51 protein-coding genes and 1 pseudogene (1 of these 52 cut by a window edge) are annotated in these 56,989 nt (G+C 68.9%); 19 read left to right on the top strand and 33 right to left on the bottom strand.

Going from position 1 to position 56,989, the window contains the following annotated elements; all coding sequences use genetic code 11:
• Positions 1-656 carry the 5' portion of a lipase family protein gene (locus FEK34_RS26980; protein WP_138452347.1) on the bottom strand. Its footprint begins 583 nt before the window's first position, so 656 of the gene's 1,239 nt are visible here — the first part of the coding sequence; the start codon lies at positions 654-656; the stop codon falls past the left edge of the window.
• Positions 657-990: 334 nt separating this feature from the next.
• On the opposite strand from FEK34_RS26980, the gene FEK34_RS26975 reads away from it, so the two are divergent.
• The 3 genes from FEK34_RS26975 (at position 991) to FEK34_RS26965 (ending at position 3,377) form a co-directional block, all read left to right on the top strand.
• Positions 991-1,806: an SDR family oxidoreductase gene (locus tag FEK34_RS26975; protein ID WP_138452345.1), complete on the top strand. Its 816-nt coding sequence runs from the start codon at positions 991-993 to the stop codon at positions 1,804-1,806.
• A gap of 38 nt (positions 1,807-1,844) precedes the next feature.
• Complete coding sequence (locus FEK34_RS26970; RefSeq protein WP_138452343.1) at positions 1,845-2,567, top strand: HAD family hydrolase; 723 nt, start codon at positions 1,845-1,847, stop codon at positions 2,565-2,567.
• Between the two features lie 135 nt (positions 2,568-2,702).
• A complete protein-coding gene (locus FEK34_RS26965; protein ID WP_212748835.1) occupies positions 2,703-3,377 on the top strand; it encodes a dienelactone hydrolase family protein in 675 nt (224 codons plus the stop codon).
• A 50-nt stretch (positions 3,378-3,427) separates the two neighbouring features.
• On the opposite strand, the gene FEK34_RS26960 is transcribed toward FEK34_RS26965, so the two are convergent.
• Positions 3,428-4,096 carry a CatB-related O-acetyltransferase gene (locus tag FEK34_RS26960; protein WP_138452341.1) on the bottom strand — a complete coding sequence of 223 codons (669 nt, stop codon included), beginning with the start codon at positions 4,094-4,096 and terminating at the stop codon, positions 3,428-3,430.
• Between the two features lie 143 nt (positions 4,097-4,239).
• On the opposite strand from FEK34_RS26960, the gene FEK34_RS26955 reads away from it, so the two are divergent.
• The 3 genes from FEK34_RS26955 (at position 4,240) to FEK34_RS26945 (ending at position 6,360) form a co-directional block, all read left to right on the top strand.
• Positions 4,240-4,869 (top strand): YczE/YyaS/YitT family protein, encoded by a 630-nt coding sequence (locus FEK34_RS26955; RefSeq protein ID WP_138452339.1) that lies wholly within the window; start codon positions 4,240-4,242, stop codon positions 4,867-4,869.
• A gap of 75 nt (positions 4,870-4,944) precedes the next feature.
• Positions 4,945-5,775, top strand: coding sequence for an SAM-dependent methyltransferase (locus FEK34_RS26950; protein ID WP_138452337.1), 831 nt, complete (start codon positions 4,945-4,947; stop codon positions 5,773-5,775).
• A 78-nt stretch (positions 5,776-5,853) separates the two neighbouring features.
• Entirely contained in the window at positions 5,854-6,360 is a 507-nt protein-coding gene (locus tag FEK34_RS26945; protein ID WP_249359654.1) for a GNAT family N-acetyltransferase, read from the top strand.
• A gap of 7 nt (positions 6,361-6,367) precedes the next feature.
• Here FEK34_RS26945 and FEK34_RS26940 read toward each other — a convergent pair whose 3' ends face one another.
• On the bottom strand, positions 6,368-6,973 hold the full coding sequence (locus FEK34_RS26940; RefSeq protein ID WP_138452335.1) for a TetR/AcrR family transcriptional regulator: 606 nt from the start codon (positions 6,971-6,973) through the stop codon (positions 6,368-6,370).
• 162 nt (positions 6,974-7,135) lie between these two features.
• On the opposite strand from FEK34_RS26940, the gene FEK34_RS26935 reads away from it, so the two are divergent.
• The gene (locus FEK34_RS26935) at positions 7,136-8,155 is read left to right on the top strand and encodes a crotonase/enoyl-CoA hydratase family protein (protein ID WP_138452333.1); all 1,020 of its coding nucleotides are present in this window, start codon (positions 7,136-7,138) and stop codon (positions 8,153-8,155) included.
• Positions 8,156-8,228: 73 nt separating this feature from the next.
• Positions 8,229-9,095: an alpha/beta fold hydrolase gene (locus FEK34_RS26930; protein WP_138452331.1), complete on the top strand. Its 867-nt coding sequence runs from the start codon at positions 8,229-8,231 to the stop codon at positions 9,093-9,095.
• A 36-nt stretch (positions 9,096-9,131) separates the two neighbouring features.
• On the opposite strand, the gene FEK34_RS26925 is transcribed toward FEK34_RS26930, so the two are convergent.
• The 5 genes and pseudogenes from FEK34_RS26925 to FEK34_RS26905 all read right to left on the bottom strand — a co-directional run bounded on the left by FEK34_RS26925 (position 9,132) and on the right by FEK34_RS26905 (position 15,819).
• A complete protein-coding gene (locus FEK34_RS26925; RefSeq protein WP_138452329.1) occupies positions 9,132-9,338 on the bottom strand; it encodes a hypothetical protein in 207 nt (68 codons plus the stop codon).
• Positions 9,339-9,633: 295 nt separating this feature from the next.
• Positions 9,634-11,610 (bottom strand): hypothetical protein, encoded by a 1,977-nt coding sequence (locus tag FEK34_RS26920; RefSeq protein ID WP_138452327.1) that lies wholly within the window; start codon positions 11,608-11,610, stop codon positions 9,634-9,636.
• 35 nt (positions 11,611-11,645) lie between these two features.
• Positions 11,646-12,686 (bottom strand): ATP-grasp domain-containing protein, encoded by a 1,041-nt coding sequence (locus FEK34_RS26915; RefSeq protein WP_249359674.1) that lies wholly within the window; start codon positions 12,684-12,686, stop codon positions 11,646-11,648.
• Between the two features lie 601 nt (positions 12,687-13,287).
• Positions 13,288-14,918: pseudogene (locus tag FEK34_RS26910) on the bottom strand (ABC-F family ATP-binding cassette domain-containing protein).
• 190 nt (positions 14,919-15,108) lie between these two features.
• Complete coding sequence (locus FEK34_RS26905) at positions 15,109-15,819, bottom strand: MerR family transcriptional regulator (protein WP_138452325.1); 711 nt, start codon at positions 15,817-15,819, stop codon at positions 15,109-15,111.
• Positions 15,820-15,893: 74 nt separating this feature from the next.
• Between FEK34_RS26905 and FEK34_RS26900 the strand changes: the two genes are divergently transcribed.
• Positions 15,894-16,364: a DUF6194 family protein gene (locus FEK34_RS26900; protein ID WP_138452323.1), complete on the top strand. Its 471-nt coding sequence runs from the start codon at positions 15,894-15,896 to the stop codon at positions 16,362-16,364.
• A gap of 4 nt (positions 16,365-16,368) precedes the next feature.
• Here the strand turns inward: FEK34_RS26900 and FEK34_RS26895 are convergent, their stop codons facing one another.
• The 4 genes from FEK34_RS26895 to FEK34_RS26880 are packed head-to-tail and all read right to left on the bottom strand — an operon-like array spanning position 16,369 to position 19,629.
• On the bottom strand, positions 16,369-16,899 hold the full coding sequence (locus FEK34_RS26895; protein WP_138452321.1) for a GNAT family N-acetyltransferase: 531 nt from the start codon (positions 16,897-16,899) through the stop codon (positions 16,369-16,371).
• A 29-nt stretch (positions 16,900-16,928) separates the two neighbouring features.
• The gene (locus FEK34_RS26890; protein ID WP_138452319.1) at positions 16,929-17,837 is read right to left on the bottom strand and encodes a Ku protein; all 909 of its coding nucleotides are present in this window, start codon (positions 17,835-17,837) and stop codon (positions 16,929-16,931) included.
• Entirely contained in the window at positions 17,837-18,949 is a 1,113-nt protein-coding gene (locus FEK34_RS26885; RefSeq protein WP_138452317.1) for a lycopene cyclase family protein, read from the bottom strand. The genes FEK34_RS26890 and FEK34_RS26885 overlap by 1 nt, the downstream gene beginning before the upstream one ends.
• The gene (locus tag FEK34_RS26880) at positions 18,946-19,629 is read right to left on the bottom strand and encodes a TetR/AcrR family transcriptional regulator (RefSeq protein ID WP_138452315.1); all 684 of its coding nucleotides are present in this window, start codon (positions 19,627-19,629) and stop codon (positions 18,946-18,948) included. The genes FEK34_RS26885 and FEK34_RS26880 overlap by 4 nt, the downstream gene beginning before the upstream one ends.
• A 92-nt stretch (positions 19,630-19,721) precedes the next feature.
• On the opposite strand from FEK34_RS26880, the gene FEK34_RS26875 reads away from it, so the two are divergent.
• Positions 19,722-21,197 carry an MFS transporter gene (locus FEK34_RS26875; RefSeq protein WP_138452313.1) on the top strand — a complete coding sequence of 492 codons (1,476 nt, stop codon included), beginning with the start codon at positions 19,722-19,724 and terminating at the stop codon, positions 21,195-21,197.
• Between the two features lie 137 nt (positions 21,198-21,334).
• Here the strand turns inward: FEK34_RS26875 and FEK34_RS26870 are convergent, their stop codons facing one another.
• A complete protein-coding gene (locus tag FEK34_RS26870) occupies positions 21,335-22,204 on the bottom strand; it encodes a hypothetical protein (RefSeq protein ID WP_249359652.1) in 870 nt (289 codons plus the stop codon).
• A 110-nt stretch (positions 22,205-22,314) separates the two neighbouring features.
• Positions 22,315-23,811, bottom strand: a complete 1,497-nt coding sequence (locus tag FEK34_RS26865) for an NAD(P)/FAD-dependent oxidoreductase (protein WP_138452312.1) — start codon at positions 23,809-23,811, stop codon at positions 22,315-22,317.
• 229 nt (positions 23,812-24,040) lie between these two features.
• Here FEK34_RS26865 and FEK34_RS26860 point away from each other — a divergent pair, with 229 nt between their 5' ends.
• Complete coding sequence (locus FEK34_RS26860; protein ID WP_138452310.1) at positions 24,041-25,525, top strand: cytochrome P450; 1,485 nt, start codon at positions 24,041-24,043, stop codon at positions 25,523-25,525.
• Positions 25,526-25,569: 44 nt separating this feature from the next.
• On the opposite strand, the gene FEK34_RS26855 is transcribed toward FEK34_RS26860, so the two are convergent.
• Positions 25,570-26,442 carry a tat pathway signal sequence gene (locus tag FEK34_RS26855; RefSeq protein WP_249359650.1) on the bottom strand — a complete coding sequence of 291 codons (873 nt, stop codon included), beginning with the start codon at positions 26,440-26,442 and terminating at the stop codon, positions 25,570-25,572.
• A 118-nt stretch (positions 26,443-26,560) separates the two neighbouring features.
• On the bottom strand, positions 26,561-26,767 hold the full coding sequence (locus FEK34_RS26850) for a hypothetical protein (RefSeq protein ID WP_138452307.1): 207 nt from the start codon (positions 26,765-26,767) through the stop codon (positions 26,561-26,563).
• 263 nt (positions 26,768-27,030) lie between these two features.
• Between FEK34_RS26850 and recC the strand changes: the two genes are divergently transcribed.
• The 3 genes from recC (at position 27,031) to recD (ending at position 35,748) form a co-directional block, all read left to right on the top strand.
• On the top strand, positions 27,031-30,471 hold the full coding sequence (recC, locus tag FEK34_RS26845; RefSeq protein WP_138452305.1) for an exodeoxyribonuclease V subunit gamma: 3,441 nt from the start codon (positions 27,031-27,033) through the stop codon (positions 30,469-30,471).
• Entirely contained in the window at positions 30,468-33,794 is a 3,327-nt protein-coding gene (locus tag FEK34_RS26840) for a UvrD-helicase domain-containing protein (RefSeq protein WP_138452303.1), read from the top strand. Before recC ends, FEK34_RS26840 begins: the two co-directional genes overlap by 4 nt.
• Positions 33,795-33,855: 61 nt before the next feature.
• Complete coding sequence (gene recD / locus FEK34_RS26835) at positions 33,856-35,748, top strand: exodeoxyribonuclease V subunit alpha (RefSeq protein WP_138452302.1); 1,893 nt, start codon at positions 33,856-33,858, stop codon at positions 35,746-35,748.
• Positions 35,749-35,756: 8 nt separating this feature from the next.
• On the opposite strand, the gene FEK34_RS26830 is transcribed toward recD, so the two are convergent.
• From FEK34_RS26830 to FEK34_RS26780, 11 genes are all read right to left on the bottom strand, one after another.
• Positions 35,757-36,191: an Rv3235 family protein gene (locus tag FEK34_RS26830; protein WP_138452300.1), complete on the bottom strand. Its 435-nt coding sequence runs from the start codon at positions 36,189-36,191 to the stop codon at positions 35,757-35,759.
• Between the two features lie 226 nt (positions 36,192-36,417).
• Positions 36,418-37,332, bottom strand: a complete 915-nt coding sequence (locus FEK34_RS26825) for an RNA polymerase sigma-70 factor (protein ID WP_138452298.1) — start codon at positions 37,330-37,332, stop codon at positions 36,418-36,420.
• Positions 37,329-38,534, bottom strand: coding sequence for an NAD(P)/FAD-dependent oxidoreductase (locus FEK34_RS26820; protein WP_138452296.1), 1,206 nt, complete (start codon positions 38,532-38,534; stop codon positions 37,329-37,331). Before FEK34_RS26820 ends, FEK34_RS26825 begins: the two co-directional genes overlap by 4 nt.
• Before the next feature lie 84 nt (positions 38,535-38,618).
• Positions 38,619-40,736, bottom strand: a complete 2,118-nt coding sequence (locus FEK34_RS26815) for an MMPL family transporter (protein WP_138452294.1) — start codon at positions 40,734-40,736, stop codon at positions 38,619-38,621.
• A complete protein-coding gene (locus FEK34_RS26810; protein WP_138452292.1) occupies positions 40,733-41,929 on the bottom strand; it encodes a peptide synthetase in 1,197 nt (398 codons plus the stop codon). The genes FEK34_RS26815 and FEK34_RS26810 overlap by 4 nt, the downstream gene beginning before the upstream one ends.
• Positions 41,930-41,963: 34 nt before the next feature.
• Positions 41,964-43,010 (bottom strand): NAD-dependent epimerase/dehydratase family protein, encoded by a 1,047-nt coding sequence (locus FEK34_RS26805; protein ID WP_138452290.1) that lies wholly within the window; start codon positions 43,008-43,010, stop codon positions 41,964-41,966.
• Positions 43,007-43,294 carry a hypothetical protein gene (locus tag FEK34_RS26800; protein ID WP_171048421.1) on the bottom strand — a complete coding sequence of 96 codons (288 nt, stop codon included), beginning with the start codon at positions 43,292-43,294 and terminating at the stop codon, positions 43,007-43,009. The genes FEK34_RS26805 and FEK34_RS26800 overlap by 4 nt, the downstream gene beginning before the upstream one ends.
• A complete protein-coding gene (locus tag FEK34_RS26795; RefSeq protein WP_138452288.1) occupies positions 43,291-44,970 on the bottom strand; it encodes a fatty acid CoA ligase family protein in 1,680 nt (559 codons plus the stop codon). The genes FEK34_RS26800 and FEK34_RS26795 overlap by 4 nt, the downstream gene beginning before the upstream one ends.
• Positions 44,967-45,890, bottom strand: coding sequence for a hypothetical protein (locus FEK34_RS26790; protein ID WP_138452286.1), 924 nt, complete (start codon positions 45,888-45,890; stop codon positions 44,967-44,969). Before FEK34_RS26790 ends, FEK34_RS26795 begins: the two co-directional genes overlap by 4 nt.
• Positions 45,891-45,892: 2 nt before the next feature.
• Positions 45,893-46,942 carry a 3-oxoacyl-ACP synthase III family protein gene (locus FEK34_RS26785; protein WP_138452284.1) on the bottom strand — a complete coding sequence of 350 codons (1,050 nt, stop codon included), beginning with the start codon at positions 46,940-46,942 and terminating at the stop codon, positions 45,893-45,895.
• A gap of 365 nt (positions 46,943-47,307) precedes the next feature.
• On the bottom strand, positions 47,308-47,988 hold the full coding sequence (locus FEK34_RS26780; RefSeq protein ID WP_138452282.1) for a TetR/AcrR family transcriptional regulator: 681 nt from the start codon (positions 47,986-47,988) through the stop codon (positions 47,308-47,310).
• Between the two features lie 131 nt (positions 47,989-48,119).
• Between FEK34_RS26780 and FEK34_RS26775 the strand changes: the two genes are divergently transcribed.
• Positions 48,120-49,688, top strand: a complete 1,569-nt coding sequence (locus FEK34_RS26775; RefSeq protein ID WP_138452279.1) for a succinic semialdehyde dehydrogenase — start codon at positions 48,120-48,122, stop codon at positions 49,686-49,688.
• Between the two features lie 34 nt (positions 49,689-49,722).
• Positions 49,723-50,550 (top strand): SDR family oxidoreductase, encoded by an 828-nt coding sequence (locus tag FEK34_RS26770; RefSeq protein WP_138452277.1) that lies wholly within the window; start codon positions 49,723-49,725, stop codon positions 50,548-50,550.
• A gap of 187 nt (positions 50,551-50,737) precedes the next feature.
• Here FEK34_RS26770 and FEK34_RS26765 read toward each other — a convergent pair whose 3' ends face one another.
• Together FEK34_RS26765 and FEK34_RS26760 are read right to left on the bottom strand one after the other, a co-directional pair.
• Positions 50,738-51,535 (bottom strand): putative protein N(5)-glutamine methyltransferase, encoded by a 798-nt coding sequence (locus FEK34_RS26765; RefSeq protein ID WP_138452276.1) that lies wholly within the window; start codon positions 51,533-51,535, stop codon positions 50,738-50,740.
• 58 nt (positions 51,536-51,593) lie between these two features.
• Positions 51,594-52,448 carry a YdcF family protein gene (locus tag FEK34_RS26760; protein WP_138452623.1) on the bottom strand — a complete coding sequence of 285 codons (855 nt, stop codon included), beginning with the start codon at positions 52,446-52,448 and terminating at the stop codon, positions 51,594-51,596.
• A gap of 224 nt (positions 52,449-52,672) precedes the next feature.
• Here FEK34_RS26760 and FEK34_RS26755 point away from each other — a divergent pair, with 224 nt between their 5' ends.
• Entirely contained in the window at positions 52,673-53,524 is an 852-nt protein-coding gene (locus tag FEK34_RS26755) for a bifunctional 5,10-methylenetetrahydrofolate dehydrogenase/5,10-methenyltetrahydrofolate cyclohydrolase (RefSeq protein WP_138452274.1), read from the top strand.
• 88 nt (positions 53,525-53,612) lie between these two features.
• Here the strand turns inward: FEK34_RS26755 and FEK34_RS31430 are convergent, their stop codons facing one another.
• The 3 genes from FEK34_RS31430 to FEK34_RS26735 are packed head-to-tail and all read right to left on the bottom strand — an operon-like array spanning position 53,613 to position 55,103.
• On the bottom strand, positions 53,613-54,041 hold the full coding sequence (locus tag FEK34_RS31430) for a DUF397 domain-containing protein (protein WP_432760993.1): 429 nt from the start codon (positions 54,039-54,041) through the stop codon (positions 53,613-53,615).
• Positions 54,038-54,235: a DUF397 domain-containing protein gene (locus FEK34_RS26740; RefSeq protein ID WP_138452270.1), complete on the bottom strand. Its 198-nt coding sequence runs from the start codon at positions 54,233-54,235 to the stop codon at positions 54,038-54,040. The genes FEK34_RS31430 and FEK34_RS26740 overlap by 4 nt, the downstream gene beginning before the upstream one ends.
• Entirely contained in the window at positions 54,225-55,103 is an 879-nt protein-coding gene (locus FEK34_RS26735; RefSeq protein WP_138452267.1) for a helix-turn-helix domain-containing protein, read from the bottom strand. The genes FEK34_RS26740 and FEK34_RS26735 overlap by 11 nt, the downstream gene beginning before the upstream one ends.
• A 305-nt stretch (positions 55,104-55,408) precedes the next feature.
• On the opposite strand from FEK34_RS26735, the gene FEK34_RS26730 reads away from it, so the two are divergent.
• Both FEK34_RS26730 and FEK34_RS26725 read left to right on the top strand, forming a co-directional pair.
• The gene (locus FEK34_RS26730) at positions 55,409-55,729 is read left to right on the top strand and encodes a hypothetical protein (protein ID WP_138452265.1); all 321 of its coding nucleotides are present in this window, start codon (positions 55,409-55,411) and stop codon (positions 55,727-55,729) included.
• Positions 55,726-55,953 carry a hypothetical protein gene (locus tag FEK34_RS26725; protein WP_138452264.1) on the top strand — a complete coding sequence of 76 codons (228 nt, stop codon included), beginning with the start codon at positions 55,726-55,728 and terminating at the stop codon, positions 55,951-55,953. The genes FEK34_RS26730 and FEK34_RS26725 overlap by 4 nt, the downstream gene beginning before the upstream one ends.
• A gap of 486 nt (positions 55,954-56,439) precedes the next feature.
• Here FEK34_RS26725 and FEK34_RS26720 read toward each other — a convergent pair.
• The coding region (locus FEK34_RS26720; RefSeq protein ID WP_138452262.1) for an HNH endonuclease signature motif containing protein at positions 56,440-56,989 on the bottom strand (550 nt) is incomplete at its 5' end.

Below are 56,989 nucleotides of genomic sequence, written 5' to 3'. Positions count from 1 at the left end.
CACGCACTGGCCTGACCGCCCTGGGAGTAGCCGGCGATGCCGACCGGCGAGGCTGTGCTCACACCCGCCTGCTGCATCTCGGGCAGGCGCTGGGCAGCGCGCGCCGCGTCGAGCACGGCGGGGCCTTCGGAACGGCCGACCAGGTAGGGGTGATCCCCAGGAGTTCCCAGTCCGGGATAGTCGGTGACGGCCACCGCCCAGCCGCGCAGCAGCATCTTGCCGACCGACATCCCCTCCACGTTCTTGCCCTGGATGAACGTCGCCGACGGCGCGCACTGATCACCCATCCCGACGGTCCCGACGGCATAGGTCACCAGCGGCCGCGTTCCGGTCTTGCCGTCCTCGGGCACGATGACCGTGCCGGAGACGACATTCGGCTGGCCGAGAGCATCGGTGGAGCGGTAGAAGATCTTCCACGCCTTGGTAGGCGTCGGCAGACCGGGCACGACCTTGAAGGAGTAGGGCTCGGCGCTGATCACGTCGCCGGGTGCGCCGCCGGACGCGGAGACCGCCGGGGGAGCGGTGGCGGTGGGCGGCTCCTCGGCGTTCGCCACGACGGGGCCCGCGAGCATGCCGGCTCCCAGTGCGACGGCGATGGTGAGCTGTGCCAGCCGGCCGGCACGTGAGGGCCGCGCTCGGCGGCAGGTGTGTTTCATGGGTTCTCCTCGAATCATCGTGGCTGAGAACGGATTCCGCGCGAGGGCGGATCCGGTCGGTGCGCTCGGTCGACGGGATGGTGCCGGCGCGTAAGTCATGAAACATCCATCGCAGATGATTCACAATACTTGACTTTGTGGCATTGCACGGCTAAGTGCCGCGATAGGTGAAATGCGGGGGCTTGACCGAGGCGGGGCCGGGATATAGCTTTGTTGAAGCTGACGTCAAATTCATGCAGCGTTTACATTCATCTGCCCGGGCGGCACAGGGCCGTGGCTCGATGTGAGCATCGGCCGGGACGCCGGCACCGTCTTCGAACAAAAGGGAACCGCAGTGAAGGTCAACGGAAAAACCGCCATCGTGACCGGCGCGGGCCGCGGCATCGGTGCCGCGATCTGCGCCCGCCTGGTGGACGCGGACGCCCGCGTGGTCGTCGCCGATCTCGACGGCGACGCCGCCGAACGGGTGGCCACCGAGCTGTGCGCCGTGCGACCGCATGCCGCGGTCGCGGTGGCGGGCGACGTCACCGACGAGGCCTACCTGCGTGAACTCATCGCCACCGCCGAGGACCGTTTCGGCCCGGTGCAGCTGTACTTCGCCAATGCCGGCATTCCCGGCGGCCCGGGTCTCGGCGACGACGCCGGCTGGCACCGGGCCTTCGAGGTGCACATCAACGCGCACGTTCGCGCCGCACGGTTGCTGGTCGACGGATGGGCCGAACGCGGCGAGGGCTATTTCATCTCGACCGCCTCGGCCGCGGGCTTGCTGACCCAGATCGGGGCGGCCGATTACTCGGTCACCAAACACGCCGCGGTCGCCTTCGCCGAATGGCTCAGTGTGACATACGGCGACAAAGGAATTCGGGTGAGCTGCCTGTGCCCGATGGGCGTGGACACCGCGATGTTGCAGGCCGGAACGGAATCCGGGGACCGCTGGGGTGCGGCGGCCGCCCGCGCCGTCACCGAGGCCGGAGCGGTGCTGCGACCCGACGATGTCGCCCACCAGGTGCTCGCCGCCGTTGACGACGAACGCTTCCTGATCCTGCCGCACCCCGAGGTCGGCGACATGCATCGGCAGAAGGTCACCGACTACGACCGCTGGCTGCGGGGCATGCGCCGCTACCAGGCGTCGCTGCTGACGGTCGACTGAGACATCGCGCGCCAGGATCCCGAGGAAGGCGCACGGATATGCCGACAGCGCATCAGCACCCTCCGAAACCCCGGCGGCGCAAAGCGATTCTGGTCGACTTCGGTGGCGTCCTCACCACCAGCGTGCTTTCCGGCTTCCGCGCGTTCGGGGCACGCGTCGGCGTCGATCCGGACCTGCCGGTTCGACTGATCGTCGGCGACCCGGTGGTTCGCGCGAGCTTCGCGGCGTTCGAGGCGGGCGCATGCAGCGATCAACAGTTCGAACGGGTGCTCGCCGGTGCTCTCATCCGGCACGGTGGTCGGGTCGAACCCGACGGGCTGCTGCGACAGATCCGTGCCGAACTCGCCCCGGACCACGAGATGATCGACCTCGTCGCCGGCCTGCGAGCCGCGGGGCATCCGGTGGCGCTGGTGTCGAACTCCCTCGGTCGCGGCTGTTTCGACGGCTACGACCTCGCGAACCTCGTCGATGTGACGGTCGTGTCCACCGAGGTCGGCCTGCGCAAACCGACCCGCGCGATCTTCGAGCTGGCCTGCCGCGAACTCGGAGCCGACCCGGCCGATGCCCTGCTCATCGATGACCTGCAACACAACATCGACGGCGCGAAGCGCGCGGGCCTCGACGGCATCCTGCACGGCAACGCGAGCCGCACCGCCGAGGAACTCGCGACCCGCTACGGCGTGTTCCCGCTGCTGCCGCCTTCGCCGCCGACCGTGAACTGGTGCTGGCGCCGCCCGCGGACGCGGCCGTGGATGCGCTGACCTCGTTGTCACCGCAGCTTCCCCGCCCGTGCCGGTCGATTCGCGCAACGGTGATGCATCGACGGGATGAACGCGGGTAGTGCTGCGGATAGGAGGTCCGGTGGGTGACCGGCGGGACGGCATAGGGAGGTCAGCGTGTTCGTCGACGAAGAGGTGCGGATTCCGCTCGACGAGGTCGGGCTGGAGGGGCAGGTGTGCCTGCCGCGGCCTGAGTGCGGCGTCGTCGTCTTCGCGCACGGAAGCGGTAGTGGGCGGCACAGTCCGCGCAACCGGCACGTCGCCGCCGTGCTGCGGGCGGCGGGCCTCGGCACGGTCTTGCTGGACCTGCTCACCGCCGAGGAAGAGAACCTCGATCGGCGCACCCGCGAGCTGCGATTCGACATTCCGCTGCTGGCCGGGCGGCTGGCGGGAACAGTGGACTGGCTGGCGAACCTCCCGTCCACCCGCCAGAATCCGATCGGGCTGTTCGGCGCCAGCACCGGCGCCGCGGCCGCGTTGCTCACCGCCGCCGAACGGCCCGCCGCCATCCGGGCGGTCGTGTCCCGGGGCGGACGACCGGACCTGGCCGGTGACGCCCTGCACCGGGTACGAGCACCCACACTGCTGATCGTCGGCGGCGATGACGAGACGGTCCTCGACCTCAACCGGCAAGCCATGCGTCAGATGACGATCACGCCGCGGCTGGAGATCATTCCGGGTGCCACCCACCTGTTCGAAGAACCCGGAACCCTCGACCAGGCGGCCGAATTCGCCGCGGGCTGGTTCGTGCACCACCTGGGCGCGGCACCGGCCGCGCCACCGGCTGTGTGATCGTCCGGCCGTCCCCGCGGCACGCCGGTTGGGGCGCGGACCAGCACGGTTCAGTTCGGCGGTTCGGCCAGCAGTCCGTTGTCGCGGGCGATCTTCTCGATCTGCGCGGGGGTGCCGGACATGATCGTGCGGACGTGTTCGGTGACCAGCTCGACCGGCCAGTTCCACCAGGCCGCGCGCAGCAGCCGGTCGACGTCGTCGTCGGGGAAGCGCTGCTTGACGGTGCGGGCCGGGTTGCCGCCGACGATGGTGTACGGGGCGACGTCGCCGGTGACCACGGCGCCGGTGGCGATGATGGCGCCGTCCCCGATGCGCACGCCCGGCATCACCAGGCTGTTGTAGCCGAACCAGACGTCGTTGCCGACGACGGTGTCGCCGCGGCTGGGGATCGAGGTGATGATGTCCATGGTCTGCTCGGCCCAGGTGCCGCCGAAGATGGTGAACGGAAAGGTGGACACCCCGTGCGTCGGATGGTTCGCGCCGGCCATGATGAAGCGGGTGCCGGTGGCGATGGCGCAGTAGCGGCCGATGATCAGTTTCTCCGGGCCGAACGGGTAGAGCACATTGTTCGTTTCGAACTCGGTGGCCGCGTGCGGGTCGTCGAAATAGGTGTATTCGCCGACTTCGATGCTGTCGGAGGTGATGTGCGGTGCGAGGAAGACCGTGCGGTCGGTGTGCGGCAGCGGGAAGCGGGTGGCGGGATCAGGAATGGTCGACACCGGATCGAGCCTAGTTCGGGCGTCGGCGCCCGGCCTGGTGTGCACCCCGAAGCAACTGGCCATCCCTATGACAGCCATTATTCAGGCCAGTGATCGAGAACTGGCTATAGAACGTAGGTCCAGTTCTGGGTGAAGCTGGACCGATGGTGCGTCGGCTGGTCGCGTTGTATGCGGGTTTGTGGTTGTACGGGTTCTCCATGGCCGTGATGGTGCGGGCAGGACTCGGCCTGGATCCCTGGGATGTCTTTCATCAGGGCGTGGCCGGGCACGTGCCGCTGAGTTTCGGAACGGTGACCGCGTTGACGGGGATTGCGGTCCTGCTGGCGTGGATTCCGTTGCGGCAGCGGCCCGGACTGGGGACGGTGAGCAATGTCGTGGTGATCGCGGTCGCGGTCGACGCCGGCTTGTGGATGCTGCCGCCGTGGGAGTCACTGCCGGTGCGGGTGGCCGCGATGTTCGCGGCGGTGGTGCTCAACGCGGTGGCGACGGTGCTCTACATCGGCGCCGGGATGGGTCCCGGTCCGCGCGACGGCCTGATGACGGGCCTGGTGCGGCGCACCGGACTGTCGGTCCGCGCGGTGCGCACCGCGATCGAGGTCACGGTACTGATCACCGGATGGCTGCTCGGCGGCTCGGTCGGCCTCGGCACCCTGGTGTACGCCTTCGGGATCGGGCCGTTGATCCAGCTGCTGATACCGGTGGCCGATCGCTGGCTGCCCGGGTTCGGGCACGACCCCGCCCGCGCACCGGAACCGATTGCCGCGACCGCGTAATGGGTTGTGCCTGCACGAGATATCCCGAGCGCCTACGATGTGCGCACGGGAGATCTCCGTCGATGGGAGAGCGTGATGAACGACAGTGCGAGCGTGGTGGATCCGAATACGCCCAGCATCGCGCGGGTGTACGACTACCTGCTCGGCGGGAAGGACAATTACCCCGTCGATCAGGAGATCGGCGACCACTTCAAGATCAACCTGCCCGGCTCGGTGTCCATCGCCTTCGGTAACCGGCAGGCCCTGGTGCGCGCGGTGCGCGATATCGCCCGCAGCGGTGTGCGGCAATTCATCGATCTGGGCAGCGGGCTCCCGACCGCTGACAATGTGCATCAGATCGCGGCCCGCTACACCGACGGCGCGAAGGTCGTCTATGTCGACAACGACCCGATCGTGCTCGCGCACGGCCGCGCGCTGCTGGCCACCGACGACAACACCACCGTGGTGCAAGCGGATGTGCGTGAGCCCGAGCGGATTCGCCACAGCGACGAGGTGGCGCGGCTGATCGATTTCGACCAGCCGGTCGCGATGGTGTTCAGCGCGATCCTGCACCACCTCAACGACGATGAGGACCCCAACGGAGTGGTGTCGTACTGGCGCGACCAGATCCCGTCCGGCAGCCAGGTTTTCATCTCGCATTTCCGGTCCGGCGGCAATGCCGAGACCGAAGCCGCCGAACAGAAACTGCAATCGACGTTCGGTCGCGGGCGCTGGCGCACCGACGACGAGATCCGTGCCCTGTTCGGCGATCTCGAGGTCCTCGAGCCGGGCATTGTGCCCGCGGTGCTGTGGCGCCCGGACGCGCCCGCCGCATCCGATACCTCGGTCGCCACCATCGGCACGCCGGAAAGAGAACTGACGGTATGGGATCAGCTGATCGTCGCCGGTCTGGCGCGCAAACCCTGAGGGTCTTTCGGCCCTTCTCGAGGCGGCGCGCCGACTGGGCACTTGTCCGAGCGGCGTGTCTGCGCTGATCATGATCACGTGTTGATTTCTGATGGGGTGATCGGGCTCCGGCCGATCACGGTGGCCGATGCGCAGGCGCATCTGGCGGGGGAGGACGCGGAGTCGGCCCGATGGCGTGACGGTGGTCAGGGCACGCTCGCCACCGTGACCGAACACTTCCGTCGTTGTGTGGCCGAATGGGAAGCCGACGGCCCGAGCAAGACGTTCGCGATCGTGGCACTGGACGACGGTGTGCTGGTCGGGACGCTCGACATCCAGGTCGGCCAGGACTTCCTCGCGGACCGGCAGGCGAACGTGTCCTACGGCATCTACCCGCAGTTCCGTCGCCGCGGCCTGGCCGCCCGTGCGGTGGTGCTGGCCTGCCGCTATATCGCCGCGCACGATCTGGCCGACGAGGCCGTGCTGCGCATCGACCCGGCCAACAAGGCATCGGTGGCGGTGGCGCACCGGGTCGGCTTCGCCTACCACCACACCACCGACGATCCCGACGAGGGCAAACTGGACTGGTTCCTACAGGCGGTGTGAATTCGGGTCAGCCGGGGCCGGTATCGGCGTCGATCAGGGTGCGGATCGTGTCCGCCCAATAGTCGAGCGTGCGCGTTTCGGCATGATCGCTCGTACGCAGGGGATGCGCGGCGGCCACGCCGCGCAGCATGGCGATGGTGAGGTCGCGGATCGCGGGGTAGCGGGGGTGGGCGGTGAGTTCGGGGCCGAAGAGCGTGTCGATGACCCGGTGCAGATCGCGCCCGGCGCGGCGTTCGGATTCGCGCAGCACCGAGGCGAGGGCGGGGTCGGTGCGGGCCGCCGCCCAGAGTTCTTGTTCGGCCTGGGCCGCCGGTCGCGTCATCGTGTCGAGCAGCGCGGACAGGGTGCGTTCGATGGGGTCGGCGCTCGCGCCGGGGGATTCGGCGGCCTGCCGGGCCGCGTGCTCGTTGAGTTCGACCAGATGCTGCACGAGTGCGGCGGTGAGGCTGTCGATGGTGGGGAAGTGGTGCAGCAGGGCGCCGCGGCTCAACCCGGCGGCATGCTGCACCGCCAGCGTGGACCAGCCCGCGTAACCGCGCTCGACCAGCAGCCGGGTCGCCGCGTCCAGGATGCGGGCGCGGGTGGCGCTGCGCTGTTGTTCGCGGGTGGGCATCGCGGTATCCCCTCGGTGCGGTGGTCGATCCCGAGAATTTCACGGTCAGTATTGACTGTCAACCGGGTCGTGGGCGAGGCTGCTCGGTAGCGGCGAACCGCCGACGCGGCGGCCCCACGACTCGTCCCGGCGCCAGGGATACCGCCTGTGAAAGGAAAAGCATTGTCCGACAAGCAATCACATTCCGGCACCCGGCCCGCGGCATGGTATGAGAACTGGACCGAAGGGCCGGATTCACCGTGGCGGGATCGGCCCGCACCCGCCGACGAGCACGAATACCCGACGCTCACCTATCAGCGCGACGGCCGCATCGCCCGGCTCACCTTCAACCGCCCCGACAAAGGCAACACGATCACCCCCGACACCCCGCGCGATCTCGCCGACGCGGTGGAACGGGCCGATCTGGATCCGCGCGTGCACGTCATCCTGCTGTCGGGGCGCGGCAAGGGCTTCTGCGGCGGCTATGACCTCGACATGTTCGCCGAGCAGGGCTTCTCGCCGGCCGGCGGGCCCGATGAGGTCACCGGCACCGTGGTCGATCCAATGGTCAACGCGGTCAACCACAACCCGTGGGGCACCTGGGATCCCATGATCGACTACGCGATGATGAGCCGATTCAACCGCGGCTTCGCCAGCCTCATGCAGGCGAACAAGCCGACCGTGGCGAAGTTGCACGGCTTCGCCATCGCCGGCGGCACCGACATCGCGCTGTATGCCGATCAGATCATCTGCGCCGACGACACCAAGATCGGTTATCCGCCCACCCGCACCTGGGGCATTCCGGCTGGCGGCATGTGGGCGCATCGGCTCGGTGACCAGCGGGCCAAGCGGTTGCTGTTCACCGGCGACTGCCTCAGCGGCAAGCAGGCCGAGGAGTGGGGCCTCGCGGTGGAATCCTGCCCGGCCGACGAGCTCGACGAACGCACCGAGGCGCTGGTGGAGCGGATCGCGCGGATGCCGGTCAACCAGTTGATGATGGCGAAGCTGGCCTTGAACTCGGCGCTGTACGCGCAGGGTGTGGCCAACTCCGGCATGATCAGCACCGTGTTCGACGGCATCTCCCGGCACACCCGCGAGGGCTATGCCTTCCAGCTGCGCGCCGCCACCGTGGGTTTCCGGGAGGCGGTGCGCGAGCGTGACGAGCCGTTCGGCGACCACAAGCGAGCGCAGTTCGAACGCTGACCCTCGTGTGCGGCGGAGAAGCATGGTCGCGGGCCCGCGATGAATTCCGCGGGCCCGCGCCGTCACTACCGGTATGACGACACGTTTTCTCGACACAGGTGACGCCGACATCGCCTATGAGGTGCACGGTCCGCTGCCCACGGCCGACGGTCGCCCGCCGCTGGTCCTGATCGCGCAGCCCATGGATGCCAGCGGGTTCGCCGCCCTGGTCGAACAGTTCCCCGAGCGCACCGTGGTCACCTATGACCCGCGCGGTCTCGGCCGCAGCACCCGCAGGGACGGCCGGATCGACCATTCGCCGACCGTCCAGGCCGAGGATGTACACGCGCTGATCGAGACACTTGGTGCCGGGCCGGTCGACCTCTTCGCCAGCAGCGGCGGGGCGATCACCGCGCTCGCGCTGGTCGCCGCCCATCCCGGCGATGTGGTGACGCTGGTGGCGCACGAGCCGCCGCTGTTGACGCTGCTGCCCGACGCCACTGCCGCCGCACGGGCGCGAGCCCGGACCTTCGAGGCCTACCAGGCGAAGGGCTTCGGTGCCGGTATGGCCGACTTCATCGCGATGACGTCCTGGCAGGGCGAATTCACCGAGGACTATTTCGCCCGGCCCGCCGCCGATCCCGCGCAGTTCGGGCTGCCCACCGAGGACGACGGCTCCCGCGACGATCCGCTGCTGTCGGACCGGTCCTGGGCGGTGTCGGACTACCGACCCGACGTCGAGGCCCTCGCCGTCGCGCCGACCCGCATCGTGATCGCCGTCGGCGAGGAGTCGCTCGGCGTCATGACCGGCCGCACCGCCGTGGCGACGGCCGAGCTGCTCGGCCAGCAGCCGACGGTGTTCCCGAGCCATCACGGTGGATTCATGGGCGGTGAGTACGGTTACGCCGGGCAGCCGGAGGCGTTCGCGAAGAAGCTGCGCGAGGTGCTCGACGAACGATGAGATGCCGGGCGCGCTCGATCGCGGGGTGAGCGCGCCCTATTCACCCACGGGATCGGGGAGCAGGCCCTCGGAGGCGCGAAAGCGGCGGGCGAAACCCGCGAGCAGTTCTTGCGATTCCGGGGACAGATCCACGGCCAGCCGCATCAATCGCCGGAAATGCGGATCGGAGAATTCGCATACGAGCTTCGCCTGCACCGCCCCCGGGCACGGACCTTCGAAATAGGAATCCGACACAGCACCCACGTCAACGCTCCCGACCGTCTAGTTGCTGTAAGTAACATACCGGCAAATCCGGCATATCGACGGAGATCGACCGTACCGCCGTGTCGGTGTGTTGGCCGAGAAGCCTTGCGCATAGCACGGTTTCACCGGTGCGCTCTCCCCACCAGTGGTGATGCTCTCGGCGCGGCGCCGGCCGTTGTGAGCACGGGTTCTCCGGCTCGGACGGCCGCATCAGCGGTGGCTTGGTCCGCCGGGAGTCAGCTTATGACCGGCAACTCTGATGGGTCTGCGGTGGTGCGCCGTTTTGTCGAGGGCCCTAGATCCGGTCGGCACCCCAGCTGCGGTGGACGTAGCCGATCACCCGGTCCAGTTCCTCGCGATCGACGGAGGCGGATTCACCCGGTTCCAGCGGGTCGAAATGGAAGATGTAGAGCCGCGAGGCGAATTGTTCGAACGGCAGCGACGCTTCGCCGAAACGCTCACCGTGGCCCGCGGTGCCGACGATGACGCCGTCGCCCCAGTCCTGGCCGCTGTCGTTGTTGGGGTTGAAGAAATAGACCCGCATCTGTTCTTGCGGATCCAGGTTCACCCGCAGCACCGTGATGGCATGCCAGCCGACGAACCGGGCCGCGCTGTCGGTCACCGCGATGCCGGCCGGTTGCGGGTGGATCAGGGGTTGGTTGCCGTTGTAGAAGGGGTGGTAGCTGGCATAGAAGTGGCGCAGGAAATCGTCGAGGTCGGTCAGGTTGCCGGTGGCGACGTCGACATTGATGCGGAAACCGCGCCCGGACCACCAGCCGTGGAACTCGGGATTGATCCACCGGTGCGGATCGCCGTCGCGGCCGAGGCAATGCCTGCCCATCTCGGCGTAGATCCGGTCCAGATGCGGGACCACCAGCACCGACACCGGATCGAGGTCGATCGGCGGACCCGCGGCGGCACCGGCGCTGTCGTCGCGGGAGGAGATCGGGGTGCCTTCGAAATGCATGACGATCTCGTCGTCGCGTGCTGCCCACGTCACCGCGTGCAGCAGATAGTCGGGATCGTTGTAGGCCCACATGGACAACGCCCGCGCCGACTGGCAGGTGGGGTTGTCGCCCTGCCCTACGCCCAGCGGCAGCCCGAGCATCGACAGCACGCCCGCCAACAGCCACACTCGAGCGTCGGGGGTGGGCCCGAACACCCGGCTCAGCCGCTGCCGGGAGGTCGGCGAGAGCTGTAGGCCGATCTGACGCCACAGCGCGGGAGCGACCGGCGGCTGATAGAGGATGCCGCGCTCGAGCAGCAGTGCCAGCCCGTAGATGCACTGCGCGGTCTCGACCCGCACCGCCTCGTCGATCAGCGTGTGGACGAGTTCGTGATAGCAGAGCAGGCAGTCGCGGCCGGTGCTGGACAATCCCATCGCCTCGGCGAGCAGATAGTCGCCCTTGCCCAGCAGATGACGCAGCAGCACCGCGTGATAGGGCGAGACGAGGCCGGTGTCGTGCATCGAGCGCGCGAACCCCGAGGCTTCGTATTGCAAGGCGCTGTCGTCCATCGTTTCCAAGCGCTCGCGATAGATCTCGACGCCCGGATCTTCCCGGCAGGCGTCGGTGGTCCCGTAGAGGCTGCTGATCAGCCGGTCCGCGCCGAGCGCGCCGGCGCCGAGGTCGATATCGGGATTGGCCCGCGCGACCGCGATCTGGGTGATCATGCGTTTGACCGCGTCGACCTGGATGGGCCGTTGACGCAGGATCCGCCAGATCTCGTCGACCAGATGCTCGAGCACCTTCTCGTAGCCGACCTCGGCCACGAGATGGTGCAGCAGTTCTCGCGTGACCTGTGCCATCCGGCCCTGTTGGGCCCGTTCGGCTTCGGTGGGCGGGGTGAACAGCAACGACAGGTTGACCGCCAGCACCTGCGACAGGTGGCTGTCGGCCTGCTCGGGGCTGATCAGCGGGTGTGCGTAATCACCCTTGGCGACGGCGAGCAGGCGCAGGTTGCTCACCGTCTCCAGTACCGCGGTGTCGGCGTTCGGGCTGCGCAGCGAGCCGGTGCTCAGCGAGGGGATCAAGATCTGCGGTGAGGCCCAGTCGGTGCCGAGGAACAGGCCCGCGTTCTCCAGCTCGGCCGCCCGCGCGCGCACCGCGGCGCAGCCGCCCGGTAGTGCGAGGACTCGCCGCAGCGCGTCGAAGGTCCGCGGCAACTTCACCTGCTTGCCGAAATCACCTGCGTCGGTGAGCGATCGGATGGCGTGGTCCAAGGTGGCCAGACGCCGCTCCAAGGACGCCCCGTCGCTGCTGAGCTGATTCAATCAGGATCCTCCCGTGAACCGGACCGGGGCCCGGATCAGATATAGAAGTCGAGCTCTTCCTGTCGCTTCAGCAGATCCCGCAGCGTGTACGGGTCGTCGCCGAAGAAATACAACAGGCCCCAATGGTTTCCGAAGGCTGTGCGCTTGGTGACCTTCTCCGACAGCGGGGAGGTGAGCTCGTGTGATTCGAAGTAATCATGATCCTCGGTTTCCTCCGGCATGGACAGATGGCTGACCACGCGCCGCCGCGGGTACACGCCGAAGCATCCGGCGTGACCTTTGGCATCCACCACTTCGCGCGGGAAGAAGGACACGATTTCTTCCTCGGTGGTCTTGGGGTCGAAGGCGAGGACCAGGGCGTGGTAGGCATTGAAACCGTAGGTACGCTCCAGCAGCTCGAACACTTTGAAACCGGGCGGCCGATAAGCGACCTCGCCGAAGTACATTTCGCCGTCGCTGGTGACGAAGTATTCCGGATGCACGAAGCCGAATTCGATATCGAAGGTCTTGATCAGTTTCTCGACCTGCCGGGTGATCTCCGGCCGGTACCGCTCGAGCTCCGGCGTTGCCGGCACGAACACCGAATAGCCGAGCGTGACGTACTCGGAGATATTGAGGAAACGGATCTTGCCGTTGTGGATCCAGGCCTCCACCGCGAATTCCCACCCGTCCAGGTGTGATTCCATCAGCAGCGGGAAATCCTCGTCGGGAATCGTGTCGATCTCATCGGGTGTCCTGATCACCCGGTGGCCGAGGCAGCCCGCCTTGTCGAAGGCCTTGATGTGGATCGGGTCGTTCGGGTCGCCGTCGAGCTTGAGCAGGGTCTGGTTGACGCGCTTGAGGAAGCGCGCGACGTCATCGCGCTCGTGCGCCTCTTCGAAGATGCCGACCCGGATGCCGCCCAGCTGGGCCCGCCGCTTCATCAGCGCCTTGTCGCGCAGCAGCATGGCCTGCCCGAACAGCCGCGGATTGTCCATCAGCACCGCGTTGATCGCGCCCGCCCATTCCACGGTTTCCTCGAAGATCGGAATCGCCACGTCGACACCCATATCGCGCAGCGTTTCGGCGATCTCCATCGAACGGTCGTTGAGGCGTTCGAAATTCCACGGAATATAGGGTATTCCGTTCTCCGCGCAGTAGTCTTCGATCCATTCCGGAGCGACGACCACGTATCGCCGGTCGAAGCGGTCGACGGCCTCGACGGCATTCAAACTCCAGCCCAGTAGGGCAACATATCCTTTGTCCGGATTTCGGCCTTCCGGTTCCTGTGGTGCAATCGACAAAACTCGTCCCCTCTCGGCCGTGCGAGATCGGTTGATCTCTCGGCCGTTTCTCGGCTACGGCAGCGACTTCCGGCAGACGTGTTCTGCCTGTTCAGAAGTGTGCGCGCCCTGTTCGCCTGGTTCTCTCGTCGGCCGGCATCCTCATCTGCACTGGTGAGGGGAAGGCCGCGTGCGTGATCGAAACCCGTTCTGGGGGCTGGGATTCATGGACCTACCCTCCGTATTGCCGCCATTCACACGAGTACCCGAATGGTTCCGTTCCCAAACGGTTACCATCTTTCAGGCGCTCTTCCAGGCGTTTTCGCGCCTGATCGAACCCGACGGCGCAGACCATTCGTGCGCTGCCGGTGACCAGGAACAGCGGCGGCCACCGGCGGCAACGGCTACCGGGCGATCAGTGGGGTGCCGCGATCTCGCGCAGCAGGCCGTCGGCCAGGTGCAGCCTGCGCCGCACCCCGATATCGGCGAGGAAGCGTTCGTCGTGACTGACCACCACGAAAGCGCCGCGATAGGCCTCGAGCGCGCTGACCAATTGGCCGACGCTCACCAGATCGAGGTTGTTGGTCGGCTCGTCCAGCAGCAGCAATTGCGGCGCGGGCTCGGCGAACAGCACGCACGCGAGGGTGGCGCGCAGCCGTTCACCGCCGGACAATGCGCCGACCGGCAGGTGCACGCGCGAGCCGCGGAACAGGAACCGGGCCAGCAGGTTCATCCGCCGCGAGTCGGGCAGGTCCGGGGCGGACACAGCAAGGTTGCCGGCGACACTTCGGTCCAGATCCAGCAGGTCCAGCCGTTGCGACACGTACGCGACGCGGCCATCGGAGCGGGTGACCGACCCCGCGTCGGGATCCAATTCCCCGCGGATCATCCGCAGCACAGTGGATTTGCCCGCGCCGTTGGGACCGGTCAAGGCGATCCGCTCCGGGCCGCGAATGAGCAGATCGACGCCGTCGCCGGCGAACATCTCGCGCTCACCCAACCGCAGCCGCAACCCGGTCCCACTGAACACCGTGCGCCCGGCAGGCACATCGGTATCGGGCAGCTCGAGGCTGATCTTCTGGTCGGTGCGAAGCGCCCGCCCGGCCTCGTCGAGTCTGGACTCGGCCGCCGCCACCCGCGCGCTGTGCGTGCCGTCGGCTTTCCCCGCCGATTCCTGCGCATTGCGCTTCATGGTGCCGGCGAAGATCTTGGGCAGCCCGGCACTGCCCAGATTCCTGGCGGCAGTGCTCGCCCGGCGCGCGGCACGTTCTCTGGCCTGTTGCAATTCCCGCTTCTCCCGTTTGACCTCCTGTTCGGCGGTGCGAATGTTCTTCTCGGCGATCTCGCGCTCGGCGCGGACGGCTGCCTCGTAGTCGGTGAAAGTGCCTCCGTAGAAACGGATGTCGCCGCTGTGCAGTTCGGCGATGCGGTCCATCCGATCGAGCAAGGCCCGGTCGTGGCTGACCAGCAGCAGGGTCCCGCTCCAGTCGCCGAGCACGTCGTAGAGCTTGTGGCGGGCAGCGAGATCGAGGTTGTTGGTCGGCTCGTCCAATAGCAGCACGTCGGGTCTGCGCAGCAGTTGTGCCGCGAGGCCGAGCGAGACGATCTGGCCGCCGCTGAGCGTGCCGGAGCGGCGGGTGAACGCGATGTCCCCGAGGTCGAGGCGGTCGAGTTGGGCGCGGGTGCGTTCCTCGATGTCCCAATCGGTGCCGATCGTGGTGAAGTGCTCCTCGCTGGTGTCACCGGATTCGACGGCGTTCAGGGCCGCTGATACCGGTGCGATACCGAGGATTTCGGCGACGGTGCGATCGCCGGTCAGGGGCAGGGTTTGCGGCAGGTAGCCGAGCACGCCGTCGACGGAGATCGTGCCGCCGCGCGGTCGCAGCTCACCGGCGATCAGCCGCAGCAGCGTGCTCTTTCCGGCGCCGTTGGGGCGACCAGGCCGGTGCGGCCGCCGGGAATACTGAACGACAGACCGGTGAAGACGGGGGTGTCGTCGGGCCAGGTGAAGGTCAGGTCGGAGCAGACGATGAACGCATCGGACATGAGTGAGTCCTCGGGTGTGGGGATGAGTAGACGAACGGCGACATGGCCACGTCAGCGGCGCCGCGCGCCTGCTGGTGGCCGTCAGAGCCGGGTGACCCCGGAGATGTCGAGTTCACCTACCATGCCGGTACTCCCTCAATGCGATTACTCCCGGACGACGATAGCAACGGAATCGGCCGGGGCAACCGAATTAGGTCCGGGCGATGATGGCGGCGAGGACCGCGGAGGCATCCAGCAGGGCGCGAGAGCGTGCCGTGATGCTCGTCTCGCGGGAGGCCAGGGCGGCGGCGATGGCGTCGTCGTGATGCGCGCGCGGGAGGTCGGGCACCAACGTCCGCAGCGTGTCGATGCGGTAACCGGCGCTGCGCAGCTGGTGGATGATCCGGGCATCGCGTACCTGCGCGGGGGAGTAGCGGCGGGCGCCGCCGGACCGGACCCGATCCGGGGTGATGAGCCCTTCCGCCTCCCAGTGGCGCAAGGTGGAGGCGCGGATCCCGAGTGCGCCGGCCAGCTCCGAGACCGACATCGCATCCGAGTCCACGACCTCGGCGATCGGCTCGGCCGAGATCGCCGCGGCCGCGGCGCGGGCCAACCGCAGCTCGGTGCGTTCGCGGGCGAGCCGGGCGTGGGCGTCATCGAGCCGGGCGAGAGCTTCGGGAAGCGGTGCGTGGTGAACCACGCGCATGATCTGTTTGGCCTCGACCGGGCCGACACCCGCGGCCAGCGCGCGATACGCGAGCGCCGATCGGACGTGGATGTCCCCGTAGGCGCGATAACCCGATTCCGTGCGGGTCGCCGGCGGAAGGACCCCGTCGCGCTCGAGCTTGCGCACCTGCTGCACGGAGTAGCCCGCGCGGCGCGCGACGTCGACCGTTCGCAATGACGAGTGCAGGGTTTCCACGGCGCGTTTCCTTATCTACCTGCGGGCATTCTCTGCGAAGTCTCCACAAGCACTGTAATGAAACGCTGGAACACATGAGCATCGACGAGATCATCGAGTATGTGGCAGGCCTTGACGGTGTCCTCACCCTGCGGCCCGGCCCCGGCGACGGCTCACCCGAGATCGCCTGGGGTGACCTGTTCTTCTACTACTCGCCCAGCGGCGAAGTACCGGCCACGACCCAGCCCTTCGCGACGATCGTCACCAAGAACTATCCGGGTGACGAGAAATCGGATCTGGACCGGCCGGGGGCGTTCCGGGTCAATATCGCGGCGAGCCGGGAGGCGTTCACCCGCTGGACCGGTCATTCGCCGCGGGAGACCGACCCGGGGACCGACTTCGCCGCCACCGATACCGTGTTCGCGCATCCCGTCTACGCCGGCGCCGGTTGGCTGGCGGTGGTGAATCCCGGGCAAAGAACCGGTGAGACCGTGCGCGAGCTGCTTCGTGACGCCTACGACCGGGCGCGGGCGCGATATGAGCGCCGCGCGGCGACGCAGGGCTGAGCCTTCAGCGTCGTAGGCGCCCGGTGCGGGCCAGGTTGCGTTTGGTCGACGGCGACAGGCCGGGGGAGTCGGCGTCGGCCTCGGGTGCGGCGGGATCGGCGCGGACGAACAGCGTGATGGTTGTCGCCGCGCCGAAACCGTTGCGCTGCATGAGTTTCGCCGACGCCTCGTTGCTCGACTCCACATCGGTGACGGTGCGGCGGGCGCCACGGGCGAACAGCGCGGTGCAGCATGCCTCGACGAGCCTGCCCGCGATGCCGTGGCCCTGCATATCCGGGGCGACGGCGATCCATTCCAGATAGCCCCAGTCGTCACGCAGTTCGAATTCCATGGAGCCGAGTACGAAACCGACCACTCGATCGGAATCGAGTGCCACCCAGCACGCGTTGTCGGGGCTGTCCAGATGCTCGGCCACCGAGGTCAGCGACCAGGAGGTGTAGGGCTTGACCGAGGTGTCGTAGACCTCGTGTCCGAGGTCGAGGACCTGACGCAGATGGCCGAGGCCCATGGGGACGATCGCGATGGCGGGGTCCATGTGATCAGTTTGCCAGCGGTATGCCCGATTCAGGCGCCTTTGCGCGTGGCGGTCTTCTTCGCGGTCGTCTTCTTGGCCGCGGTGCTCTTGCTCGCGGTCTTCTTGGCGGCGGTCTTCTTCGCCGGGGCCGACCGTTTCTTGCCGTCCTCGGCGCGGCGGCCGCTGGCTTCCAGGCTGCGCTGCAACGCGGCCACCAGATCGACCACCTCGGCGTCCTGGGCGACGGGCTCGGCCTCGGGTTGTTCGGGGACCTTGCCGGTGCCGCTGGCGATGGCCTCGTCGAGCAGTCGCTTGAGTTCGATCTGATATTCGTCGGTGAATTCGCTCGGGTCGAAATCCTCCGACATGGAATCGACCAGCGTCTCGGCCATCTTGATTTCCTGCGGCCGCGGCTTCGTCGCGTTCTCCAGCGATTCGAACGACACCGAACGCACCTCGTCCGGCCACAGCAGCGTCTGCAACACGAGCATGCCGTCGCGAACCCGGAGCGCGGCCAGCCGGGTTTTCTGGCGCAGGGTGAAGTGCACCAGCGCGGTGCGTTCGATGCGCTCCAAGGTGGCCGCGAGCAGCACATAGGCCTTGGGCGTCGTCGAGTCGGGTTCGAGGTAGTAGGTCTTGTCGTAGAGGATCGGGTCGATCTGATCGCTCGGCACGAATTGCAGCACCGGGATTTCGTGTTTCTCGGCGACCGGAAGTTTGGCGAAATCCTCGTCGGTCAGGATCACCTTGTCGCCCTCGGGCGATTCGTAGGCCTTGTCGATATCGGCGTATTGCACCGATTTCCCGCATACCGAGCAGACCCGGTCGTATTTGATCCGGCCGCCGTCCTTGGCGTGGACCTGATGAAAGCGGATGTCGTGGTCCTCGGTGGCGGTGTACACCTTCACCGGGACGTTCACCAGCCCGAACGCGATCGAGCCTTTCCAGATTGACCGCATCACCCCATCATGGACGAATCTCGCCGACCTCGCTCGTCAAACGGTAACCGGAGTGTCGCTGCCGCGAGCTGCCATCGCAGTCGTCCCGGCAGCCGGAGGAAGAGCGCGCGCATGGCGGCGGCGGTCCCGTAGGCGTCGGTGCGGCCGGACAGGTACGCGCGTTGTAAGGGTTCCGGTAGGTCGAAAAATGCGTCGAAGAAGACCGGAAGATCCTCCGGTGCGAGCCTGAGCAAGGCCCGCAATCCGGCTTCGCGGAATCCGTGCACGAGGCGGGCCGACGGCGGTGCGGGCGACTCACCGGCCGCGACGGAATCGGCGGCGGACACCGCGGCGGCGACGCTGTACCCGGTGGCCTGATGAGTGAACCCACCGGCCGCCCCGAAGCGCGCACGTCCTGGTGCGCCGCCGCTGACGGGGAACCGCACCCGCTCGATCCGTTCGTGGCCGTCGACGCCGATACCGCGCGCCCGCAATCGGTGATGCAGGCGCTCGGTCAGCGTGCGCTGATCGAGGGCCGGATGCCCGGCCAGGCAGGTCTCCTCGAGCAACATGGCGCCACCGCCCAGTGGCACCGCGTACAGGAACGAACGCGGCGCCTGCGCCGGCGCGCCGTTGTCGAGGCGCCAGTCCATGAACAGGGGCACGACGCCTGCGCAGCGCTCGCTGTCGACGACGATGCCGTAGGCGGTCTGCTCCGCCCGCGACGATGAGCGGGCCAGGCCGCGCGCGTCGATCACCCGCTCGGCACGCAGCACCGCTCCCGAGGCCAGCGTCGCGGTCCGCGAGGTCAGAGCCGTCACCCGGTCGGCGTGGACCTCGGCGCCGGTGAGATCCAGCGACTGCTGGAGCCTGGCGGTATCGAGCACGGCGTAGGGGCGGTCGATGCGGTGTTCGCGACTGCCCCAGGCCACGGGCTGCTCGATGATCGCCGCCACCACGGCGGGGTCCAGCCAGCCGGGAAGTTCGTCGGCCCATGCCGCATAGGTGGCCGTCCAGGCACGTTGTGGTGCGGGGTCGACCACCGCGACGGAAAGTCCGCGCGTCAGGCAGCGGTGGGCGAGTGCCTGCCCCGCCGGGCCCAGCCCGCAGACGACCACATCCGGGCGGGTCAACACCTCTCGCCTGCCTGGGCGGCGGCCCTGGCGGCGAAGCCGTCGCACAGCGCGTCCAGCCCCAGTTGCAGCAAGTCGACCTGGGCGAATCGGCCGTCGTCGGCGCCCTCCAACTCGGCCAGCGCGGGCGGCACCGGATGCAGCGGACGGCCCGCCAGCAGTGCGCGCAATCCGTTCTCGTCGTCGGAGTCGAGGCCCTTGCTGGTCAGCAGCGCCGAACTGATGTGGGGCAGCGTCGCACCGGAGATGTAGTTCCAGACTGCGAACGCCATCTGAGTCGCCTCATGCGTGCTGACGTCCAGTTCGCGGAAGCCCTCGACCAGCCAGGCCAGGCATCCCATGCTGCTCGGGCCGAAGCTGTAGCGCGGCACCGCGAAGGTCAGCAGCACCCACGGATGCTGCTGGTAGAGATTCCAGTCGATCTCGGCGGCGATGCGCACGCGGTCGCGCCAGGTCCAATTCCGTTCGGCGGTCGACGGATACGGGTAGCGCCCGGCCACCTCGTCGGTCATCGCCGCGATGAGCTCGTCCTTGTTGGTGACATGCCGGTACAGCGACATGGCGCCGACGCCGAGGCGATCGGCGATGCGGCGCATGGACAGCGCGTCGAGGCCGTCGCTGTCGGCGAGTTCGATCGCCGCGTCGACGATGGCCGCTTTTGTGAGCTTCGGCTCGGTCATCCCATGACTGCCTTTCGATGTCCGGCCAGGATGCGTACACTGTACCCGGACTTCATGCGTACGTCGTACGCGCCAGGGAGAGGAATCGGTGGATGACGAACGTGGAGGCGGTGCGGCCCGCCCCGGATTCGAGCGTGGCCCCGCGGCGGGCCTGGCTCGGCCTCGGGGTGCTGGTATTGCCGGTGCTGCTGGTGTCGATGGACGTCTCGGTGCTGTTCCTCGCGCTGCCCACGCTCACCGTCGACCTGGACCCCTCGGCGTCCGCGCAACTCTGGATCCTCGACATCTACGGGTTCCTGATCGCCGGCCTGCTCATCACCATGGGCAATCTCGGTGACCGGATCGGGCGCAGGCGCATTCTGCTGGCCGGCGCGACGGTGTTCGGTATCGCCTCGGCCCTGGCGGCCTTCGCGCCGAGCGCGGGCGTGCTCATCGCGGCGCGGGCGCTCATGGGCATCGGCGGCGCCACCCTGCTGCCGTCGAGCCTGTCGCTGATCTCGACGCTGTTCGCCGACGCCAAACAGCGCGCTACCGCGATCGGAGTGTGGACGGCGTTCTTCGCCGGCGGTTCGGCGGTGGGCCCGATCATCGGCGGGGTGCTGCTGCACCACTTCTGGTGGGGTTCGGTGTTCCTGATCAACGTCCCGGTGCTGCTGATCCTGCTCGCGCTCGCCCCGGTGCTGCTGCCCGAGCATCGCGCGACCTCGCTCGGCCCGCTGGACCTGCCGAGCGTTGCGCTGTCCATCGGCGGCATCCTGCCGCTGGTCTACGCGGTCAAGCACGCCGCGGAGCACGGCCCGGACACCGGGGCGGCGGTGATCGGATTGATCGGTGCGGTCGTGCTGACGTTGTTCGTGCGCAGGCAGCGTCACCTCGACGAACCCCTGCTCGACCTGGGGCTGTTCGGTCGCGGGCAGTTCTCGGTGGCAATCGGCTCCAGCCTGGCCGGGATGATGTCGCTGGCCGCGATGAGCTATCTGGCCAGCATCTATTTGCAGTCGGTCACCGGCCGCGACCCGCTGGTGGCGGCCCTGCTCGGGATCCCCATGGCGATCGCGGTGTTCATCTTCTCGATGACGGGTGCGACGGTGGGGCGCCGGTTCGGGGTGCGGATCACCTTCGCGATGGCGTTGTTCGCCGCGGCGCTCGGCAATCTGATGCTGCTCGGCGTCGGTGTGGACGGCGGATTGGCCTGGTACATCGCCGGATCCGCGATCGCCGGTATCGGCTACGGCATCACCTTCACCCTGGTGTCGGAGGTTGCGGTGTCGTCCGTGCCGCCGGAGCGCGCGGGCTCGGCCGTCGGGATCTCGGAGACCAGCTTCGAACTCGGCAACGCGCTGGGTCTGGCGCTGCTCGGCTCGCTGGCGGCGGTGGTGTTCCGCTCGGGCGGGAACTTCGAATCGACGCTGGGGGAGACGCTCGCCCGCGACGGCGACCAGCCGGCGATCGTCGAGGCCGCGCGGGAGTCGTTCGTGAACGGTATGCATGCCGCGACGACGGTCGGCGCGCTCATCCTGGTGGCGATGGCGGTCATCGTGCTGGTGGCGACGCCGAAAGGTCGCTGAGACATCGACGAATCCAGCCCCTGGCGGGGAGCGGATTCACCTGGTCGTGGCACCACTGCCGAATGAGTGGTGACGCCGACCCTGTGAATTCGCGTGTCCGCCAGGGGCTGGATCGTATTCGGGCGTTGCCGCCCGGATCAGGAGGTGACGGCTGCGCCCGGCGCGGGCTGGGCGTCGACCGGCGAACCGTGTGGCGGGGCCGCGAGCGCGTCGGCGGCACCGATGGCGGCACCGGCGGCGGCCCCGATCGCGGCGGCGGGCACCGCGATCACCGCGGCACCGATGGCGGCACCGAGCATCGGTCCCGCGACGAGCCCGGCGGGCAGGAACGGCACACCGGCGACCAGACCGGCGACCGCGCCGACCACGGCCGAGGTGGCCGCCAGCGGAGTGCTCGCGCTCGCACCCGCCACCGCGCCGACCGCGGCCGCACCGATGGTCTGGCTGGCGACCCGATCCGAGCGGCTGCGTTCCATGCCGACGGAGTCGAGGAAGGTCGCCAAACTCGCCTCGGCGTTGGCGGCGCCGTCGTTGACCTGCGCGGCCTGCTGCGGATCCAGCCAGGTCGGCGACTCGATGGAGACGTCACCGAAACGCAGCTGCCCCGGCGGCGGCGCGATCGGCGCCACCGGCTGCACCTGCGTGGGAGCGTGCAGATCGCCGAGGGGTGCGAGGTAGTCCTTGTCGGGAACCGGGCGCGACCAGGCGAGCGTGGTGTGCGCGCCGGGTTGGGCGGCCGACTGGCCCGCGGTGGCCGGAGCTGCCGCGAGGGCCTCGGGAGCCTGCGGCGCGCCCGGTTCCGCGATCGGCGCCGCCTGCGTGGAACCGCCGAAAGCCGCCGTGCCGGGTGCGTGACCGGTCACCGTCGCCGGCTGCGCCGGCTGGGTGGTGGCCGTGGCGGTGCCCGTGCCGACGAGCGCCATGACGAGTGGAACCGCGCCCGCCACAACGATCGACCCGACCTTCTGCCGCTGCGGGTGGATCATCCTGTGCTTGGCTGTGGCCATGATTGCCTTTCATCCGGAAGTGAGTCCGATGTCTGTTCGACATTCGGACCCGTCGCACACCCGGATGGGTGGTTTCACGGGCCGGTCGGTTCAGCCGGTATTGCCGGAAGTTAGCCGGTAGCGCGAGACTTGCCGGATTCGGCGGGCGCGGTCTCCGGCTTTCCGTCGGTGGCCACCTCGGTAGTGGGGCCGGCGCCGCTGGTCGCGGCCTTCCAGCTGTTCGCCGAGGGGTCGCCGAGCGCTGACATCACCACTTCGGCTTCGCCCTCGTCCTCGCCGTTCATCGCCTCCAGCGCCAAACGGGCGAACACCCACTGCTCGGTGGCCGCCATCTGACCGCGGGTGCGGCCGAGGAAGGTGACGAACCACTGGATGACGGTGATGATCCGGCTGCGGTAGCCGACCAGGTAGTACAGGTGCAGCGCCAGCCACGCCAGCCAGGCGATGAACCCGCCGAATTCCAGCTTGCCGACCTGGCAGACGGCGCTGAACCGCGACACCGTCGCCATGCTGCCCTTGTTGAAGTACTTGAACGGCTTGCGCTCTTCGGGGGTGTGGCCCTTCAGGCCCGCCTTGATCTGCTTGGCGGCGTAGGTGGAGCCCTGGATCGCGCCCTGGGCCTGGCCGGGCACATTCGGCACCGACATCAGGTCGCCGACGACGAACACGTTCGGGTGGCCCTTGATGGTGAGGTCCGGCTCGACGATGACGCGCCCGGCCCGGTCCACCTCGGTGCCGTCGGAGCGGTCGGCGAGCATCTTGCCCAGCGGGCTGGCCTGCACACCGGCCGACCACACCTTGCACGCGGATTCGATGCGCCGGATGGTGCCGTCGGGATCCTTCACCGTGACCCCGTGCGCGTCCACATCGGTGACCATGGCGTTGAGCTGGATCTCCACGCCCATCTTCTCCAGCCGCCGCTGCGCCTTACCGCCCAGCTTGGGGCCCATCGGGCCGAGCACCGCGCCCGCACCCTCGACCAGCACCACGCGCGCGTCCCGCGGGTCGATGTTGTGGAAGGTGCCCTCCAGGGTGCGATCGGCCAATTCGGCGATCTGCCCGGCCAGTTCGACACCGGTCGGGCCGGCACCGACGACGACGAAGGTCAGCAGGCGGTCGCGCTCCTCCTGGGTGGTCGCCAGCTCGGCCTGCTCGAAGGCGCCGAGGATGCGGCCGCGCAGCTCGAGGGCGTCATCGATGGTCTTCATACCGGGGGCGAAGGTGGAGAAGTGGTCGTTGCCGAAATACGACTGCTGCGCGCCGGTGGCCACGATCAGGCTGTCGAAGGGGGTGACGGTGTCCTGGTTGAGCAGCCGGGAGGTGACCGTCTTGGCCTTCAGGTCGATATCGATGACCTCACCCATCAAGACCTGGGCGTTCTTCTGCTTGCGCAGCACCAGCCGGGTGGCGGGCGCGATCTCGCCGACCGAGAGGATGCCGGTGGCGACCTGGTAGAGCAGGGGCTGGAACAGGTGGGTGGAGGTCTTGGAGATCAGGGTGACGTCGACATCGGCGTTCTTGAGGTGCTTGGTTCCGAACAAGCCGCCGAAGCCGGAACCGATCACCACCACCTGGTGACGACGGTTCTCCACGGTTTCAGTGCTCATCGTCGCTGCTCCTCGACAGACTGGGGGTCGACCCCGCCGAACGTTTCTGACATGGCACACGGTAGTCGGCGCCCACGCCATCGTCACGACGAGATCCCCGTTCGCGGCGCGTGTCGGTGCGATCGCTCACCGTTGTTCGCTGTAGGAAGTGAAGCCGGATTCCGGTGAAGCCGCCGGAGAACAGGCGAAAGCGAATACCATGGAGGTTCCTCGCCCAGGGAGGTCTGCCATGGTCACCGTCGACCGTGCCGCCGTCGAAAAAGCCCGCGTGCGTGTCGAATCGGAGAATTCGGCACTGATCGACATCCCGCGCGCGCATCCCATCGATCGGGCGTTGAGCCTGATCCCGGCCCGGCGCCGAGTACTCGCCAACCCGCCCTCCGGCAGCACCGCCACCGCCGTCGACGGCGATGCCGGGCTGCCCTACCTCGGCCGCGCGCTGCACTACATGCGCTGGGGACCGGCCGAAATGATGGACCGCTACCGGCGCTATGGACCCGTCACGCTCAACAGCTCACTCGGGATGGAGCGGGTGCTGGCCGCCGGGCCGGACGCCATCGATGAGGTGCTCGGGCGGCGTCGCCGTGACTTCGGCCAGGGCTGGGACTATTTCATCGGCCCGTTCTTCCGGCGCGGCCTGCTGCTGCTGGAATTCGACGAGCACATGTTCCATCGGCGGATCATGCAGCAGGCCTTCACCAGGGACCGGCTGGAGGCGCATCTGGCCGCGCTGACGCCGGTGGTGCGCGAGGTCGTCGATCGCTGGGTGCCGCCGGGGCGCGGCGCCAGTCGCACGGTCAAACTGTTTCCCACCATCAAGGAACTCACCCTCGACATCGCCGGCGAGACGTTCATGGCCGCCGATGTCGGCCCGCAGCGGCGCAGGCTGACCGAGGCGTTCGTCGACTGCACCCACGCGGGCCTCGCCATCGTGCGCCATCCCATGCCGGGTGGCCGCTGGCGGGCCGGGCTGCGCGGGCGCAAGGTGCTCGAGGACTACTTCACCGCGATGCTGCCGCAGAAGCGGCGCAGCGAGGAGGCCGATTTCTTCTCCGGGCTGTGCCATGCCCGCGATGCCGACGGCGCGGTGTTCAGCGACGCCGACGTGGTGAATCACATGATCTTCCTGATCATGGCCGCCCACGACACCACCACGACCACTGCCACCGCCGTCGCCTACTACCTGGGCAAACATCCGGACTGGCAGCAGCGGGTGCGGGCGGAGGTGCAGGCGGCCGACCGCGCGGGTGCCCCGCCGACCATCGCCGAACTGGAGAGCATGCGCGATCTGGATCTGGTGGTGAAGGAAAGCCTGCGGTTGATGCCGCCGGTGCCGGGGCTGGTGCGGCGCGCGGTGCGCGATACCGAGATCTGCGGGCACTACATTCCGGCGGGCACCCCGGTCGACCTGGCCTACCAGGTGAATCATCTGCTGCCGGAACTGTGGACGCACCCGGAGCTGTTCGATCCGGAGCGTTTCAGCGAAGCGCGGCGCGAGGACAAATCGCACCGGCTGGCCTGGATGCCATTCGGCGCGGGCTCGCACAAGTGCATCGGCATGCACTTCGGCACGTTCGAGGTGAAGACCGTGATCGCGGCACTGGTGCGCGACTACGAGTGGTCGATACCGGAGCCGTACCGCATGCCGTGGGGTTTCACCACGATCCCGTTCCCCCGCGACGACGCGCCGATGCGGTTGCGGCGCATCAGCTGACCGATCCGGCTCCGAGTACCCACCCTCGGAGCCGGACCATCGGATCAGCGTCCGGCCAGCAGGATCTCGGCGATCTTGGTGTCGGTGTCGGCGCCGTCGGTGTAGCCGCCCTGATCACCCATCGACGTCATGATCGACAGGGTGTAGCGCTCGCCCGGACCGGCGAAGCCGACCGAGTTGACCACCCAGCCGCCCTGCTCGGCCGACCAGCCGTTCTTCAGGCCCGGCCGCATCGCGGCACCGGCGCCCCACACACCCCAGTGCTGGTTCATGTCGACCTTGCGCATCCGGTCGATCAGGTAGTTGCGGTCGTCGGGGTGCATCCGGTCGAGCACGTGCGACATCAGCCGGTCCAGGTCGGCGGCGGTGCACTTCTGGAACGACCAGTCGGGGAACAGCGCGGTGCTGGTCGGTTGCGGGACCAGGCCGGTCATGCCGTTGGCGCGGAAGGCGTTGTTGTAGGCCATCCGGTCCAGGCCCGCGTACTTGTTCCACAGCACGTCGGTAGCCTGATCGTTGGAGGTGGCCAGCATCGACTCCATCAGCGCGCGGTCCTCCGGCGGCAGCCCGATCGCGCCGACCCGCGCGCGGTTGAGCAGGTCCGCGGCGATCGCGAGCTTGATGGTGGAGGCGGTCCACACCGAATCCTCGGCGTGCTCGTTGGCGTACACGCCGCCGCTGACCCGGTCGCGCAGCACATAGCCGGTGACACCGGGCCGGTTCTTCAGGTAGGCGTTCAAACTGGCGATCCGGTTGCTCATGTCGCAGTCGAAACCGGGCAGGCACGCCTGGCTGTGGGCCAGCGGCGCGGCAGCGGCGGTCGGCAGGATGGCGGGCACACCGGGAAGCGCGATGGCGGCGGCGGCAAGGACACAGGCGGATGCGGCGACGCGGGGTTTGGCCCCGGTAGCGGCCATGGGGAAACGCACGAGGGACCACATTGGCATATCCGTGCGCTCGGCGCACGTCTTGAGCTCAGCGGCCACCTGTGCTAGTGGCATCGGTAGTCTTGTGTGGCAAGAACTTTCGCGCGGATCAGCGGTGCTGGGCCTGTCGTGCCGCGGTGGCGCCCTCGTTGAGGCGATGGCAGTGCTCGAACGCCTCGGCGTGCTGATCGCGCGGCCACGAGTGTAGAACGACGGTGCGCCCGTAGCAGCGCGAGTTGACGAGCTCCCAGCGGTCGCCGATGCGGCGGACAGTGAAGCCGCCTCTCGGTACCAGGGGAATCAGCATCGCATCCATGAAACGCGAACCAGCCTTTCGGTGCAGTCTCCCGTTCCTCCCCGGGGAAGGACTGTGGCACAGGCCCCGGCGGATGCCCCGGCGACACGGCCGAATATCGATCGGGTATGTGGCCTATGTCACGTGGGGTACGACGGGCCGCTGCGGTTGCGCGTCGGTCGCTGGGCGTATAACGAGAGCACGAAGCGCCGAGGTGCTCGACCCGAGGCCGGTGGTGGGTGGCCGGGCGTGCCGAGGCGGACCGCATCGGAGAAAGGGCGCGCATGCCGCTGCACATCCATCGCGGCGAACGCGCCGACGTGCTGGCCGACGCCCTGGCCGCGCTGCTGACCGACCCGCTGCCCGATCCGTTCGCCACCGAAGTGGTGGCGGTGCCGGCCAAGGGCGTGGAACGGTGGCTGACGCAGCGGCTTTCGGGTGTGCTCGGAGTTTCCGCCGGCGGCGACGGCATCGCCGCCAATATCGCCTTCCCGTCACCCGCCGCGCTGGTGGCGGAGGCGCTGGCCGCCGCGGGCGGCGTGGCGCCCGCCGACGACCCGTGGGCGCACGAACGCGTGGTGTGGACATTGCTGCGGGTGATCGACAGCTCGGTGACCCAGCCCTGGTGTGCGGTGCTGGCCAGGCATCTCGGCCTGCGCGAGGGCGAATCGAGCCACCGGGCCGGCCGACGCTACGCCACCGCGGCCCACCTGGCGACGCTGTTCGACAGCTACGGCGCACAGCGTCCGCAGCTCATCGTCGACTGGGCGGCCGGCGCCGACACCGACGGCGCGGGCGCGCAGGTGCCCGAGGATCTGCGCTGGCAGCCGGAACTGTGGCGGTGCCTGCGCGCGGAGATCGGCTCGCCGAGCCCGGCCGAGCGCCTCGCGCCCGCCTGCGAGGTGTTGCGCGCCGAACCCGGCATCGTGGAGTTGCCGGAACGGGTGTCGCTGTTCGGCCCCACCCGGTTGCCGGCCGACCAGCTCGCGGTGATCGAGGCGCTGGCGGAGCGGCGTGACGTGCACCTCTGGCTGACGCACCCGAGCCCGGCGATGTGGGACGCGCTGGGCGGTATCGCTCCGGCGCTCACCCGGGCCGAGGATCGGACTGGGATGGCGGTGCACCATCCGTTGCTCGCGGGTCTGGCTCGTGATGTGCGGGAGTTGCAGCAGCGCTTGCCTGCGGCGGCGTCCGATCGGCGACATGGTGGGCGCGGTGTGCCCGGCTCCGGCGACGGGCACGAGGATCTGGATGGCGCCCGGGTGGAGGCCCGGGGCGAGGATGGTGCGGAAGCGCAGGCCGGCGGCCATGCGGATCGTGGTGCCGACCGGCCCGGCTTGCTGCACGTGTTGCAGGACGGGATCCGCACCGACCGCTGGCCCGCCACCCCCGCCGTCGCCGACAGCTCCGTGCAGGTGCACGCCTGCCATGGTCCCGCGCGGCAGGTCGAGGTGCTGCGTGACTGCCTGCTGGCGATGTTCGCCGCCGATCCCACTCTCGAGCCGCGCGATGTGCTGATCATGTGCCCGGAGGTGGAGGCGTACGCTCCGCTGGTGCGGGCGGCGTTCGGGCAGAAGGTGGCGGGATCGGTTGAGCCGGTGGGGGATTCGGGTCGGCCCGGGCATCCTGCGCATCGGTTGCGGGTGCGGCTGGCCGATCGCGGGCGAGCGGTGACCAATCCGCTGCTCGGGGTGATCTCGGTGCTGCTCGAACTGGCCGACGGGCGCGTCACCGTCACCCAGGTGCTCGACCTGGCGGCCTCCGAAACCGTCCGCCGCCGTTGTGGTTTCGATGACGACGATATCGAGCGGCTGCGCGAGTGGGCAGCCGAGACCGGTGCTCGCTGGGGCATCGGGCAGCGGCAGCGGCAGGCGTTCGGGCTGGCCGATTTCCAGCAGAACACCCTCAACACCGCGGTCGACCGGATCCTGCTCGGCGTCACCGCGGGCGAGAGTTCCGACGATTGGCTCGACCTGGCATTGCCGCTCGATGATGTGGACAGCAACGACGTCGACCTCGCCGGGCGCTTCGCCGAATTCGTCGACCGGCTCGCGGTCGCGTTGCGTGATCTGCGCGGCCCCCGGCCCGCCGACGACTGGGCCGCCGCGCTGGCACGCTCGCTGGATCTGCTGACCGACGTCCCCGAGTCGCAGGCCTGGATCCGCACCGAGGCCCGCCGTGAACTCGCCGCCGCGTTGGCCTTCGCCGGTGATGTGGCGCTGCGGCTGGCCGACGTCGCGGTGCTGCTGGCCGGACGATTGGCGGCGCGCCCGACCCGCGCCAACTTCCGCACCGGCGAATTGACGGTGTGCACCATGGTGCCGATGCGGTCGGTGCCGCATCGGGTCGTGGTGCTGCTCGGACTCGACGACGATGTGTTCCCGCGCGCGGGCGGCGTGGACGGTGACGATGTGCTGGCCCGTAATCCGCTGCTCGGCGAGCGCGATCACCGCGCCGAAGACCGGCAACTGCTGCTGGACGCGATCATGGCCGCCGGTGAGCGGCTGGTGCTGCTGCACACCGGGTCGGATCCGGTCTCCGGAAACCACCGCCCGCCGGCCATTCCGGTGGCCGAGGTGCTGGATGTGCTGCGCGCCCATGTCGGGCCCGAGGGCATGGCGGAGGTGGTGACCCGCCATCCGTTGCAATCGTTCGACCGCCGCAATTTCCGCGCCGAGCGCCCGTTCAGCTTCGATACCGTGGCGCTGGCCGGTGCGCGGGCAGCGGGTGGTGTGCCACGGCCGCGTCCGCCGTTTCTGCCCGAGCCGCTCCCACCGGCCGAGCCGGTGGATATCGGACTCGCCGAATTGCTGTCGTTCGCCGAACATCCGGTGCGCGCGTTCCTGTGGCAGCGGCTGGGCCTGCGGGTGCCCGACCAGGACGACGACATCGCCGACCGGTTGCCCATCGAGCTGGACGGCCTGGCGAAATGGGATCTGGGCGAACGGATGCTGGCCGCCCGGCTCACCGGCGCCGATCCGGCCGGCCTGCGCGCGGCGGAATGGCGTCGCGGGACGCTGCCACCGTTCGGCCTCGGCGGCGCGGTGCTCGACGAGGTGGAACACACCGTCGACACCCTGGTGCGGATCGCGCAACCGGAATACGAGCGGCCCGCGCGGGCGGTCGATATCGCCCTCGACCTCGGCGGCGGCCGCCGGTTGACCGGCACCGTGCCCGAGGTGCGCGGTGACACCCTGGTGCGCACCACCTACTCGCGGCTCGCACCCAAACACCGGATCACGGCGTGGGTGTCGCTGCTGGCGCTGGCCGCGAGCGAGGACCGGCCGTGGCGGGCGGTGACCATCGGGCGCGGCCAATTCCGCCGTCCCGCATGGCGTTCGGAGCTGACCGCACCCTCGGCGCCGGAAGCCGTGGCGATTCTTCGTGAGCTGGTCGCGCTGCGCGATGCGGGCCTCACCGAGCCGCTGCCGATCGCCACCGCGGCCACCGCCGCCTACGCCGAGCGCCGGTTCCGCGGCGGCACGGCGGAGGAGGCGCTGGCGGCCGCCGAACGCGAATTCCTCGGCGGCCCCAACGGTCCCGGCCCCTACGGTGAGCACACCGACCGCCACCTGCGCTACATCTGGGGCACCGCGCCGCGCCTCGACGACCTCACCGCGGCACCCGCACCACCCGGCGAACCGAGCGAGACCACCCGATTCGGCGCATTGTCGCGCCGGCTGTGGGCGCCGCTGCTGCGCGCCGAGGAACAGGGGCAGCCATGACCGTTCACACCCCACCCGCCACCGCGCCGCCGCTCGACACCGCCTTCGACCCGATCGGGCCGCTGCCCACCGGCACCACGGTGCTCGAGGCCAGCGCGGGCACCGGCAAAACGTATGCCATCGTCGGGCTCGCGGTCCGCTATGTCGCCGAGGCCGGGGTCGATATCGCGCAGCTGCTGCTGGTGACCTTCAGCCGCGCCGCCACCCAGGAACTGCGCGAACGCACCAGGAATCGCTTCGTCGGCGTCGCGGCGGCGCTGGCCGACCCGGTGGCCGCGCGGGCGAGCGCGGACGAACTGGTCGCCTACCTCGCCGCCGTCGACGAGGACGAGGTCTGGCGCCGCCGGGCCCGGCTGCTGGCGGCGCTGTCGGATTTCGACGCGGGCGCCATCGCGACCACACACAGCTTCTGCCAGCGCATGCTCGACGAGCTGGGCCTGGCCGGTGAGCACGATATGCGGTCGCGGCTGGTCGAGAATGTCGACGAGCTGGTCGAGACCGTCACCGACGACCTGTACCTGCACCGCTACGCACGCACCGCACCGCCGTTCACCATCAAAGAGGCACACACCCTGGCGTTGGCCGCGGTCCGGGACCGGCACGCCCGGCTGGCCCCTGATACCGACGACCTGGCCGGGGAACGGGTCGCTTTCGCCCTGGCTGTGCGCGCCGAAACCGAACGCCGCAAACGCCTTGCGGGACTGCGTGATTTCGACGATCTGCTGGTGCTGTTGCACGAGGTGCTGACCGACCCCGAGCACGGTCCGCGCGCCTGCCTGCGGATCCGGGACCGCTTCCGGGTGGCGTTGGTCGACGAATTCCAGGACACCGACCCGTTGCAGTGGGACATCCTGCGCCGCGTCTTCCACGGCCACACCACGATGGTGCTGGTCGGCGATCCCAAACAGGCGATCTACGCCTTCCGCGGCGCGGAGGTGCTGAGCTACCTCGATGCCGTCGGCCATGCCGGGACCCGCAGGGAACTGACGGTGAACTGGCGCAGCGACGCCGGCCTGCTCAGCGCCATCGACCAGGTGATGGGCGGTGCGGCACTCGGCCACGACGCCATCACCGTCTATCCGGTGGCCGCGACCCGGCCCTGGTCGCGGCTGTCCGGACCCGGCCAGGACGCGACGCCTTTCCGGTTGCGGGTACTGCCGCGCACCGGCGCCGGACCGCTGAACAAGACCGGGTTCCCGACGGTGGGCCGGATGCGCGCCAAGGTCGCCACCGACCTGGCGGCCGATATCGTCCGGTTGCTGGAATCCGGGACGACGATCGACGCGGGCGGCGCGGGCACGGATCCGCGACCGATCGACCCGGGGGACATCGCGGTGCTGGTGCGCACCCGATCCCAGATCGACGTCGTACGCGAGGCCCTGGACCGGGTCGGGGTTGCCTCGGTCCTGGCGGGCGGTACCAGCGTCTTCGCGACCGAGAGCGCCACCGACTGGCTGTGGGTGATGCGCGCACTCGAACAACCGCATCGCAGTGATCGGGTGCGGCTGGCGGCCTGCACGCCGTTACTCGGCATCACCGCCGCCGAGATCGACAGTGGGGGAGCGGATCTGGTCGGACAGGTGAGCGCCCAGTTGCGGGAAGCCGCCCGGCTGTTCACCAGGGCCGGGTTCGCGGCGGTGTTCGAGAAGCTGTCCGCGGAGTCCGAGCTGGCGCCGCGGCTGCTCGGGATCGAAAACGGTGAACGCAGGCTCACCGATCTGCGCCATATCGCGCAGCTGCTCGATCAACTCGCCGTCAGCGAGGGCTACGGGCTGACCGCGCTGACCAGGTGGCTGGCCGACCGGGTGCGCGATCCCGCCTCCGGTGCGGTCGCCGACCGCAGCCGCCGGCTGGACCGCGACGCGGCCGCCGTGCAGATCGCCACCGTGCACGCCAGCAAGGGCCTCGAATTCCCGGTCGTCTATTTGCCGTTCGCCTGGGACAGCGCCAGGAATCCCAAGGCCGCGACGTTGCTGTTCCACGAGGACGAGGTCCGCGTGCTCGACGTGGGAGGCCCCGACGCACCGGGCTACGCCGAGCGCAAACGCCGTGCCGAAGCCGAGGAATCGGGGGAGGAGTTGCGGCTGCTCTACGTCGCGCTGACCCGCGCCATGTGCCAGGTAGTGGCGTGGTGGGCGCCCGCCTACACCACCGACAACGCACCGTTGCACCGGATGCTGCTCGGGCGTTCCGGCGGCGCCGATCAGGTGGCGCTGCGGGTCCCGGTTCCGCCGGATACCACTGCTGCCGAACGGCTTTCGGCGTGGGCGGCGGCGGCCGGTCCGTCGGTGGCGGTGGAGATCGTCGACGGTGAGCAGCAGGTGCAGCCGCGGCGGGTGCGGGTCGAGGCGATGACCGGCGAGCTCGCCGCCGCCACCTTCGACCGCACGCTCGACCAGCAGTGGCGGCGCACCTCCTACTCGGCGCTGACCGCCGCCGCACACGCCGTCGCCCCGGACAGGGAACCCGAAGACGGCCGCGGACCCGACGACGAGCCCACCGGGGTGCCGGTGCTCGCCGCCGAACCCGAATCGGGTGCGCCGTCGCTGATGAACGAACTGCCCTACGGCGCCGAGTTCGGCACCCTGGTGCACGCGGCGCTGGAGCGGATCGACACCGACGCCACCGATCTGGCGGCCGAGGTGGACGCGCGCTGCCGGGAGACGATCGAGGAGATGATGGCCGCCGCCGATCCCGCGCTGCTGGCCACCGCCCTGCTGGCGGTGCTGCGCACGCCGACGCCATTCGGCGCCCTCGCCGACATCGCGACCCGAGACCGGTTGTGCGAGCTGGAATTCGAGCTGCCGCTGGCCGGCGGGGACGACCCGAGCGACCAGGCCGCGACGCTGCGCGCGATAGCAGGCCTGCTGCGGGCACACCTGCCCGCCACCGACGACTTCGCCACCTACGCCGATCACCTCGACACCCTCGACGACAACCCGCTGCGCGGCTACCTGACCGGCAGCATCGACGCGGTGCTGCGCATCGCGGACGGCCGTTTCGTCATCGTCGACTACAAGACCAACCGGCTCGGCACCGGCGATCTCACCGTCGAGCACTACACCAGGGACCGGATGGCCGCGGAGATGATGCGTTCGCACTATCCGTTGCAGGCGCTGCTGTATTCGGTTGCGCTGCACCGGTATCTGCGGTGGCGGCTGCCCGGATACGATCCGGCGCGTCATCTCGGCGGGGCGGCCTATCTGTTCGTGCGGGGCATGATCGGGCCGGAGACCCCGCCCGGGCGTGGGGTGTTCGACTGGACTCCGCCAGCGGGGTTGATCACCGAACTGTCGGATGTGCTCGCAGGAGGTGCGGCGTGAACGCGCGCGTGGCCGCTGCGCATCGACGGGGTACCGCCCGCCTGATGCCGGAGGTGCGGTCGTGACCTCCATCCAGATCGCTCAGCGCGGAACTGGTTTGCTGCGTGCCTTCAACGAAGCCGGGGTGCTGTCGGCCGCGGATGTGCACGTCGCGGTGCGGCTGGGCCGGCTCGGCCGGGAAGAGTCCGAATCGGCGCTGTTCGCGGCGGCCTTGGCGGTGCGGGCGGTGCGATCGGGGTCGGTGTGCCTGGAACTGGCGCGGATGCGCGAGATCGGCATCGACGCCGACGAAACCTGGGACACCACCGTCGATCCGGCGACGCTGCCCTGGCCGGAATTCGACGATGTGCTGACCGCGCTGCGGGTCAGCCCGCTGGTGGTCGGCGGCACTGCCGGGCCGCTGCGGCCGCTGCGGCTGGTGGAGGATCGCCGCGAGGGCGGCCCGCTGCTCTACCTGGATCGCTACTACCAGCAGGAACAGACCATCCGCCGGGTGCTCACCGAACGGTCGGACCGGCATCCGGTGGTCGACCCGGCCGTGGTGCGCCGTGAACTCGACCGGCTGTTCACCACGCCCGGCGCGGAACCCGGGTCGACCGCACCCGACCGGCAGCGCCTGGCCGCCGCACTCGCCGCGACCCACTGGACCACCGTCGTCGCCGGCGGACCCGGCACCGGCAAAACCCACACCATCGCCCGCATCATCGCCTTGCTCGACGCCCATCAGCGGGCGAACCCGAAGGCACCGGCCCTGCGGGTCGCGCTCGCCGCCCCCACCGGCAAGGCCGCCGCGCGGTTGCAGGAGGCGGTGCGCGATCAGGCCGCCGAACTCGGGCTGCCGGAACCGAGCGCCTCCACCCTGCACCGGCTGCTGGGCTGGCAGCGCGGCCGCGGCACCCGCTTCCGGTATCACGAATTCAACCGGCTGCCCTACGACGTCATCGTGGTCGACGAGACCTCGATGGTGTCGCTGACCATGATGAGCAGGCTGATGGCCGCGTTGCGCCCGGACACCAGGCTGGTGCTGGTCGGCGACCCGGACCAGCTCGCCTCGGTCGACGCGGGCGCGGTGCTCGCCGATCTGGTGGCAGGCCCGGTGGTCGGCACCCCGAACCCGGTGCTCGAGCAGATCATCGGCCCGGCGACCGGATCCGCCGCGGATCCGGAGGCCTTGACCGCACTCGAGCAGACCCGGTTGCGTGGCGGCATCGTCCGGCTCACGCGCGGGCGGCGGTTCGGCGGCCGGATCGCCGAGCTGGCGGTCGCGGTGCGCGCCGGTGATTCCGACACCGCGCTGGGCTTGCTGCGCGACGGCGGCGACGCGCTGTCGTTGTGCGAACCGGAGGACACCGCCGCCGTCCGCGCCGACGTCATCACTGCCGCCCGGCAGGTCACCGAGGCCGCCCTCGCCGGTGACGCCGCCGCCGCACTCACCGCCCTGGAATCACATCGCCTGCTGTGCGCCCACCGCCAGGGACCCTTCGGTGTCGAACGCTGGGACCGCATGGCCGGCGAATGGGCCGCCGCCGCGGGAGCGGGCCCCGAATCCGGCCAGCCCACCTGGTATCCCGGACAACCGCTGCTGGTCACCGCCAACGATCACGAGGCCCGCATCTACAACGGCGACACCGGCGTCGTCATCCGCCAACCCGACGGCTCGCTACGCGTCGCCCTGCAACGCGGCAGCGAACCCTACCTCGTCCATCCCACCCAATTCCCGTCCGTGGTCACCGTTTTCGCCATGACGATCCACCGCAGCCAGGGCAGCCAATACGACGCCGTCACCATCGTCCTCCCCGAGCCCGAATCCACCCTCCTCACCCGCGAACTCCTCTACACCGCCATCACCCGAGCCCGCGGCCACGTCCGCATCATCGGCACCGACGCCGCCATCCGCGCCGCGACCGCGCGGCGGGCGCTGCGGGCTAGTGGGTTGAGTCATCGGGTGGAGTGAACGCTGCTCTACCCGATCCGCAATGCCGTCAACCGCCAACCGTGGCGTCGTGAGTGGGTGATCCGTCCGGCCAGGGCGAAGTAGCGGTCCCCTCGGCGGTAGCGGGCGAAGATCTCGGAGTCGCGGCCGTCGGCCATGGCCACGTCGACTCGCACCGGCCTGGCGGGTCCGAGCGCACGGCCGGGCACCAGGTTTCCGTCGGCCAGCGTGTGGATCCGGGCCAGCACATCGGGACTGACCAGTGCTGTGAGCTGCTTGATCGGCCGACGTCTGTCGAGTACTTCGAGGATGACGCGGACGGTCCGCTCGGTGAATGCGTGCGCGGTGCGCGGTGTCCGCTCGACCGCGGACTCCGCGCCGAGCCGGCGGCGAAATCCACTTCCACAAGACCGATTCGGAGCCTCGGCCGCCACATTCTTCGACCGCACCCACTGTCCAGTCATATATCTACCCCCATTCGCGTCGATCATCCGGTGGTGCCGCTGTGCGCACTGCACGCGCTGATTCTGCTGTCACGCACCGCGATTGCCACGAGTAGTGCACTACTTGATCCGAGCCGCCGGCAGGCATCGCGACCGAGTGCATCGGGCGCGACCGCGGCCCCGGACGCTCGTCGTGGCCGCAGGCGCGATTCTGTCTCGCCGTGTTCGTTCGCGCAGCGGGTTGGCGTCAGCGACGCCCGAGGTCGTGCACCGCACCCTCGGCGACCGACTGCAACTTGTCCGGGTTGGCGACATTGTGGATGGCGATGATGCGGCCCTCGGGGTCGAGGGTGACGCTGAGGGTGGCGATCACCCGGTCGGGTCCGCGGAACAGCACACCGGCGCCACCGTTGAGCTCGACCAGCTCGACCCGCATGTCGGCCGGCGCCACGCCCTGGTACGGGCGGGTGCCGACGGCAGCGAACCAGGTGGCCACCTTGTCGGCGCCGACAACAGGGCGCATGGCCTGCCGGACCTTGCCCCCGCCATCGGTCCACAACGTGACGTCCGGAGCCAGCAGGTCCATCAGCGTATTGATATCCCCGCCGGTCGCCGCCGCGACGAACTGGGTGGTGACGTCGCGCTGCTTGCTGCGGTCGGCGCTGAACCGTGGCCTGCGCGCCTGCACGTGCCCGCGGGCGCGGTGCGCGGCCTGGCGCACCGCGTCCTCGGAGCGGTCGACGGCCTCGGCGATTTCGGCATAGCTGAAATCGAAGACCTCCTTGAGCACGAACACCGCGCGCTCGATCGGGCTCAGCGTCTCCAGCACCACCAGCATCGCCATCGACACCGATTCCGCGCCGGTGACGTCGTCGACGATGTCACCGGTGGTCAGGATGGGCTCGGGCAGCCAGGGACCGACATAGGTTTCGCGCTGGTGGCGGGTCGAGCGAAGACGGTCCACGGCCAGATTGGACACGATCCGGGCGAGATAGCTTTTCGGCTCGGTGACCCGCGAGCGGTCCACTGTCGACCATTTCAACCAGGCGTCCTGCACCGCGTCCTCGGCGTCGGCGGCGCTGCCGAGGATGCGGTAGGCGACGGCGAACAGCAGGTTGCGATGTTCGTCGAAGAGCTGCTGGACGTCATCGGGTGCGGTCATCGCGTACCTGCCCGGCGGGTGTAGCGGCCGCCGCTGGGCCAGATGGCGCCCGATCGGGGAAACCTGGTCATGCGCTGGAAGGTCGGCCACGGCGAGGAACTCACCGTCTCCTTGTACCAGGTCGCGCGCTTGCCGGTCAGGTACCAGCGGCGCGGCGAGCTGTCCGGCTTGGTGAACTGTATGACGGCATCGCTGCGCCCGAGGCTGACCGGCATGTGGTAGTAGCCGAACCGGAAGGCCTTGGGCTGCTTGCCTTTCAGCTCGCGCGCCAGTGACACTGCCGCGTGCACGCCGGTCGGCATGCCGCTCTGGCAGGTGCCGTGCATGAGGCCGTATCCCTGCTCGATGGCGGCGGCGTCCCCGACGGCATAGACATTCGGATGCGAGATGGAGCTCAGGGTGGACTCGGTGATGATGCGACCCCGCTCGTCGACCGCCAGCCCCGCCGCGGCCGCGACCGGGTTGGCCCGGACGCCGCTGGTCACGAGCACGGCGTCGGCGTGGACGCTCTCGCCGTCGGCCAACTCCACCGAGTCGGCGAGCACCTTCACCACCTCGGCTCCGGTGCGCACCTCGACGCCCAGCCGTTCCAGGACCGACCGCAGGTAGGCGCGGGGCTTGTCGGCCATGGCGGCGCCGGGTTCGTCGCGGCCGAGCAGCAGCACCCGCAGCCGCGGATACTGTTCGGCGATTTCGGCGGCCGACTCGACACCGGTGAGCCCGGCACCGCCGACGACAACCGTCCCGGTATCGAGCCCGTCCAGGCGCGCGGCGAGCGCGGCGGCGTCGGCGGCGCTGTCGAGGGTGAAGGCGTGCTCGTCGGCGCCGGGCACCCGGCTGGTGTCGGTGGCGCCACCCAGGGCGTAGACCAGGCGGTCGTAGTGCAGCAGCCGCTGGTCAGCGAGGCGAACCGTGTTCGCCTCGGGATCGATCGCCGCCACTCGGCCCCGGATGAACCCGACGCCGATGCTGTCCAGCAGCCGCGGGATATCGAACTCGGCCAGCCGCTGCCCGGTCGCCACCTGATGCAGCCGCAGCCGCTCCACGAAACGCTCGTCGGCGTTGATCACGGTGACCCGCACATCGTCGCGGCCCTTGACTCGGGCGCCCAGGTTCACCGCCGCCGACATGCCCGTGTATCCGGCGCCGAGGATCAGGATGTCCCGCGGTGCCGTCCCCGTGGTCTCGTTGTGCTCGCGCATCGTCGTATCCCTTCTGATAGTCGGTCGATGCACTCGAGACGTAAGTTGGACGACGGATCGTGACATCAGCGGGAGTGACCTGTGTCACATCGATATCGGCTCCCGTGCGGGTGAGCTCGAAGCGCTCGTCTTCGCCCCGGAACCCGCCCCCGGCACCCACCAGTTCACCGCCCCCATCAACTGCACCAGCGCCGGCACCAGCAGCATGCGCACCAACGTCGCGTCGATGACCAGGGCGAGGATCATGCCGAGGCCGAGGAAGCGCATGGGGGTGAGTGGGGAGAGGGTGAACGCGCCGGTGACGATGATGAGCAGGACGGCGGCGGCGGTGATGACGCGGGCGGTGCGCAGCGTGCCGGTGCGGACGGATTCGGCGGTTGTCGCGCCGACGTGGTGGGCCTCGACCATGCGTGACAGCAGGAACACCTCGTAGTCGGTGGACAGCCCGAACACCACCGCGATGATCAGCACCACCATGCCCGCGGCGAGGGGGCCGGGTGTCACGCCGAGCAACCCCGCGAGGTGTCCGTCGTGGAAGATCCAGGTGAGGATGCCGAAGGTGGCGGCGAGGCTGACGAAGGCCATGGCCACCGCCTTGATCGGTAGCACGATCGAGCGGAAGGCGATCCCGAGCAGCAGCAGGGTCGCCACCACCATGACCGTGATCATCCACGGCAGGGCGGCGGTGATCGAGTCCACGCTGTCCATGGTCGCCGCGGTATCGCCGCCGACGCGCAGTTCGGTCCCGGCAGGCGGTGTGAGCGCCCGCACCGCGTCGACGACGGTGATGGCCTCGTCGCTGCGGTCGGCGCTGTCGAGCATCGCGTGCACGACGACGAAATCCGTTGCGCGCCCGGCCTGGAACACCGGGCCGACGCCGGGAAGAGCGCCGATCTCGCGCATCACCTGTGCGATCGCCTCGGCCTGCGGTGGTGCACCGTCGGTGCCGTGCAGCACGGCGGTGACGCCGCTGTTGGCGGCCGGGAACCGTGCGGTGAGTTCCTCGACGGTGGTGCGCATGGGGTTGTCCGGTGGCAGTGCGCGGTGGTCGATATCGCCGAGCCGGGCTCCCAGCAGGGGCGTCGCCAGCACCAGCAGCAGCGCCGTCACCGCCAGGGCGACGATGCCCGGACGACGCAGCACCGCATCGACCACGCGACCCCAGAACCGTTCGGTCCGGCCCTGTTCGCGCGCGGCTCCGAGCCGGTCACCGAACAGCGCGAGCATCGCGGGCAGAACCGTGAGCGAGAGGGCGGCCGCCAGCGCGACCGCGGCGATCGCGCCGAACCCGAGCGATCTCAGCACCGGCTGCGGGAAGACGAACGTTCCGGCGAAGGCGCAGATCAGCAGCGACGCCGAGAACGCGACCGTGCGACCGGCGGTCGCGCAGGTGCGTTCGATCGCGGCAGGCACCTCGTACCCGGCGGCCCGCTCCTCCCGGAACCGGGTGACCAGGAACAGCCCGTAGTCGATCGCCATACCGAGCCCGATCAGCGACGCGATGTTCACCGCGAACGTGGTGACCTCGGTAACCTCGGTCAGCGCCCGGATCGCCGCCAGGGATCCGCCCACCGCGAGCGCACCGACCAGCACCGGCATCGAGGCGGCGGCCAGACCCCCGAACACCAGCACCAGGATGAGCAGGGTGATCGGGATGGAGATGGATTCGGCGAGGATCAGATCCTGCTGGGATCGGGTGGTGATCTCGTCGGCCAGCGCGCTGAAACCGGCCAGCCGCGTGTGGATTCCGGGAACCACCAGATCGGCTTCGACCGATTCGAAGGCGGTGATGCGCTGGTTGTCGTCGCCGGCCAGGAACACCACCGCGAGCCCCTGACGCCCGTCGGCCGAGCGCAGGAATTGGGTGCGCGGCGGCGCGCTGTTCCAGTAGCTTTCCACCGGCCGCGCCAGCAGTGCCGGGTCGATCCGGTCGATGGCGGCGCGGATCTGCGGCGCGATGGCATCGAGGGACTGCCCGTCCGGCGCGGTGTAGACGGCGACGACGTCGGCGCTCGTCGGCCCCACCTGCTCACGAACCAGGGCGTCGACGCGACTGGATTCGCTACCGGGATCGGTGAATCCGGCGGCGCCGACCTTCTCCGCCGCACTCGCCCCGTAGGCCGCGCACAGCAGCATCAGGCCGATCACCATCGCGAGGACGGTGCGCGGCCGAGCGACGACCAGTCGCGCCCACGCCGTCATCGCAGGCTCTCGTCGGCCGCGGGTAGCCCGGCTTCCAGCCCGGCCACGATCCGGTCCAGCAGCGCGTCCAGCCGGTCGGCCACGCCGCGTCCGTTGCGGGCCGACACCGTCAGCTCGGTGTGCCCACCCGATTCCATCAACCCGAACAGCAGCGGCATCGCCACACTGTGCTGCGGCAGGATCAGCACCGACGTCGGGTGGAACTGCGAGGTGGCGAGTTCGCCGAGATCGAAGCGGCCCATATGCGACACCGTGGCCGAGGCCAGGTTGCGGCCGAACCGGGCACCCAGCCAGTTCAGCGTGCGCAGCAGGGCGCGGCCCGCGGGCTGCGGGATGTCGGCCAGTCCGCTGTTGTCCATCTGGTTCAGCTCGAGCCGTTGCGCCAGCCCCGCGCGCTTGAGGTCGTTGATCTCGGTCCACGACGTTCCCGCCGTGATGTCGAAGAACAACGGGAGCGCGAGATTCGCGGTCGAGCGCAGCTGCGGATCGTGACGGCGCAGATCCACCGGCATCATGATCCGCGAGGTCCCCGGGGTCTGGTCGGCCAGGATCGCCGCGATCTTGGCCACCGCACCGGGCGTACGCACCGCGATGGTGCGGCGGCGCAACAGATGTCGTGGTTCACCGGGAAGCTGGCGACCGTGCCCGACGGCGGCGCGGTATCCGGGCAGCATCAGTGTCGGCTTGCCCGGTGCGCCGACCCGCTTCACCAGCTCCTGATCGGCGACCGGGTCGGGCATGGGCTCCGGTTCCTCGCCGCGCAGGGCCGCCAAGACGGCCAGCGCCCACGTCACCAGGCCCATCCCGTCCATCACGCCGTGGAACGCCCGGAAGATCAGCGTGACCGGCCGCGTGGTGAGCAGCAGCACCTCGCAGGTGGTCTCGTCGGTGGGCCCGATCGGGCTGTGCACCACCGGATCACCGTCGAGCGAGTCGTAGTCGATCGTCCAGTTCTCGACCACCCGCACCGCGGCCGGGATCCCGCTGTCGACCCAGTCGCGGCCGCGGCGCACCAACCGCGATCCCGGGCACGCCGCCGACGCCACCGCGACCGCCTGCCGCAGCCGCTCCGGATCGATCTCGCCCTCACCGGGGAAGACGAGCTGCATGAGGAACGGCGGCGCCAGATCACGCATCGGGAAATACATGCGTTCGGTCGGTGAGATCCGCCGGAACACGGTGCCGGTAGCCATATCTACCTCGCTGATCGGTGTGACGGTGCGCGGGCTAGCGCAGCGTCCGGGTGAGTTCGGTGATGCCGCCGTTGGCAGCGAGCCAGGCCAGGAAGGAGGCCAGACCGGTGTCGCGGTCGATGACGGGCCGGTACCCCAGATCCCGCGCCGCGGCAGCGGTGTCGTAGGTGGCCGAACGGGTGAGCAACGCGACCACATACCGCGACAGCGGTGGCGACCAGCGGGTGGCCACCGGCGGGAACCGCCAGATCGTCTCGATCACCGCGACGGCGGCGCGCACCACCCGCGGATTCGGGGTGCGGGAAGGCGGGGCGTAGCCGAGGTCGGTGGCGACGGCGGCCAGGAACCCCCAGACATCGGTGCGTTCGGCGTCGGCGATGAAATACGCCTTCCCGCCTAGCGCGTCGCCATCGACGGTCGCGGCCTTCACGCAGGCGTCGACGATATTGTCCACATGGCACAGCGACGCGTAGACCGTCCGGCCGAACGACAGGTCGGGCAGTGCGCCCTCGGCGGTGCGCCCGAGCAGCCGCACGATGGGACCGGAGCGGTCGCCCGCGCCCCAGATCGCGCGTGGCCGCAGCGCGCAGGTGCGGAAGCCGGGCGCGTCGGCGGCCAGTACCGCGCGTTCGGCGGCGGCCTTGGTCTCGGAGTACAGGTTCAGGTACCGGCGCGGATACGGCAGCGATTCGTCGACGTCGAGCTGGTCGCCGCCGTCTCGGTCCATCAGCGCGCTCGGACTGGAGATGAACACGAAACGCGAGGCTCCGTGGCCGCGGGCGGCGTCGAGCAGAATCTCGGTGGCGCGCACGTTCTCGGCCCAGAACTGGCCGCGGGTGCCGCGTTCGTCGACGCGGGCGGCGCTGTGGAACACCACATCGATGCCCTCGGTGGCACGCCGCAGCGAGGCTTCGTCGGTGAGATCACCGGTGACCACCCGCACACCGTCGAGCTCGCCCAGGTCACCGAGGCTGCTGGTGCGGCGCACCAGAATCGACACCTCATGCCCGCCCTCGCGGACCAGTCGCCGCACCAGCGCCCCGCCGAGGAAGCCGGAGGCGCCCGTCACCAGAACTTTCATCGTGTGTCCTCCCGCTGTCCGTGGTCCACGGTGCGCCACCAGGTGAGCCCGAAAATCTGTGTCATCAGCGCTATTTCGGCCGCCGACCGTCCGCTGCCGCGTGCGGCGCGCAGGGCGAACGGGATCTGCGCCGCGTGCACCACGACGCTGAGGAACGCGTCGATCCACCACAGGACACGCGGTAGCCGGTGCGCGGGCGCGCGACCCGCCGCGGCGGCGATGAGCCCGGCGATCAGGTACAACCACCCGATGACGGGGACCGCGCGCAAGGCCGTCGTTCTCATCGCGCTCCGCTTCCGCGCAGCTGCTTCGCCGCCCAGACCGCCAGTTGCTCCCGGCCGATCTTGGCGTTGTGCCTGATGTCCACCGGGAACGACGGGTGGATCAGGAAGTGGTCGACCGCGGCGGTGAGTTCCGACCGCGCTGCCAGCGCCCGCAGGGCGGATACCAGCGCCGCGGTGTCCGCGCCGGGTTCCGGTTCCACGCACAGCACCGGGCGCTGTGCCCCCGGTTCGCCGACGCCGACCAGGGCGGTCCGGGCCACGCCGACCACGGTGTTGAAGATCTGCTCCACCTGCACGGTGAACATCGGGCCCGCGGCGGTGCGGACGCGCTGAGACTTGCGTCCGCAGAACCAGATCCGGCCCTGCTCGTCGATGGTGGCCAGGTCGCCGGTGCGATGCCAGATGCGCGCGCCGTCGGCGATCTTGCCCGCGGTGTTGGCCCGGTCGGGCCAGTAGTACCGGGTGCTGACGTTCGGGCCCGCGACCACCAGCTCGCCGACTCCGCGCGTGCCATCCAGTTCGGGCGCCCGTTTCTCGGCGTCGGTCCAGGTCGGCAGCGGATCGTCGGTGATGGCGATGACGCGGGCCTCGATCCGGTCCGAGGGGCGCCCGATGCACACGCCCTCGCCCCGCTGGGTCCGCTCCACCAGACCGTCGAGCAGTTCCCGCGATTCGATCGTCGCCATCGGAAGCGCTTCGGTGGACCCGTATCCGGCGTACACCCTGGCCTCGTCGTGCAGGACCTCGCGCAGCCCGGCGATGCACCAGTGCGGCACCGGTGCGCCGCCGGAGAACACGCTGTCCAGTGTCGGCAATGGTGTCGGCCGTCGCCGCAGCTCACGCAGCAGCGGGATCAGCACGGCGGGGGAGGCGAACATCGTGCGCACCCCGAACCGGGTGATGGCGTCGACCACATGCGCGGGATCGGTGGACCCGACCTTGCTCGGAATCAGCGGCGGCAGCACGCACCGCGCGCCGAGCAGCAGATCGAGAATGCCGACCAGCGGCAGCGTGATCAGCGAGGTGTCCGGTGCGATGCCGTCGCGCGCGGTGTGCACCTGGTCGACCATCGCGGCCAGATTGCCGTGGGTGAGTTCGACGGCCTTGGCCGGGCCGGTGCTGCCGGTGGTGAAGGCGATCAGCAACACCTCGCCCGGATCCGCCGGTGCCCGGTCGAGTCCCGCGCCGCTCGGCTCGCGACCCCATTCGGCCAGGGTGTCACCGCCCCAGCACCACCGCCTGCCGACGGTGACGCTGGTGCGCACCCGCCGGAAGCTGCGCCGGAACAGCACCCGCACCGCATGCGCCTGCGGTATCCCGATGAACGCCTCGGCCTCGACCGCGCGCAGGCAGTGCACCATCTTGCGCAGGCCCATCCCGGGGTCGATGACCACGGGCACCGCGCCGATCTTCAACAGCCCGAGCATGATCGCGTACAGCTGCGGGCTCGGCAGCACCAACACGATGGTGCGGGTTCCGGCGCCGACACCGTCGGCGGTGAGGCGCTCGGCGATGGTGTCGGACCAGCGATCCAGTTCGCGGTAGCTCAGCGTCCGGTAGGTGGGCGCCCCGCTCTCGGGCACGTGCGCCGGGAAGATCACCGCCTCGCGTTCCGGGTCGCGCTGCGCGACGGCCCGGAAGCGGTCGATGGCCTGCCAGTAGGTCGCTGTGCTCACGCTGCCGCTCCGGCGGTGGCCGCGCGGTCGGGCAGCCGATACAGCACCGCGGCCGCCGAGGGGCCGGCACCGGCGGCGACGAACAGGATGTGCGTGTGCCGGTCCAGGCTCTCGCCCGCGGCCGCCCGGTCGTAGGCGTGGGTGAGGGCGGCGGTGTGCGGATCGCCGTCGGTGAGATCGGGCAGCAGCACCGAATCGACCGCGATGCCCAGCGATTCGGCCAGCCGTGCGGGGAAGTCCGCGCTCGGGGTCGAGGCGATGAGCGCGGTGCCGGACAGGTCGGCGTGACCGGCGTCGGCCAATGCCGCCAGCGCCGCCTCGGTCGCCAGCGCCAGCAACCGCTGCTCGATATCGGGTTCGCGCACCACCGTCATCAGGTTGCGGCCCTCGGTGCCCATGGTCGCGGTGTCGACATACGCCTCGATACCGGGACCACCGGTGCCGGCGAGGCTGTGCACCCGGCCGAAACCTTCGGTGCCGTCGGTGGATTCGAGCAGTAGGGCGGCACCCGAACTCGCGTACGGGAAGTCTTCGGTGGCGGCGGTGCGGGTCAGCGAGGGATGGGTGTCGCCGGAGACGATCAGCACGTGCGACGCGCTGCCGGTCTCCAGGATCGCGGTGCCCACCCGGACCGCGTCGAGCACCCCGACCGCGCCGTTCATCAGGTCGAACGAGAACGTGCGCGGGTCGTGGGCACCGTATTCGAGCCCGATACCGGCGGCCTTCTGGATCAGGGCCGAGACCGCCGGCTCCACGGTGTTGGAATCGCGGAAGATGCCCGCGTTGATCAGCACCCCGATCTGGTCGGGCCGCACACCGGCCCGCTCCAGGCAGTTGCGTGCGGCGCGGCCGCTGTGCTCGACGACGCTGCGGGTGTCTTCGGCCCGGCTGACAGCGGTGGCAGTGATACGTACGCCCATGATCACACCTTCAGGGAGGAGATGGTGGTGGACAGGAAACCGGTGACGACCCCCGAGGCCGCCGGGATCATCAGCACCTTCGACCCGGCCGCGATGTTGTCCTCGCCGAGCTGATCGTGCAGCACGATGAAATGCGATGTGGTGGAAGTGTTTCCGTACTTGTGGATGACATTGAGGTCCGGCGGCATGGGGGTGCCGAACTCGCGTTCGCCGATGGCGTTCATGTACGGCACTGCGGCCGCGCCGAACTGGTGGTGGATGATGTAGTCGAATTCCTCGTCGGCGAACGTGCGGCCACGGTCGGCGAGGAAATCGCGCTGGGTGTCGGTCCACAGCAGGAACCGGGACTCGTTGTGCATCTTGCGGTTGTCGGTGTAGAGCGCCACGCCCTGCGTGTTGTCACTCGGCATCCCGAGGCACAGATGCGAGTACTCCGAGGCCGTCATCATCTCGATGTAGTGGATCTTGTCGGCGTCGTCGACCGCCTGATCCAGCACCAGCGCGCAGCCGGAATCGCCGACGGTGAGCGAGGCGAATTGCAGATCGTATTTTTCCGAAATCTCGTTCACCGCGGTATCGGAAATGGGTGTGATGGCCTCACCGCTGACCACGAGTCCATTCCGGACCGCGCCCGATCGAATCATGCGATCGAGAATGTAGGTGCCGGTGAGCATTCCGGCGCAGGCATTGGAGATATCGAAAGTAATCGCCTTTCTCGCGCCGAGCGCACGCGCGATCGAGGACGCGAACGACGGCTCCATGTACATCCGCGTCGCGTTCTTGCTGCGCGTGATCGAGGTCGAGATGATGACGTCGAGTTCTGAAGCCGCATAACGTGACCTGGACAAACAGTCGTTCGCGGCGGCCATGGCAAGGGTGAACGAATCCTCCTCGTGGCCCGGACGGGTGTCGCGGACACGGCGCTCCGTGACGCCGGTGATCCGTTCGAGATCGAATGACGGCGGAATTGCCAACCGGGACAACACCTCATCGGTGGTGACTGTGTGCGAAGGCAGATAAGCGCCGATGGATTCGAATCGAGAATGCAGCACGTGGGCTCCTGAAATCGATGGCGAATGCGTTCGGGATCGTTCCTGGGTGATCGACGCCGCGGACATTACCCGACGGTAACTACCGTCGGAATTCGGCGAAGTGCCGAACGATGCTGCGGCTCCGCCGGATTCGCTTTCCTGTATCGTGCGGTATCACCAATCTGGACACCCTGTGGCTATGACGCGTTGGTGGTTCGCCACCCTGATGACGGGAACGCCGAAGTTCCTCACTGACCACCGGGCGTCATCGGGCAATTATCCGGCTATCATCCGGGAAGGCCGTGCGGTGCCGTTGGATTCGTTACCGGCTGTGAGTGACTTCACTGTGCGCGCGGGGTGCGGGCCTGCGCGGGAAGGCGCGAAACCTACCGCGGCGCGGCCGGAAATATGCCCGGCAATTCCATTGCGTAGGTGAGATCGTCGGTATTTCCGAGAGTTGCCAGCACGACGCGGATCATGGTGACGCGGGCAGCGGCGACCGTCTCCGGATCGGGCTCGGAGCCGGGCTCCGCGCCGGCCGATATGCGATAGACGACGTATTCGCAGACCTGTAGCGCGGCATCGAGATCCAGCGGCGCCGGGACGGGGCGGCCGAGTTCGGTGAACTTCTCGCGGACGATGGCGCGGATATCGTCGAGAGCTCGCTCCCGGTAGCCGGACACCGGTGACGCCGGATCGTGCAGTTCCGCGAACAGCGGCCGCAACATCGGGCCGTGGCCGCGGGCCCAGTCCAGGAAAGCGTCGATGAGGCGGATGCCGAGTTCGACGCCCTCGGCGCTGACGGTCAGGGCGTTGCGAATGCCCTCGACCAGCCCCTCGTTGGAGGCGTCGAGCACCAGGAGTAGCGGTTCGGTCGCGTTCGCGAAATAGCGGTAGAAGGTGGGCCGGGCAATTCCGGCCTGCTCGATGATCTGGGCGACGCTCAGTCCGCGCGTGCCGGTCCTGCTGAACACCTCCGCGGTGGCGAGGACGATCCGGGCCCGCACCTCCTCGGCCTGCTGCTTGGTCTGCGGCGGCCTGCCGCGTCGCGCGGTGGTCTCAGGCATGGCCGACCATCACGCCGCGAATCGGTTCATGGCTCTCGTGCACACCCGAGAGCTTGACACGGAGCTTGTCACACGCATTAATCTAACACCAGTGTTCAATTAATCCACCGATCCGCAGGAGAAGGCCGCTCATGACGACTGCCCGGCACGCCGACGCCGAAGTGCTGTCCCCGGCGCTGGTGAAACCGCTGCTCGCCCGTGCCGCCGCGGGCGGTGCGCCGTCGGTGGAGGTCTTCGCGCCCGCGACCGGCCGCAAGATCTTCGACCTGCCGCAGTCCTCGACCGCCGACATCGACGCGGCCTTCGACCGTGCCAGGCTGGTCCAGCGCGAGTGGGCGGCGCGCCCGGTCCGGGAGCGGGTCGCGGTGCTGCGCCGCTTCCACGACATCGTGCTGAAAGAGCAGGACACGATCCTCGACATCCTCCAGACCGAGACCGGCAAGTCGCGGGCGCACGCCTTCGACGAGGTGGGCGACGTCGCGGTGAACTCCCGCTACTACGCCTCGGTCGCGGACAAACTGCTGGCCACCCGCAAACCGCGCGGTGTGCTGCCGGTGCTGACCAAGGTCGACGTGCGGCACCGGCCCAAGGGCGTCGTCGCGGTCATCTCGCCGTGGAACTACCCGCTCGCCCTCGCGGTATCGGACGCCCTGCCCGCACTGGTCGCGGGCAACGCCGTCGTCGGCCGCCCGGACAACCAGACCGCCCTCACCGCCCTGTGGGCTGTCGACGCCGCCGAACGCGCCGGGCTGCCCGCGGGCCTGTGGCAGATCGTGCTCGGCCGCGGCGCCGTCATCGGCGGTGAGGTCATCGGCCGCGCCGACTACGTCGACTACACCGGCTCCAGCGCCACCGGCCGCACCATCGCCAAGCAGGCCGGTGAGCGGCTCATCGGCTACTCCCTCGAACTCGGCGGCAAGAACCCGCTGCTGGTACTCGAAGACGCCGACGTCTCGGCCGCCGCCAAGACCGCGGTGCGGGCCTGCTTCGCCTCGGCCGGTCAGCTGTGCGAATCGATGGAACGCATCTACGTCCACGACGCCGTCTACGACCGGTTCGTGCGCGAGTTCGTCGCCAATGTCGAGGCCGTGAAGCTCGGCGCCGACCTCGACTATCGCGCCGACATGGGGTCGCTGACCTTCCAGCGTCAACTGGACACCGTGCGCGCGCACGTCGAGGACGCGGTCGCCAAGGGCGCGACGGTGCTCGCCGGCGGTAAGCATCGCCCCGACCTCGGCCCCTACTTCTTCGAACCGACCGTGCTCGCCGATGTCAAGCCCGGCATGACGGTCTACCGCGAGGAAACCTTCGGCCCGGTCGTGTCGGTGTACCGCGTCAGCAGCGATGACGAGGCCGTCGAACAGGCCAACGACACCGCCTACGGGCTCAATGCCAGCGTCTGGACCACCGACACCGCTCGCGGGCGCGAGGTCGCCGCGCGGATCAACGCCGGGTCGGTCAACGTCAACGAAGGCTTCATCGCGGCGTGGGGTAGCGTCGACGCGCCCTCGGGCGGCCTCGGCATCTCCGGCACCGGCCGCCGCCATGGTCCTGAGGGCCTGCTCAAGTACATCGACACCCAGACCATCGCGGTGCAGCGGATGCTGCCCGTCGCGCCGCTGCCGGGAATGTCGGAAGAGCTGTGGGCCAAAACCATGACGCTGTACTTCGGCGTCATGAAGACGCTGCGCCAGAAGTGACCGCAGACCACACATCGAACAAGGGACGCAAATCATGAAATTGGAAACGGTCGCGGGCAAGAAGGTCCTGGTCACCGGCGCCGCCATGGGCTTGGGCAAGCTGTTCGCCGAACGCGCCGTGCGTGAGGGCGCCGCGGCGGTGGTGCTGTGGGATATCAACGAGGTCGCGCTGAAGAGCACCGCCGCCGAGCTGACCGCCCTCGGCGGCACCATCCACCACTTCGTCGTCGATGTCTCCGCCCCCGACCAGATCGGCGAGGCCGCGCAGGCCGTGCGCGAGGAGGTCGGCGATATCGACATCCTGGTCAACAATGCCGGAATCGTGCGCGGCAACACCTACTTCTGGGAGACCACCAACCGCGCCGACATCGACAAGACCATGGCGATCAACTCGCTGGCCCCGATGTATGTCACCCTCGAGTTCCTGCCCGCCATGGTCGCGGGCAGCGGGCAGGCGCGGGTGTTGAACATCGCGTCCTCGGCCGGTCTGGTGTCGAACCCGCGGATGAGTGTGTACGCCGCGTCCAAGTGGGCGGCGCTGGGCTGGTCGGATTCGGTGCGGATCGAGCTCGAGCAGGCAGGCCACGACCACGTCAAGGTGACCACGGTGTGCCCGACCTACATCGACACCGGAATGTTCGACGGCGCCAAGGGCTTCCTGCTCACCCCGATCCTCAAGCAGGAAGAAGTCGTCGAGACTTCCTGGCAGGAGATGAAAAACGGTGGGGCCCTGGTGATCCTGCCGTGGACGTCACGGCTGAACAAGGCGCTGTCGGGCATCCTCCCGATTAAACTGCGCGACCTGTTCCTCGACACGGTCGGCGTGTACCGCTCGATGGAGGAGTTCACCGGGCGCAAGTAGTTCCGGGTCCCGGGTGTGACGCCGGCGCGGCCGGGATCTGCGCCGGCGCGAGTGCTCGACGAGCAGCGCCCGAGCGAGTTGCGTGGTCGCGTCGGGGCGGTGGTTTCCGGGGCTACGCCGGGTCTTCGGCACCGGGCGTAGCCGGGCGTGTATGTCGGCGCCGGCCGCACGGGTCGCGGGCGCGGAGTCAGTGCGTGCAGATGATGGCGGTCGCGTACAGCTCGGGGGAGTGGGCGATCACCGCGGTGAGTCCGGCATCGGCGGCGATGGCCGCGGCGGTCTGCTCTTGTTCCTCGCTGATCTCGACCAGCAGATGACCACCGGGCGCCAGCCATTCGGGTGCCTCGGCAGCTACGCGACGGAAGATGTCGAGCCCGTCGTGGCCGCCGTCCAGCGCGGCAACCGGTTCGTGGTCGCGGGCCTCCGGTGGCATGCGCGCGATCTCGCTCGACGGCACGTAGGGCGTATTGCAGAGCAGGATGTCGATGCGGCCACGCAGGTGCGGCGGTAGTGCGGCGAACAGATCACCCTGGTGGGCTCCGCCGCCGATCGGCTCCAGGTTCTGCTGAGCGCAGCCGACCGCGACGGGGTCGATATCGGCGGCGTCCAGCGCGATGCGCGACGTCTGCTCCGCCAGTTCGGTCACCAACGCCAGACCGAGAGCGCCGGAACCGCAGCACATATCCACCACGGTAAGTTCGGCGCGTCCCGCGGTGCGGGCCAGGGCCGCCGCCTCGTCCACCAGGAACGCGGTGCGCTGCCGCGGGACGAACACGCCCGGGCGGATACCGATGCGGAGCCCACGGAACTCGACCCAGCCGAGCAGGTGTTCCAGCGGGACACCCGCGGCACGCCGCTCGACCAGCCGGTCGAGTCCGGCCCGATCGGTGGTCGCGTCGAGCAGCAGCCGCGCCTCGTCTTCGGCGAACACGCATCCGGCCGCGCGCAAACGTGCGACGACGGCATCGAAGTTCGGATCGATCACCGCTCCAGTGTGCTTCGGCGCGGGACGGGATCGCGCCCGGTTATTCGGTAGGCGGTTCTCAGCGCGCGGTGGCGAGCTGGAAGGTGCGGGTGGCGTCGAGGTAGATGCCGCGCTGGGCCTGCCTGCTCGGCGGTGGCAGCTGGGAGACCAGCTGTTCCAGCGACGTCATCGCGCCGACCACATGGGTTCCGGCCACGATGAAATCGGCGACGGCGCGGCGGATGTGGTTCGGGGAGGTCACCACGACCGCGCTGGTGGCGCCGAGGTCACGCAGCATCCGCGAGCTGAACAGCGCGTTCTGCACCGTCGATCCGGCCCGGTTCTCCACGTGGATGCGTGAGGCGGGCAGGCCGCGCCCGACCAGCCAATGGAACATGGCATCGGCCTCGGCGATCCCGTTCTGCGGATTGCCGCCGGTCACGATCACCGGCGAGAACGGTGAGGCGACCGCCTGGATCCACGCGGCGGTGAGCCGGTTCACCAGCTCCGGCCGCAGCGAACCGTCGGGCAGCAGTCCGTAACCGAGCACCACGATGCCGGTCTGCGGGCCGACCAGCGCGGGCAGCGGATTGGGCAGTGTCGCCACCGCCGCGCCGATCGCGTTCACCACGTGATCGGTGCCCGCCGCCATGCCCGCGTCGACGGCACGCAACCGGCCCATCGCGTCGGCGAAGGCCGGCACATCGCCCGCGTAATGCGACCAGATGGCCTGCAACGACAACGCCTCGGCATCGTGCGGATCGGCGCCGATGAGCCTGCGCAGATCATCGCGGCCCGCGGCGTCGTTGCCCGCGGTGAAGTGGCGCTGGGCGGAGTTGTAGAGGGCGTCGGTTTCCGGGCTGGCCTGGGCGGGCGCGGCGGCAAGGCCGGCAATGGTGGTCGCGGCGAAGGCCGCCGCGACCAGGTTCTTCATATGCCTCGAGATCTTCACTACAGTCGACACCTTTCCACGTGTGACACGGGTTTTCGGTAGGTCAGCTGGCAGTTAGCCGGTGGCAAACACTGATCACGATACGGCCGGTAGGCGCCCGAGCGTGGGAATTGCGGTCTTGAATCGGCCGCCGAATCGCGCGGATCCGCGCTCGGGCGCCCTCCGGCACACCGCACCTCGCGCGGAGCCGGTTATGCTGGGCCCCCGTGGAGACCGTTTCGCTGACCGGCAAGGAACTTGCCGCCGCCATCAATGCCGATACCAAGCAGCGTGCCGCGGCACTGTCCGAGAGCGGGTCCGCACCCACCCTCGCCCTGGTCGTCGCCAATGCCGACCCGGCCAGCGCCTGGTACGTCAACTCGCTCCGCAAAGCCGCCGAGCGGCTCGGAATCGCTTGCGACACCGTCGATCTCGGCGCCGACGCCAGCGCGGACACGATCCGCGCGGAGCTGTCCGCCCGCAGCGCCGACACGGCCACCGACGCCATCATGTTGCAGACCCCGCTGCCCGAGGGCGTCACCCTCGACGACGTGAGCTCGGCCATCGCCGCCAGCAAGGACGTCGACGGTGTGAGCCCGCTGTCGCTCGGCTTGCTCGCCACCGGCCTGGACGGATTCGTCCCTGCCACCTCCGAGGCCGTGGTGGAACTGCTCAAGCATCACCGGATCCCGCTGTCCGGCCGGCATGTCGCGGTCGTCGGCCGCTCCAACGTCGTCGGCAAACCCCTGGCCCAGCTGCTGCTGGCCGAGAACGCCACCGTCACGGTCTGCCACTCCCGCACCACCGACCTGCCCGCGGTGACCTCCGCCGCCGACATCGTCGTCGCCGCCGCCGGCCGCATCGGCCTGGTCACCGGCGAACACGTACGTGACGGCGCGGTCGTCATCGACGTGGGCACCAACGAAGCCGCCGACGGCAGCATTGTCGGCGACGTCGATGCCGACTCCGTGCGCGGCAAAGCCGAAGCCCTCAGCCCCGTCCCCGGCGGCGTCGGCCCCGTCACCACCGCCCTTCTCATGCGTCACGTGGTCGTCGCGGCGGAGAAGGCGCGCGCCTGAGCCGAGACGGTCCCCGGGCATATGCCGCCGCTGACAACGAAGCCCCCGCTGCTGCCGGTATCGGCGGTGGCGGGGGCTTCGCGGTGTGTCAGGGGCGGGTGAATTCGCTTCGGCGTGCGTGGGCTAGGAAGGTGTCCCACGCGGTCGGGGTGAACATGAGCGCTGGGCCTGCGGGGTTCTTCGAGTCGCGGACGCAGACCTGGCCGCCGCCGAGATGAGCGATCTCGACGCAGTCTTGCGATGGGCCGCTATGGCTGCTCTTGAACCATTGGACAGCGGGACGATCGATCATCTCGGGTCCTTGTTCAGGGACGGCTGAACTTGCCTTGTCGAGCGGTGGCGAGGAATGCGTCCCATGCGATCGGGTGAAGGTCAACGCTGGGCCGGTCGAGTTCTTCGAGTCGCGGACGCCGACCTGCCCGTTGATGAAATGTGCCACTTCGACACAGTCCCGGGACGCGTTGCTGTAGCTGCTCTTGAACCAGCGGGCTCCTGGCAGCAGCTCGGTGGCGCTCATGGTCGGCCGAACTCGCCTCGGCGTGCGCTGGCTAGAAATGCATCCCAAGCGGCGGGGGCGAAGGTCAACGCCGGACCGGTCGGGTTCTTGGAGTCGCGGACGCCGACGCGGCCGCTGTCGAAGTGGGCGATCTCCACGCAGTCCTGGGACGCGCTGCTGTAGCTGCTCTTGAACCAGGTCCGGTCAGTGTTCATGCCGATATTCCTTCGCTATCTGATCAATCAGGTTGCGACTGGTCGGTGTATCCAGCGCGGCCTTTCGGATGCTGTCTGCCGTCGATGAGTAAAGGTCGACCTCTGCGGGGCGTTCCAGATACTGCGCCGACGCATGGCATTGAATGTACACAATCGGTGGCTCGCTCAGCCATGCTGTTGGGCACGGAGGGAAGGTCAGCAAGCTGAAAATCCCGGCCTGCAACCCGATGTGGCACTTGGTAAGTGGGAGCACCCGGATTGTCACGTTTGGAAGCTCCGTGATAGCCGCCAGGTGTTTTAGCTGATCGGCCATCACAGATCTGCCACCGACCTGATGACGGAAAGCCGCCTCGTTCAGAAGGATCTCGACCTCGAAAGCAGGCTCGGAAAGCCTTGATTGCCGCCGTGCTGCGAGATCCACTCGGCGCTCTACCTCGGCCTTTGGCATGCCTGGGTTCGCTGTCCAGATCAACGCCCGTCGGTACTCCTCGGTCTGTACCAGGCCGGGCATCAGCGAGGGTTGGTATGTAACCAGTTTCGACGCGGCCGATTCCAATCCCAAGTAGAGATCGAAGTGGCGCGGCACAGCGTCACCGAAGGCGTGCCACCATGACTTTCGGGCAGCGCCTTCCAGCAGTTCCAGGAGTATCTGCGTGGTCTCGTCAGGCGCCCCGTACAACCTGCACAGCTCCTTGATATGCAACCGCCCGATCTTCGTCGGCTGCCCGGTCTCCAACCTCCAGATAGTCTGGGTCGATACCCCTAGCGCCTTCTTCGCCGCGTCGACGCTCACCCCCGACGTCTCGCGTAGATACCGCAGCTGTTTGCCGATCTGGCGTCGGGCGAAAGTACTGTCCCCTGTCTCCATCGAGTCCCCTTCACGCGGTGTGGATTCCAGACTGGAATGCGAACGTGCACCGGATTGGAATGCGGAACCTTCCGGCCCTGGAATCTTGCGAAAAAGTCCGGTGATCGGCTCTGCGAAAGCTTCCGTGACCTGGGCGGTACCTGTCTACTGGTCCCAGCGCACGACGGCGGGAAAGCCTCGCCGCACATCCGTTGCCGAGCCTGGAGCGCTCGGGTGGCGGATGGTTCTGCCGGGTTCTCCTGCCCCTGAATCCCTGAACCTCGCCGTCGTGCGCCCCACCATCGCATATCAGCAGGGGAGAAGCAATGAAAGCCGTTGTGTATCTGAACAAGTCATGCTGCGCGAAACGCCGGGCGGGCTTCGAGATGGAGGCGCGCGCCTTCGCGGCCCGGCGCGGGTACTCGGTGGCGCGCACCGTCATCGAATCCGACTCCGACGTCCTGCCGTGGCTGCTGGTCAAGATCAAGCAACTTCAGGTCGCGGCCATTGTGACCCCAGGCCTGGATCATCTCGGCCATCGCGCCCAAGTCGTCCTCGACCGCTGTGACCTGCTCATCGTCCACCCGGCCGGCTACCTGCCTCGCGGCACCCGCCTGGCCCTGCTCGCCCCCGGCGGCACCGCATGACCGGCCCAAACGCCCCCGACCTCGCCTTCCCCGACGACATCCCCGTCAACCACGAAGCCCCGAAACCCGGCACCGGCTTCTTCCGCGACGAACTCGAATCCATGCTCACCTACCACACCACCTGCGCCCCATGCCCATTCAAAGCGGAACTGCTACGCCTGCGCGCCCAGATGATCCGCACCGGCCACGATTTCGCGCGGGTGCCATCGCGTCTGCCGGACTGAAAGCGCGCCGAGCGCCGATCTGCCTGCTGTCGCGGGCGCTCACCTCGAGACCAGGGGCATCAGCACCGTGCGCGACGCTGCAATACCGCACCTGCACAACGTTTCTGGCAGTAGGTCCAGTTCGTGGCGGTGGCTCGATACTGCTCGACGGGATGGGTTCGACGCCAGGCAGGTTCGACAGGGATTGCCAGCGGCCCAGCACCGGCCTGCGTAGGTCGAAGTCGCTCAGGCATCCTTCGTACTGTTCGTCTTCTGCTGGTTTCGACGATGTAAGGATCGACCAGGGTGACGGGGTCACCGGCGGAGGTGCATACGATCGCCGCGGCACGGCTGATTCCGATCTGGGTGCGGCGATGCCCATCCCTGCCGTATGCATGCGCTCGAGCGACCCGTTCGGCTGCCGAGTTCAGTTCGGCGACGACTCGGCGGGCGTCTTCGGCTTCGGCCGGCATGTGAGTTCCTCAGCGTATGGGGTCGTCGGCACTGTCATGCCGCGGTGAAGTCTGGCTTCTCGAAGTGACGTTGTCGTTGGTGTTGTTCGCGGGCTTGTTGGTTGCGAATGTGGTTGTGGGTGAGTGTTTCGGCGAGTAGCTCGCCGGCGTGGTGGCGGTGGTTGATTCGTGGTGTTTGGTGGGGGTCGATGTGGGGTGGGGCGATCCAGGCGGTGCGTCCGGCGTATGGGGAGTGGGGGCCTTCGGTGCGGGTTTTCCAGCCGCCGGGGCCATCGTGGATCAACGCGTGGCAGGCATCGCAGGCCAGGGTGAGGTTATCGATGTCGGTGGCACCATTCTTGCGATAGTCCAGGACGTGATGCACCGCGGACAGGCTGGCGGGGGCGTCGCAGCCGGGGCGCGAGCAGCCTTTCAGGGCAGCGATGAGTGCGAGTCGTTGGGCGGCGGAGGCGAGGCGTTTGGTGCGGCCGAGGTGTAGGGGTAGGCCTGTGTGGTCGAAGACGGCGAGCCAGGGTTGGGATCGTTGGGCGAGGGTGAGCGCGTCTGCGAGGGGGACGGTGCCGCCGGTGGCGGTGGTGGCGACT

The sequence above is a fragment of the Nocardia cyriacigeorgica genome (assembly GCF_005863245.1).
Taxonomy (GTDB): Bacteria; Actinomycetota; Actinomycetes; order Mycobacteriales; family Mycobacteriaceae; genus Nocardia; species Nocardia cyriacigeorgica_C.
Note: the sequence above shows the minus strand (reverse complement) of the source record. Positions and strands in the feature narration are given on the sequence as shown.

Coding starts and splice junctions, on each gene's coding strand:
- FEK34_RS26865 (WP_138452312.1), bottom strand. CDS start 23,811: ATGAGCACTGAAACCGTGGAGAACCGTCGTCACCAGGTGGTGGTGATC.
- FEK34_RS26740 (WP_138452270.1), bottom strand. CDS start 54,235: ATGAACACTGACCGGACCTGGTTCAAGAGCAGCTACAGCAGCGCGTCC.
- FEK34_RS26830 (WP_138452300.1), bottom strand. CDS start 36,191: ATGACTGGACAGTGGGTGCGGTCGAAGAATGTGGCGGCCGAGGCTCCG.
- FEK34_RS26860 (WP_138452310.1), top strand. CDS start 24,041: ATGGTCACCGTCGACCGTGCCGCCGTCGAAAAAGCCCGCGTGCGTGTC.
- FEK34_RS26780 (WP_138452282.1), bottom strand. CDS start 47,988: ATGCCTGAGACCACCGCGCGACGCGGCAGGCCGCCGCAGACCAAGCAG.
- FEK34_RS26820 (WP_138452296.1), bottom strand. CDS start 38,534: ATGCGCGAGCACAACGAGACCACGGGGACGGCACCGCGGGACATCCTG.
- FEK34_RS26970 (WP_138452343.1), top strand. CDS start 1,845: ATGCCGACAGCGCATCAGCACCCTCCGAAACCCCGGCGGCGCAAAGCG.
- FEK34_RS26825 (WP_138452298.1), bottom strand. CDS start 37,332: ATGACCGCACCCGATGACGTCCAGCAGCTCTTCGACGAACATCGCAAC.
- FEK34_RS26850 (WP_138452307.1), bottom strand. CDS start 26,767: ATGGATGCGATGCTGATTCCCCTGGTACCGAGAGGCGGCTTCACTGTC.
- FEK34_RS26890 (WP_138452319.1), bottom strand. CDS start 17,837: ATGCGGTCAATCTGGAAAGGCTCGATCGCGTTCGGGCTGGTGAACGTC.
- FEK34_RS26730 (WP_138452265.1), top strand. CDS start 55,409: ATGAAAGCCGTTGTGTATCTGAACAAGTCATGCTGCGCGAAACGCCGG.
- FEK34_RS26855 (WP_249359650.1), bottom strand. CDS start 26,442: ATGGCCGCTACCGGGGCCAAACCCCGCGTCGCCGCATCCGCCTGTGTC.
- FEK34_RS26900 (WP_138452323.1), top strand. CDS start 15,894: ATGAGCATCGACGAGATCATCGAGTATGTGGCAGGCCTTGACGGTGTC.
- FEK34_RS26810 (WP_138452292.1), bottom strand. CDS start 41,929: ATGGCTACCGGCACCGTGTTCCGGCGGATCTCACCGACCGAACGCATG.
- FEK34_RS26790 (WP_138452286.1), bottom strand. CDS start 45,890: ATGGGCGTACGTATCACTGCCACCGCTGTCAGCCGGGCCGAAGACACC.
- FEK34_RS31430 (WP_432760993.1), bottom strand. CDS start 54,041: ATGAGCGCCACCGAGCTGCTGCCAGGAGCCCGCTGGTTCAAGAGCAGC.
- FEK34_RS26915 (WP_249359674.1), bottom strand. CDS start 12,686: ATGGAGATCGCCGAAACGCTGCGCGATATGGGTGTCGACGTGGCGATT.
- recC (WP_138452305.1), top strand. CDS start 27,031: ATGCCGCTGCACATCCATCGCGGCGAACGCGCCGACGTGCTGGCCGAC.
- FEK34_RS26800 (WP_171048421.1), bottom strand. CDS start 43,294: ATGAGAACGACGGCCTTGCGCGCGGTCCCCGTCATCGGGTGGTTGTAC.
- FEK34_RS26940 (WP_138452335.1), bottom strand. CDS start 6,973: ATGCCCACCCGCGAACAACAGCGCAGCGCCACCCGCGCCCGCATCCTG.
- FEK34_RS26735 (WP_138452267.1), bottom strand. CDS start 55,103: ATGGAGACAGGGGACAGTACTTTCGCCCGACGCCAGATCGGCAAACAG.
- FEK34_RS26725 (WP_138452264.1), top strand. CDS start 55,726: ATGACCGGCCCAAACGCCCCCGACCTCGCCTTCCCCGACGACATCCCC.
- FEK34_RS26880 (WP_138452315.1), bottom strand. CDS start 19,629: ATGACCGAGCCGAAGCTCACAAAAGCGGCCATCGTCGACGCGGCGATC.
- FEK34_RS26870 (WP_249359652.1), bottom strand. CDS start 22,204: ATGGCCACAGCCAAGCACAGGATGATCCACCCGCAGCGGCAGAAGGTC.
- FEK34_RS26955 (WP_138452339.1), top strand. CDS start 4,240: ATGGTGCGTCGGCTGGTCGCGTTGTATGCGGGTTTGTGGTTGTACGGG.
- FEK34_RS26815 (WP_138452294.1), bottom strand. CDS start 40,736: ATGACGGCGTGGGCGCGACTGGTCGTCGCTCGGCCGCGCACCGTCCTC.
- FEK34_RS26840 (WP_138452303.1), top strand. CDS start 30,468: ATGACCGTTCACACCCCACCCGCCACCGCGCCGCCGCTCGACACCGCC.
- FEK34_RS26805 (WP_138452290.1), bottom strand. CDS start 43,010: ATGAAAGTTCTGGTGACGGGCGCCTCCGGCTTCCTCGGCGGGGCGCTG.
- FEK34_RS26775 (WP_138452279.1), top strand. CDS start 48,120: ATGACGACTGCCCGGCACGCCGACGCCGAAGTGCTGTCCCCGGCGCTG.
- FEK34_RS26895 (WP_138452321.1), bottom strand. CDS start 16,899: ATGGACCCCGCCATCGCGATCGTCCCCATGGGCCTCGGCCATCTGCGT.
- FEK34_RS26760 (WP_138452623.1), bottom strand. CDS start 52,448: ATGAAGAACCTGGTCGCGGCGGCCTTCGCCGCGACCACCATTGCCGGC.
- FEK34_RS26930 (WP_138452331.1), top strand. CDS start 8,229: ATGACGACACGTTTTCTCGACACAGGTGACGCCGACATCGCCTATGAG.
- FEK34_RS26950 (WP_138452337.1), top strand. CDS start 4,945: ATGAACGACAGTGCGAGCGTGGTGGATCCGAATACGCCCAGCATCGCG.
- FEK34_RS26875 (WP_138452313.1), top strand. CDS start 19,722: ATGACGAACGTGGAGGCGGTGCGGCCCGCCCCGGATTCGAGCGTGGCC.
- FEK34_RS26770 (WP_138452277.1), top strand. CDS start 49,723: ATGAAATTGGAAACGGTCGCGGGCAAGAAGGTCCTGGTCACCGGCGCC.